We start from the raw sequence: 57,671 nt of genomic DNA, 5'->3' as shown, positions 1-57,671 counted from the left end.
GCGGGTGTAATGGTGCCTAAATTATGTGCAACCGATAGCCTAGAGCCGTTTGGTTCATGTCGTTTGTGTTTGGTGGAGATTGAAGGTCGTCGTGGCTATCCTGCCTCATGTACAACGCCGGTTGCTGAAGGCCTTAAAGTGCATACGCAGACGCCAAAACTTGCTGACATTCGCCGTGGCACGATGGAGCTTTACATTTCAGACCATCCATTAGATTGCCTCACTTGTGCAACTAACGGCGACTGTGAGCTGCAAGACATGGCTGGTGCAGTAGGTCTGCGTGAAGTGCGTTATGGATATGACGGTGAGAACCATTTAGCTTCAGTCAAAGATGAAAGCAACCCATACTTCACTTTTGACCCTAGCAAATGTATTGTGTGTTCACGTTGCGTACGTGCTTGTGAGGAAACGCAAGGTACATTCGCGCTAACTATCTCTGGTCGCGGTTTTGAATCTAAAGTCTCTGCCGGCAATAAAGACTTCTTAGAGTCAGAGTGCGTTTCTTGCGGTGCTTGTGTGCAAGCTTGCCCAACAGCTACCTTGATAGAAAAAACCGTGATTGAAGCCGGTACGCCAGAGCACAGCGTAACAACTACCTGTGCATATTGCGGCGTGGGTTGTAGCTTTGATGCGGAAATGAAAGGCGAGGAAGTTGTTCGCATGACGCCAACTAAAAACGGCGGCGCTAACCATGGTCACTCTTGTGTAAAAGGCCGTTTCGCATGGGGTTATGCAACACATAAAGACCGCATCACTACACCGATGATTCGTAAGAGCATCAAAGACCCTTGGCAACAAGTGGGTTGGGATGAGGCAATTAACTACGCAGCGAGCGAGCTAACCCGTATTCAGAAACAATATGGCAGCGATGCAATTGGTGGTATTACGTCATCACGTTGCACCAATGAAGAAGTTTATGTAACGCAGAAATTAATTCGCGCAGTATTTGGCGTAAATAACGTAGATACTTGTGCGCGTGTTTGTCACAGCCCAACCGGCTATGGTTTAAAACAAACGCTAGGTGAGTCTGCAGGTACGCAAACCTTTGACTCAGTAATGCATTCAGATGTGATTTTCATTATCGGTGCTAACCCAACGGATGGTCACCCTGTATTTGCGTCACAAATGAAACGCCGTTTACGTGAAGGTGCAAAGCTTATTATTGCTGACCCGCGTGAAATTGACTTGGTTGCGAACTCCCCACATATTCGTGCGGATTACCACCTCAAATTGCGTCCAGGTACAAACGTTGCCTTGGTTTCAGCCTTAGCACATGTAATTGTGACGGAAGGTTTGGTGCAAGAGGCGTTCGTTAAAGAGCGTTGCGAGTGGGATTCATTCGCAGAATGGCGTGATTTTGTGGCTAAGCCAGAAAATTCGCCTGAAGCACTTGCTGATGAATTGGGTGTGGATGCAGAAACGATGCGCGCTGCAGCACGTATGTACGCTACAGGCGGCGATGCCGCGATTTATTATGGCCTAGGTGTTACTGAGCACAGCCAAGGCTCTACTACAGTGATGGGTATTGCTAACTTGGCGATGGCTACTGCTAACCTTGGCCGTGAAGGCGTAGGTGTAAACCCGTTGCGAGGTCAAAACAACGTGCAAGGTTCATGTGATATGGGTTCTATGCCGCATGAGTTCCCAGGTTACCGCCACGTAGCAGATGATACAACACGTGCCTTGTTTGAATCAGCTTGGGGTAGACCTTTAAGCAAAGAGCCAGGCTTACGTATTCCAAATATGTTGGACGAAGCTGGTGAAGGTAATTTCAAAGGTCTGTACTGTGTTGGCGAGGATATTGTTCAGTCAGATCCAAACACACAACACGTAACTCACTCATTAGAAAATATGGAGTGCGTGATTGTTCAAGACTTGTTCCTGAACGAAACGGCAATGTTTGCGCACGTGTTCTTCCCAGGTGCTTCATTCCTAGAGAAGAGTGGTACGTTTACCAATGCTGAGCGTCGTATTTCACCTGTACGTAGAGTGATGCGTCCAAAAAATGGTTATGAGGATTGGGAAGTTACCACCAAACTTTCTGAGGCATTAGGTTATCCAATGCACTACAGCCACGCTTCAGAAATTATGGATGAGATTGCTGCGTTAACGCCTACATTCCGTGGTGTAAGCTTCAAGAAGCTAGATGAAATGGGCAGCGTACAGTGGCCATGCGATGATGAGCATCCTGATGGCACGCCGATCATGCATATCGACGAGTTTGTGCGTGGTAAAGGTAAGTTCTTTATTACCCAGTACGTGCCAACCACTGAGAAAGTCAATGCTAAATTCCCATTGATTCTGACTACGGGTCGTATTTTGTCTCAATACAATGTGGGTGCGCAAACACGTAGAACGCATAATACTGCTTGGCATGCAGAAGATATTTTGGAAGTTCATCCACATGACGCAGAAGAGCGCGGTATTAAAGAGGGTGATTGGGTAGGTATTGTGAGCCGTGCGGGTGAGACCGTACTGCGCGCCAAAATTACAGACCGCGTACAAGCGGGTGTGGTTTACACAACCTTCCACCATCCGGAGTCTGGTGCCAACGTGATTACCACTGACAACTCAGACTGGGCAACCAACTGCCCTGAGTTTAAGGTAACCGCGGTGCAAGTGTCACGTGTTAGCCAGTTGTCTGATTGGCAAAAACACTACAAAACATTTAGTGAAGCGCAAATTGCTTTTGCCGGTAAAAAAGCAGAAGCTGCAAAAGTTAGTTAGGAGTTTAGGCTGTCTTTAATATTAGATGCATCTACCAGTCAGTTTGAGGTTGCACAGTGGCAAGATGGAGAGCTGCAACTGGCCTCGGATTGCTTGGCAGAAGAAACCCCAGTTGCCTTAGTCTATAACGGCGTTTCACATGCTGTGATGTTGGCAACAGCACAGGATCTGGAAGATTTTGCCTTGGGCTTCTCGCTATCTGAAGGCATCATAGAGCAAGCGAGTGAGCTATATGATGTAGATATTCAGGTGCGTGACAATGGCATTGAATTGCACTGCGAGATAGCAAGTGAGCGATTTGTACAATTGAAAGAGCGGCGCCGTACCTTGGCAGGCAAGACCGGTTGTGGGTTATGTGGTGCAGAAAGCTTAGGGCAGGCCGTACGTTATCCTGAGCCGTTGCAGTCTCAATCTGTATTCACTGCGTCAAGTATCAGGCGTGCCTTACATGCCATGCAGGCAATGCAGGTGTTGCAGCAGCAGACCGGTGCCACGCACGCTAGTGCATATGTGCTGTCTGACGGCACAATTAGCCTTGTACGTGAAGACGTGGGTAGACATAATGCGTTGGATAAGCTGGTCGGTGCGCTGGAAAGAGGTCAATTGAAGTCGGGTGTGGCTAATGGTGGTTTCATTATCACCACCAGCCGTGCCAGTTTTGAAATGGTGCAGAAAACCGCAAGAGCAGGTGTGAGCTTACTGGTGGCTGTGTCAGCCCCTACTGGCTTAGCGGTGCGTGTGGCGCAAGCCTGCGGTTTAACCTTGCTAGGTTTTGCACGCGAGAATCGATATGTAGCGTATAGCCACGGCGAAAGAATTTTGAATCAATAAAATACAGAGAAGCTAGAGTATATGGATATTAAACGTTTAATTTCGATGGCGAATCAGATTGGTGACTTTTATGAGTCATATCCGAATCAGAGCCAAGCGCAAGAAAATATCGCCAAGCATCTGAATAGCTTTTGGGCTCTGCCTATGCGTAAGCAAATTGCTGAATATGTAAATGTGCAGGGTGGTAATGGTTTGCATCAAATGGTGCAAACAGCCATCAAAGCGCACATACAAGTCTAAGTCACATCATCTCTGCACGGTATACATAACTACCAGACTCCGCTAATGCCAATCACATAGTCAATATGTGGCTGGCTTAGCGCAATTTCCTTAGATGTTTATCTCTGTAATAGCTTTAGTGCTGGCGTTGATAAAGCCTAAAGCTTTCTTTCCTATCGGCGGCACGTTTGCCTCGCCAAATTAATGTCCACTCATCGCTAGGCTGCATTCTGGTCATGCCGCGTTCATCTTGTATCAGATAAAACTCGCAGTGAGTCGACTGCGGCGCGTCCATAGGCTCCAGATGGAGATTGGTATAGTAGTTTAGTAATACGCGTTGTGATTGACCTACGTTTAAGTTCTTGATGCAAGAATTATTATTGCCAAGTGACTGCTGTAGCTGCGTAAAGACTGGCATGTAACTCTTTGCGCTATCAATTAATGGTAGCCATAGCGTCATGAGTAACCCCCAACCGAAAGTCATGCCTACGGCCCAGTTAGTGACGGTAGCGCGGTTGCTTTGCCTAACTCTAACGCAAGTGAATAACCAGATGCTGGTGATAATGATAGCTAGCGTTAGGCTGAGGATGCTAAGGTTGGTGCTGTCGCTGCCAGATAGGAACTGCATGCGCTCTTTGATGCGGCTAGGATAGCCTGTCATCATAGCAAACCAGCCTAACCAGATCAAAAAGCCAGCTAAACCAAATAAACTGATGCTAAACCAGTTTAATGCGGATGCCGCACCGCGCTTAAGATGATCCACACTGCCCGCACCGAGCGCCACCAAAGGCAGTAATAATGTCAGCGCATTGATATCTTTATTGTCTGCACCTGCACCCAGGGTAATTAAGCTCACGATGAAGAATACAATAATGAGCTGAAACCTAGGTTTACTCAATAAGTGAGTGCGATGGCGCCATAGGCTCCATAGTGCCAAGGGTAGTGCAGGCCATGCATACCAGATTAATATCTTAAAGAAGTATGAAAGGTAGGCGTTATTGAAGCTGTTAAGTTCTGTATGGAACCATGCGCTAAATAGGTCTGGAAAGTACAGTGCGAAAGGCACTAGCCACAAAGCAACTAGTGGTAGTGCCACAAGAATGGCTGTGCTGAAAAATACTGCAAAACTTTTGGTGCGCCAATGATTGAATATTAAGGCTAAAGATAATGAGGTGCCGATTAAGATTAGCACAGGCAAAAGACCTTTGGCTAAAAAGCCAACAGCAATCGCTGAGCCTAGGAGTAAACTGGCTCGCCACGGTCTGCGTTTGGAGAGCGCAAGTGCATAAAAGCCGGTTGCAGTACTGGCAAGCATGGCAACCTCGGCATTCAGGCTGTGTGCATTTAAAATAAGGCCAATGGTGCCAATCATGATAAATGTAGCGTAACGCCCCACGCCGTGCGTCCATAACTCACGCCCTGTCATGCCTATCATGAGTAGCGTGATTGACATCCAGAGCGCGTTAATGAGGCGTGCGCCATCATGTATATCGAGCAGGTAGCTAAATAGCTTGGCGCTGCCTGCAGCGGATAAATGATATAACGGTGGTAGGTCTACAAGTGATTGGTTTACGGCTAACGGTGCAATGATGTGGCCGTTATCCAGAATGTCTTTAACAATGCTGATGCTGGTTGTTTCTAGCGGCTTCCAAGGCGCATGACCAATCAGTCCAAGAAAGATCCAAATAATAGATAAGAGGATAAGGAGTTGTGTTTTTGTGTTCTCACCGATGCGCGCGCGCGGTGTGGACATATTGCCTTGCCAGTCATGATCAAGTTGGAAGCGCATGTGGATTAGCTCGGAGTCTGCATCATTGAAGTATGCCCATTTTATATGAGCAAGTGGGTTGTATAAACAACATACTAAAACAAAAGGCAGCCTAAGCTGCCTTTTGATAAACGATAATCTGCACGCAGGTTCGTATTTATTGAATTACATGCCGTATTTTTTACGGAATTTATCAACACGACCAGCAGTATCAAGAATCATTTGTTTACCGGTGTAGAACGGGTGTGATTTTGAAGATACTTCAATCTTAACTAATGGGTACTCTTTACCGTCAGTCCACTTGATAGTGTCGCGAGCAGCGATAGTTGAACGTGTGATAAAGCTAAAGTCAGCACCAATGTCTTGGAATACGACTTCGCGGTATTCTGGATGAATTCCATCTTTCATAATAATAGCCTCTAATTGATTGCCGAACGATACGGCATATGTTGCAAATTTTTGCGATAACTCAGCATTATATTTATATTGCTTAAGCTATGCAAGGTAAATTGTTTAAAGTAAAGGACTTAGCCTCTACGCATACTGTCAAAGAAATCCGCATTGTTTTTCGTTGACTTGATTTTGTCCAACAAGAACTCCATCGCCTCAAGGTCATCCATCGGGTAGAGTAGTTTGCGTAATACCCAGATTTTCTGTAATACATCTTTTTCGATTAATAACTCTTCGCGACGTGTACCGGACTTGTTCACATTGATTGCTGGGTATTGGCGTTTCTCTGCCATGCGGCGGTCAAGATGGATTTCCATGTTGCCGGTACCTTTAAACTCTTCGTAGATCACGTCATCCATGCGTGAGCCGGTATCCACTAGCGCAGTCGCAATGATGGTGAGTGAACCACCTTCTTCAACATTTCTGGCGGCACCAAAGAAGCGTTTTGGGCGTTGCAGTGCGTTGGCATCTACACCGCCGGTAAGCACTTTACCTGATGATGGAATCACAGTGTTGTATGCGCGCGCCAGGCGGGTGATAGAGTCTAGTAAGATGACTACATCTTTTTTATGCTCAACCAAGCGTTTGGCTTTTTCCAGTACCATTTCTGCCACTTGTACATGGCGTGTCGCTGGCTCGTCAAACGTAGAAGCAACCACTTCACCTTTAACTGAGCGTGTCATTTCTGTCACTTCTTCAGGGCGTTCGTCGATTAACAGCACAATTAAAATAACATCAGGATGGTTGGCAGTAATGGCATGTGCAATATTTTGCATCATCACCGTTTTACCGCTTTTGGGGCTGGCAACCAGCAGGCCGCGCTGACCTTTGCCGATAGGCGCGATCATGTCAATGACGCGGCTAGTAATGTTTTCCGCGCCTTTAATATCACGCTCTAGTGTCAGTGGAATAGTTGGGAATAAAGGTGTTAAGTTCTCAAACAGAATTTTATGTTTGGTGTTTTCTGGCGCTTCGCCATTCACCATGTCAACTTTAACTAAAGCAAAATAACGTTCACCATCTTTAGGGATGCGTATTTCGCCTTGAATGCTATCGCCCGTATGTAGGTTGAAGCGGCGGATTTGAGAAGGTGAAACGTAAATATCATCAGGACCGGCTAAATAAGAGGTGTCTGGTGATCTTAAGAAGCCAAACCCATCCTGCAAAACCTCTAAAGTGCCATCTCCAAAGATGCTTTCCCCTTTTTTTGCTTTATTTTTCAAAATGGCAAAAATTAAGTCTTGTTTGCGCATGCGGCTGGCATTGTCGATTTCGTTGGCAATGGCCATTTCTACTAATTCAGTAACAGGTAGATGTTTGAGGTCTGATAGATGCATGAAGTCTCGCTAAAACAAGATGTATAGAGGTAATTTAAGGCTTTAGATATTAAATGCCAGAGGCTAAGTTATATGCCTGAAGGGTGTGGTGCTTGGTTTTAAAGCTTTAATTGTTTAAAACCAAGCGCTTGATTTATGCTTAGGGTAATGTGTTTAGATGTTGCTGTCAATAAAAGCGGTTAATTGTGACTTAGATAGCGCCCCAACTTTTGTTGCTTCTACATTGCCATTTTTAAATAGCATCAGTGTAGGGATGCCACGAATGCCGTATTTAGGTGGCGTTTGTTGATTGTCATCAATATTTAGTTTAGCAACTTTGATGCGGCCAGCATATTCTTTTGAAATCTCATCTAGAATTGGTGCAATCATTTTGCATGGGCCACACCACTCAGCCCAGTAGTCTACAAGAACTGGGATTTGCGATTGTAGAACATCTTGTTCAAAACTTGCATCGCTAAGGTGTGTGATGTGTTCGCTCATAGAAAAAACCTTTAAATTGAATATGACTAAATAATACTTGAAAATGTGTATCGTAACGAAAAAAAATGTTTTAGTGAAGCCTAATTATGCTGAATAAGATTTAATTCACGATGTTGAACTGGATGCGTTCTACCTCATGCGTTCTTTCTATCAGGCGGTTTAGTGACACCTGCACGGTTTTTTGATTACACGTAAATGTAAGCTGGCGACCGTGGATGTAAGTGCCTCTTGGTGCGATGATTGTTGCAGCTTGATTCATCGCAGTGATTTCCGGCAGTATGAGTATTTTGCTATGGCCGCTGTGCTGGAAGGTTTGAGCCATCGCACTGTCTGCATGAGGGGCAATCAGTTGTACGCCGATGTCCAAACGGTCTCTAGTGCCGCAATTGGCCCATTTCACTAGCCCAATCGACCACTGCTGTTCATGCTTTGCTTTTAGTGCAATTAAACCACCGACTTTGATATTCTTTTGTGCGGTGTGGTAACGCCTGATGGATATGCCGGTTGCACTGATGTTTAATATTTTCCAGTGTGAAGGCGTGACCTGATAGGCCTGCGCTACAGGGTTGCTGCTATTGGTTGGCATGTTGGCTGTTGGTGTGGCTGCGATAGTGTTGTGTATATCATCAATGCCTGCAACTATGTCAATATCCCCATTTTTAGCGGAGCGGTTAAATATACGTTTGGGCGAGATGCCCCAGTTGGTGATGAGGTAGGACAATAGCTCAATGTAGTCATTATGGTTCGCATCAGCATCAATGCTGCCGTTGGTGGGCGTGCTACGATTTTGCAGTTTGCTCAGATCCTCGTGAATACCTCGAATCAGGTCTATGGTATGTAATAGTAGCTCGGAATCTGGGTTAGGCTCTGATTTGAGTTTGCTGTAAGGGATGGGTGGTGCGTCTGACGTTAAGTTAATGATAAATGCGCCCGAGCTGTTTTCTAAGGGCTCTATTGCAGTCACTCTTGCGCTCTGAATATGATGCGCTAAATAGTCAGCAATTGCGCTGATATCTTGCTGTATCAGATGGTGTGGCTGCGCTAGGCTAACCAGCAATGTATGTTTATAAGTGTCCTCGATTGAGGTGAGCAGCCTAGCGTAGCTTTTAGCTTGGGCTGGAATTGGGTCTGCTGGAATGCTCGTGTAAAGTATGCCAAGTTTAGCGGCGCAGAAATAAAGCTGGTGTAAATCACTCCAGACATGGCTGGGTGGTGTTAAGTAGGTTTGGTAGTGTACTAGGGTGTACTCGGCAATTGCGTGCATTGCTCGCTGGATGGCTAATGCTGAGTTTTTATCTGTGCGTAGTTTAATCAGTTGGTTCTGTAGGTCGATTAAAACCAGTTTGTAGCCGTAGCCTAGTTCTAACCATAGTGATTCGCAGGCGGTTGCAGCAGATTTTGCTTTATCTTCAAGTGGCAACGTGGAATTGATGTAGTCGGCAGAAAGTACCGCAGTTACGTTGATAATCAGGCTACGGTAACAGTCCAGTGCCTGCGTTCTTTGGCTTGGGGAGACTTTCTGGCGATTTAGCGTTTCCAATTCGTTGTGTAAATGCGTGGCGATGTCTGCCGGGTCTTGCGAGTTAATTTCTTGCAATAGTTGGTGTATTCTTTGCGGGCGAGTTTCCGCAATAAATACAGGATGTTCTTGTAATGCTGGAATATTCAGGTTTAATGCCATATTATTTTTTTTGCAATCAATTTATGTGTGTGGATGATTGTATGATATTGCTTATGTGAAAGTTAGTATAAACAATATGTTACGGCTAGCATACATCTAAATATTTGTTTTTGCTAGCATTTCGATTTTTAGGCGGTCAATAGTTGATTGCTGTTTCTGTGGCGGATTTATGGTTAAGTTTTTATTGGGTTTGTTAATGCTGTTATCCAGTCAGTTTGTCAGTGCTGAGGTGGCTGCTAAGTCTAATTTTTTGCTTAAAGATATGGCAGGTGTGCAGCATCAGCTTTCACATTACAAAGGTAAGTGGGTTTTAGTGAACTATTGGGCAACCTGGTGTCCGCCATGTCTGGAAGAGGTGCCTGATTTGGTCAACTTGTATGATCAGCATCGGCAAAAAGACCTGATGGTACTTGGTGTGGTGTTTGATTATAAAGACGTGAATGAAGTAAAAGCATATGTCGATGACATGCTGATGTCATACCCGATCGTATTAGGCGATGATAGCGTGGTGGAGCAGATAGGGGCAGCAGACGTAATGCCTACCACTTTTATCTACAACCCCAAAGGTAAGTTGGTCAAAATAAAGCGCGGTATAGTGACTAAGTCGTATGTAGAGGGTCTGATGAAATCTGGCGGTAAGTAGCCCTTAGGCTTTGCATGGGTTGCTTAGGTTAGTTTATCGATTAAAGCTCACGTATATTGTGGTGCATATATGTGAGCTTTTGATTGCGTCAATAATGGCTAGTGCGGCACAGGAATACTGTTGCCACTGCTATCTAGCACGTTGAGCTGGTTTTCATCAGCAAAATGCATCAATTGTGCGTAGCCTTCAGGGTTTACCACTTTTAATTTCAGATCAACTGCTAAGCAACGCACACCGTTCACCACTCTTGGTTTTAAGTAGGGTGAGTATTTTAGTTTGCGGTCATCGCCAAAGGTTGCGTAAGTGCTGCACATACGGTCAACCCAATCGCTAGGGCGGAACGGCTTGCCTGCACGCGTGTTGCCTTCGATAATGATTTCTTGTAGCTCATGAGCGTTTTTGTGGTCTGTAGTCATTTTATTTACCAATGAATGTGCTGCTAAACAGCTTAAAAATTTCCTGCATTATAGCATTGCCAGTCTTCATGAAAATGTGCCTGATTTTAAAAGCAACATAATAATTTGGAACTGTTCGGGATTGCTTGCACTATGCGCAGCGTATGTGCATTTGTGGGTAAGCCTGCCTGATAGACTTGGTCTGTTTTGTTCAGGCCGGTTTACCCGTTGGCATCATTTACTTAATGCGGGTTAAGGCATGTATTCAAATACTTTTACCACGGTGGTGACGCCGCTTACGTTACGTGCGATTTCTGTTGCTGCGTCAGCTTCTTTTTGTGTGACATAGCCCATAAGGTAAACGATGCTGTTTTCAGTCACTACTTTGACGTAATTGGCACTAAAGCGATTTTCAGTTACAAACTGAGTTTTAATTTTTGAGGTTAAGAATGAGTCGTTAGCGCGTGAGCTGAGTGTGGTTTTAGGGCCAATTGCTAGCTCGTTGGTTAAGCTACGTACACTCTCTGTGCCTAAGATGATGTTGCCAGCTTGAGATTTTGCATTTTCATTAGGGACTTCACCAGTTAACAGCACGTTGCCTTTAAAGCTTGTGACATTAACGTGTGCTTCTTCACCTAATGCGTCATGAATTTTCTTAATTGCTTTTAGTTCGATGTTTTGATCTTCAACATAGACGCCAGACGTACGTCTATCTGCTGCCATCACGCCAGTGGCTGCTGCGCCGCCTACTACCACAGGTACGCAAGCGCTGATTTGAGTAGCCAATGCTACAGCGGCAAATAGTTTAATCGGTAGTTTCATAGTGAAGTTCCTCAGATGATTGGGGTGGGTTAATCGGGCGATAAAAGTAGTTCAGAACGCGTCTTTTATCCATTCTACTGCGGTTATATCAAGAGTATGCATTAAAATTGCATCAAAACGGCAGGCGCTGTCACCATGTATCTGTAGGTAGCGTTCTGCAGTTCGTGTTAGTTTTTGTTGTTTGCTGGCGTTGATACTCATGCCCGCGCCGCCAAATTTTGTATTGCTACGTAAGCGCACCTCTACAAAAACCAGTGTTTTACCCTCACGCATGATGAGGTCAATTTCACCATATGCAGCGCGAAAGTTCTTTTCCACGACAGTGAGTCCATTGTTTTGCAGAAAAGTTGCAGCAACTTGCTCCGCCGCCTGCCCTTCCGTGATGTTTTTGGCTAGTGGTTTCGTGGTCATGTGCTTGATTATGCTACTGTTCTTGGTTGATGCCTTCGTAACTGAATCTTGCCATAGATAGCTGGCGCGTGATGCTGTTGCGCTTGATACTGAATTTGCCAGAAAGTCCGTTCAATAGCACTTCCTTTTCGCTCGCTTGTTGTGTGGCGATTAAAATAGGCAATGCATCTGCGCCTAGCGCATACCATCGTAGTAAGTCGTTAGTGGGCAGTGAGGCTGCGCCGCTTTGGTATGCGGTGAACTGTGTGTTGGATGGTAGTAGAAAAGGGATTTCTACGAAGCGCACGGTGTTTAATGCTGGGTCAGTGGCGGTCTCATGTATATTTGAGAATGCCAAAGTGGGAGTGCCAGCATTCAGGTAGGGTTTTATGATGCGAGCGTCAGCCGCGGGTAGCGCCAGTATGACCATGTCATGCGCTTTGGCGTTGATTTTTGTTTGGATGTCGAGCAAACCTGGATCGTTAGCTGCGATGTTTTGCGGCAAAGTGATGATGTTGAAGTTATTGTGCTCTGCGCTTAGATTGAACGCTTTCTGCCATGCCGTGCTAAAGCACTTTAACATTTGGGCGGAAGTGAAGCTCTCAGTGGTAAGAATCGCCACATGGCTAATCGCGTTCTTAACTGCAAACTTTACAATTTGTTCAGCTTCTTCTTCCAGATGTAGGCCTAGTGTTAGCGTTTGATGGTTGTTTGTTTGGGATGTGGCAGCATTGGCTGTGCCATTCGTAAAGTCTAAGCTAATGGCGTATGGGGTATCTGCTTCAGGTATTTTTGTATTGTCGTCAGGCAAGCTTTGCCCTTGATTATCCGTCACATGGTTATCTTTGTCTTGATCGTTGTTAGCTCCATTGTCGATTGTATAAATTTGAATGGCATTATTCAGGCCGTGAAGTGCCAGAGCAGTCGTTAAACCTGCTTTAAACGCCTCGGCTTTTGGATTGTCTGCATCAGAAGTTGGGACGTAGCTAATCGCAATCGCCTCGGCTGATGGAAGTTTGAGTGCTTGTGGTGCATTTTGATTGGCACTTGATTGCTGCAAATTATTCGCTAGTGCTGTTGCTGCGTGGTCTGGATAGTTAATTTGCCAGCTTTTTAAGCTATTACTTAAGTCTTGATTTTTTGCCGCAAGGGCTAAATCAACCCAGCCTTGGAAGTTGTCGTCAGAGTTATTGCCACGCATCGCCAGAAGTTCGGTTTGATCTAGCTTGCTAAGTAGATCCCATATTTGTGTCTGGTTTGCACTAATCGCATCTTTTTGGCTATTGTTAGCTGTGGCTGACAGCGTTAGATCAACCTGTAGTAAATGTACCAGTGTTTGTTCTGCATCCTGTAATTTGGTAAAGGCTTTTGCCAGGTATTGATGCAAGCTGATTTTTGCAGCCGTGGTGAACTGCGTTTCCGCTTGCAGTGGTAGCAGTAATTGCAATGCTTGGTCTAGTGCTTGGTTGGTATAGGCAATTTCACCTTGGAGCAGTTTGGCATAAGGTGAGCTGCTGGGTATTTTAGCCAGTGCAGCCATGGCGCACGCAGTATTGGCTTGTTTAAGGCAAGCTTCCCCAGCTAAAAACTGGGTTTCACCTCTGCTGCTGGATGGGCTGATTTGCTCTGCGGCTAAATTTAAACTGCTAAAAAGCAGGCATGTTGCTAAAATGATGTTTATTAAATTATTGGTCATTAAATTTTGTATCCTATGGGCATATTATATGTTGTCGCAACGCCAATTGGAAATCTGCAAGATATTACCTTGCGGGCGTTGGATACACTTAAAGCAGTTGATGCGATTGCAGCGGAAGACACGCGCCATACATCTGGCTTGTTAAGTCACTTTGGTATTAGCAAAAAGCTGATTGCAGTGCACGAGCATAACGAACATCAGTCCGCAGAAAAGTTACTGATGCAGCTGAGTGCCGGCGAGAGTATTGCGCTGGTGACAGATGCCGGCACGCCTGGTATCAGTGACCCTGGCGCTGTGGTGGTGGATTTGGTGCGTAAAGCCGGGGTGAGAGTGGTGCCGGTGCCAGGTGTAAGTGCGGTCATTGCCGCGCTGTCTGCTAGCGGTATTGTGCAAAATGGCTTTTTGTTCCATGGCTTTTTACCTGCAAGCGGCGCTGCGCGGCGTAAGGTGCTGGAAGCGCTGAGAACGCAAACTGTGACGCTGGTTATTTATGAGGCGCCGCATCGTATTGTAGATAGTGTGGCCGATATGTGTGCAGTGTTAGGCCGCGAGCGGCGTGTTACTTTTGCACGTGAGCTAACTAAAACTTTTGAAACGATTTATAGCTGCGCACTCTCAGATGCGGTCGCTTGGTTAGAGGCTGATACCAATCAGCAACGCGGAGAGTTTGTCCTGCTGATCGAGGCTGCTGCCATTAAAGACGCAGAAGAAATGCCTGAAGAGACGGTGCGCGTATTGAAATTATTGTTAGCTGACTTGCCCCTCAAACAGGCAGTTAAACTGGCCACAGAAATTACCCATGAAAAAAAGAATGTTTTATACGATTTTGCACTACAGTTAAAACAGCAGTCTGAATAAACTATCCGTACTATTGAATCAGAGTTATTGAATATGAATAAGCCTATGCACTCACTTACCATTACACGTCCAGATGACTGGCACTTACATTTAAGAGATGGCGGCGCACTTAAAGCCGTGCTGCCAGACACTGCAAGGCAGTTTGCACGTGCGATTGTGATGCCGAACTTGCGCCCGCCAGTGACTACAACAGCATTGGCCATTGAATACCGTGAACGTATCCTAAACGCGCTACCGGTAGGCGCAAGCTTTGAGCCGTTGATGACCTTGTATCTGACTGATAACACGAGCGCCGAAGAAATTGAGCACGCTAAAGCAAGTGGGATTGTGCATGGGGTAAAGCTTTACCCTGCAGGTGCTACCACTAACAGCGACTCGGGCGTGACTAATCTTGGGCACTGTGTGAAAGCGCTGGAAACCATGGAAAAGCTAGGTATGCCGCTGCTGGCGCACGCGGAAGTGACCGATAGTGATGTGGATGTGTTTGATCGTGAGCGCGTGTTTATTGAGCGCAATATGATTCCCTTGCTCAAGAAGTTCCCAGGTTTAAAGGTGGTGTTTGAGCATATCACCACGCAAGACGCTGCGGATTTTGTAGCGCAGGCACCAAGCAATGTAGCCGCTACGGTGACAGCGCATCATTTACTGATGAATCGTAATGATATGTTTAAAGGTGGCATTCAGCCTCATCACTACTGTTTGCCTATTCTAAAGCGTGAGGAGCACCGTGTAGCATTGGTAAAAGCGGCAACATCGGGCAGTCCTAAGTTCTTCCTGGGTACGGATAGTGCGCCACATGCGAAGCATACAAAAGAAGCTGCGTGTGGTTGCGCTGGCATGTACACAGCACATACAGCAATGGAGCTTTATGCCGAAGCATTTGAGCTGGCAGATGCTTTAGATAAGCTGGAAGGTTTTGCGAGTTTTTATGGCGCTGATTTTTATGGATTGCCACGCAATACAGAGCAAATTACTTTAGTGAAAGAAAGCTGGAAGGTGCCAGGTAGCTTACCGTATGAAGGTGATGTGCTAGTGCCGCTACGTGCAGAACAAATGCTCAGTTGGAAAATGCTGTAATTACTAACGCTTGAAGTAAACTGCGCTGCGTAGGCTGCGCCAGTGTTTATCCAGCTGGCGCAAATTGCAGTCAGCGTTACCATTTGTGCAAGGCACCGCAGCGCGCTAGAGCGATTCTTTATCCCAATAGGGTTCTGGGCCAAAGCGCTCACTGAGGAAGTCAATCAAAGCACGTGTTTTTAGCGGTAAATTGCGTTTGGGCAGATAAAGTGCGTATACGTGTTGGTCAATAGGAATGTATTCCGGCAAGACTGACTGCAAGCGCTTGGCTTGTATATCTTTGCCAATAATAAAAGTGGGGAGTAGCGCAAGTCCAAACCCGCCTAATACTACCTGAGATAGCGCTTCGTCGTCATTGATGCGTAAGCGCCCTGAAACTGGAATCAAAATCTCTTTGCCAGCAACTTCAAAGCGCCATAACCCGCTGTCCCCCGAGTGTATGTAATCAAGGCAATTATGCTGTGCCAATGCCTGTGGCGACTGTGGAATGCCAAACTGTTTAAAGTAATCAGGTGTTGCACATAGTCTGCGTCTTATCGGGGCCAGTTTTTTTGCAACCAGCGCCTCGGGCGGATTTCTAGTGGCGCATATCACTAAGTCATAGCCTTCTTCAGCTAAATCGACCACGCGATCTGTAATGGTCATATCAATATCAAGCTCTGGGTAGCGATGCAGGAAGTCGCCTACTGCTGGCGCAATATGTAATGTGCCAAATGCCACAGAGGCGGCAACCTTAAGCACGCCACGTGGTTGTGCATTTAGGCTTTCAATCATCTTATGCGCTTGGTCTGCCTCATCATTAATGCGTGTGCAGTAATCAAAAAAAGATGCGCCAACCTCGGTTAGGCTTAGGTGTCGTGTGCTGCGGTTGAGCAAGCTGGCGCCTAGGCTATGTTCTAATTTGGCAACAGCCTTGCTGACGGAAGATCTGGACACGCCAAGCTTTCTTGCCGCAGCTGAAAAGCCCTGCTCATTGACCACATGGGCAAAAATTATCATTAAATTTAAATCATACATAAGCTCATTGTAGCCATATTGGAAACAGTTATGTGCGATTTGATGGTCTTATTTAATCTGTTTGTACCCATTAATATGTTGATGTGCCGAGCATTGTGTTCGGCATTTTTACGATGTGTTGGGGAAGATAATGGAAATTGACAAATTAATACTTTCAGATCAAGACTATGCGCGGCTTTCTATGCTTGCCAATGATGAGTTGCTGGGGGATGAATTGAGCAGGGCGATGGTTGTGCCAGCGGATCAGGTGCCGGCAGATGTGGTCAGGATAAACTCACGCGTTATCTATTTGGATGAAAGTAGCGGTTTGAGCCGCGAAGTGGAATTGGTGTTTCCTGAGGGGGCGGACCTGAAATACGGTAAGATTTCAGTGCTTTCACCCGTGGGCTCTGCATTGTTGGGGTTGAAAGAGGGGCAGGTGATTGATTGGCCATTCCCCCATGGGCAATCCAGGCGCCTGAAAGTGGTTAGCGTGGCTAATTATTTTGGAGTTGAACCAGATTAAGGCTTAGCTGTGCTTTGGGATGGTGGCTAAATAGAGGTTTTCTACTTTTTCACGTGCCCATTGTGTTTTGCGTAAAAATTTTAAACTGGATTTAATGCTGGGATCGTTGCTAAAACAATTGACAGGAATTTTATCGGCGAGTGTTTCCCAGCCGTAATAATCTACCAAATAGGTCACAATAGCTTCTAAAGTCACACCATGTAATGGGTTGTTATGTTGAGTGTTTGTCATAGGTGTGTTTATATCATTAATCCACTTAAATATATGCAAGAATTATATGGGTTGACAGTGTTTGCGCTACTTGGTAGTGTGAGCCTAATCTATTGAATTAAATTAAAATTATGAATGTGAACACTTCTTTATCTGGTATGAATGCTGCGCAAGCTCGATTAGATGTGGCAGCGAATAATATTGCCAATCTAAGTACTGATAACTTTACAAGAAAAGAAGTTGTGCAGGCTGATTTGCCACAAGGTGGTACGAAAGTGGCGGATATTAAAAACGCGGCACAGGCCGGCAGTAATTTAGAGGCTGATATGGTTGAGCAGCTTAAGGCCAGAAATACTTACATGACTAATCTGTCGGTATTTAAATCCAATAATGATATGTTGATGGGTACTATCATCGACATTAATGCATAGCTTAATGTATTTGTGGTTAGGAGTTTGATATGGATGTTTCAGGAATAGCGGCGGCGGCAGCTAATCTGGCGCAATACAAAACTGCCAGCGATGTGCAGTTGGCGGTATTTAAAAAAGCGGTCGACATCAGTGCTCAAAACTCGTTGCAGCTTATTCAGGCCGCTACGCAGTCTTTACCTAACAATCCGCCTAATCTCGGTAATGCGATTGATACCTTCGCGTAGTTAGGGAATTCGTCTGCTTATTCAGTCTGTTCTTTTGTGTTTCTTTCACGCCTTGCGCTTTAGATAGGCCGAGTTCCAAACGTCCAGCTAGTTTAGTTGCAAGAAGGTGTGTGTATTTCGTGCTCCAAAACCTCCATTCTGATTTACATCAATTAACGCTTAATGTTGCCCAGGCTTTCTGCATGCTGAACCATTGGCTAATAAACTCGGCTAGGTTGGCTTCGTGCATGTTAAAATACGCTTGAAGCTGGCTAGACAGTCGCCGTTCACATTTAACTTACCAGTTTACTGGTTTAGTTAAGCGGGAGAGCTCCTTGTGGGTTCTCTTGGTGGAGGGAGGAAAGTCCGGGCTGCATAGAGCGGGATGACGGTTAACGGCCGTCCGCTGAAAGCCGCAAGGTATAAGGCGAGGAATAGGGCCACAGAGACGAGCGTATTAAGTTACGGTGAAACGCGGTAACCTCCATTCGCAGCAAGACCAAATAGGCTGGTATTGGCGTGGCTCGCGCTGCCAGCGGGTAGGTTGCTTGAGCGCACAAGTAATTGTGCGCCTAGATGAATGACTGTCATGCGTTGCAAAACGCAAACAGAACCCGGCTTATCGGCCAGCTTCAATTTAATCTAAATCTTTAGTTTTTTATCCCTCAGTGCATTGCGCACCTGTCTTGCATCATGTTTTTTTATCCCAATTTTTATTATTTCAATGTTAAAAATGCTCGCTTAGCGATGGAATGTCGTGCGCCGTGATGTCGATTTTTACCGTCATTTATTTGCTCAAACAAGCATGGGCTTGGTTTGTCGCCTTGTATGTGAAAAATCTGGCTAATTGACGAGTAGAAAATAGTCTTTGTGACGGCTTAATTACAATTCAAACGCTTTCGCACTTATCCTAACAATCTACATTCACACAATTTTGTATGTGCTTAATTTATAACGATTTTATTTTTATCATAAAAATGCGCTAAGTCCTTGACCTGTAAAGAAAAAATAGCAAAAAAGCGCTTGCATTCGGTAATTTTTTTATCTATAGTGCATCTTAGTGGGGAAAAGTGGGTTTTTGTGGGGAATTGCTCATTCTTGTGTAAGTGAAGTGCAGGTGTGGTGGTGTAAAGATTGGCTCGTTAGATAACTACTAAGGGTTATTTGATTGGTGTCTTGTGATGATGTTTGGCAGTTCCCCATTTTTTATATTGAAATTGTTTGTTTAGGCTTAATCGGACTTTAAGGAAAATAACAGACGTATGTTTCGCGGTGCTACATCACTAAGTTTGGATGCCAAGAGCAGGCTCGCTGTGCCCACAAAGCACAGGGAAGCGTTGCAGCTTGAGTGCGCCGGTAACTTGGTGTTGACTGCGCACCCTCATCGTTGTCTGTTGCTTTATCCGCAGCCAGCTTGGGAGCCGATTCAAGCGAAAATGATGGCTTTGTCGTCATTTGATAAGCAGTCTAGTGCTTTGCAGCGCTTACTGGTTGGTTTTGCTGAAGACATTAGCATGGATAGTGCAGGCCGTTTACTGGTGTCGCCAGTGTTGCGTGACTTTGCCGGGCTGGATAAAGAAGTAATGTTGGTTGGCCAGGGTAGCCATTTTGAATTATGGAGCATCGCTGCATGGCGTGCCCAGTTAGAGCAAGTAATGCAAGATGATGGTTTTGCAATGCCCGCAGAATTAGAGGGATTTTCGCTGTGATTAAGGGCGTGAACAGCGCGCCCACCAAAGCATCATTGTCTTCAAAAAAAGCGTCTCTAAAAAACGCTGATAAGTTAGAAAAGTACCCACAAGAAGTGTCAGTCTCAAATTCAAATCAAGATCAAAGCATGGTAGATGAAGCTTCTGCCGTTAACGCGCACATTACTGTGCTGTTGAATGAAGCTGTGCATGCTTTAGACATTAAGCCAAATGGTATCTATGTGGATGGTACGTTTGGTCGCGGTGGTCATTCCAGAAAAATTTTAGCGCAGTTAGGTGAGGCGGGCCGATTGATTGCATTTGATCGTGATTTGGCTGCTATCGAGTCTGGTAAAGCGATTGATGATCCGCGTTTTACGTTGGTGCATAGTCATTTTGCGGCAATGCAGGCGCGTCTGGCTGAGCTTGGTGTGCATCATGTGGATGGGATTTTGTTGGATTTAGGTATCTCATCGCCACAAATTGATGAAGCAGGTCGTGGTTTTAGTTTTAGATACGATGCGCCGCTTGATATGCGCATGGATCAAAGTAGTGGGGAAACAGCGGCAGACTTTCTTAGCCGTACAACAGAGCAGCAATTAGCGGAGGTTATAAAAAATTATGGTGAAGAACGGTTTGCTAAGTCGATTGCAAGGGCGATTATTGCGGAGCGCAATGACGGGCGTGCCATCACCACTACTGGGCAGCTTGCCCAGGTCGTGGCAGGTGCAGTCACGCGCTTCGAGCCAGGGCAGAACCCTGCAACGCGCACATTTCAAGCTTTACGGATTTTCGTCAATCAGGAGCTTGAGGAACTATCGGTAACCATGCCGCAATGCCTGCAGTTGCTCGCGCCACATGGCAGGCTTGCAATCATTAGTTTTCATTCGCTTGAAGACCGCATGGTGAAGCAGTTTATTCGCGGTCAGGAGGATCGCGATGACCTGCCGGCAAACTTCCCGGTGCGTGCGGCTGATTTGCCTCAGCCCAGATTGAAAAGTGTGGGCAAGGCGGTTAAGCCTAGCGATGAAGAGGTGCGATTGAATCCACGTTCACGCAGTGCGGTATTGCGCGTGGCGGAAAGGACGTCAGTGGTATGACGCGCCTGAATGTGATTTTGTTTTTTGCCTTAATTTTTTCGTCATTGGGTCTGGTCAATGCGCAGCACCAAGCCCGTAAATTGTACATAGAGTTAGAACACTTGAATCAAACTGAAAAACAGTACAACCAAGAGTATGGTCAGTTGCAGTTGGAGCAGAGTACTTGGGCGATGCATTCGCGTATTGAGCAAATTGCTACGCAGCAATTGCAAATGCAAGTGCCTGATGCAAAAAGAATTCAAGTGGTGAGTTTGGTGGCACAGCCAGCATTCAATCAACCTGCAACTGTGCAAGGTGAGGGTAAACCTTAATGGCTATGCACACGCCCTTAGTGATTGTTAAATTGCCAGCATGGCGTCGCCGCCTATTGCTGGTATTGGTGCTGCTAGGGTTTGCCGCATTGCTGGGCAGGGGTGTGTATTTGCAGAGCTTTCACAAGCGCTTTTTGCAAGAAAAAGGTGATGCGCGTTATAGCCGTACTTTGGTGTTACCGGCACAGCGCGGCAAGATTACGGATCGTTACGGTGAGTTGCTGGCGATTAGCTCGCCCGTGGAATCGGTGTGGGCAAATCCGTCTGATGTGAAAATTAGTGCAAGCCAAACCAAAAAGCTTGCTGAATTGCTTGGTTTTAAAAAAGAAACCATTGATAAAAAACTAGCCAACAATACACGTGAGTTTGTGTATTTAAAGCGTCGCGTTTCTCCGGAATTAGCAGCTGAAATCATGCAACTGGGTATTGCCGGCGTGTATTTGCAACGTGAGTATAAACGTTACTACCCTGCTGGAGAGGTAACTGCGCATTTGGTGGGCTTTACTGATATTGACGATAAAGGCCAAGAAGGTTTTGAGCTGGCGATGAACAGTGCGTTGTCAGGTAAAAATGGCAGCCGTAAGGTGATTAAGGACCGTGCTGGCCGTATTATTGAGGATTTGGAAGCGGTTAAGGTGCCTCAGGACGGCGCAGATATTACGTTATCTATTGATCGCAGGATTCAGTATTTAGCGCATCGTGAACTGACAAAAGCGGTCGAGAAGTTTCAGGCAAATGCGGGTGCAGCAATTGTGTTAGATGCTAAAACCGGAGAAGTATTGGCGATGGTGAATGTGCCAACCTACAACCCGAATAATCCTGTCAATATTCAAGGTAAAACACGTAACCGTGCCATTACAGACATTTTTGAGCCGGGCTCAACCATGAAAACGGTCACGGCAGCAGCGGCCTTGGAAGCTGGGAAATACACACCAGATACGTTGATTCAAACAGCACCTGGCTATATGAGCATAGGCCCAGCTACGATTCATGACGCGCATCCTCATGGCTTGATGACAGTGTCGGAAGTGATTCAGAAGTCTTCAAACGTAGGTGCGGCAAAAATGGCGTTGTCGCTTGAACCTCAATATTTGTGGGGCGTATTTAATTTAATCGGCTTCGGTTCAAAAACCCGCATTGGTTTCCCTGGTGAGGTTTCTGGCAGGTTACGTGATTACAAAACATGGCGCCCTATTGAGCAGGCAACTATGTCTTATGGGCACGGTATCAGTGTGACTTTGTTGCAAATGGCTAGGGCTTATACCGTATTTGCCAATGACGGTGAATTAAAGCCAGTGTCTTTGTTGAAATTAAAAGACGCACCTGTGGGGACGCAAGTGTTTAGTGCAAAAACTGCCAATGAAGTGAAGTCTATGCTGGAATTGGTCGTGTTACCTGGCGGTACGGCATTAAAAGCGCAGGTGCTGGGCTATCGTGTTGCAGGTAAAACCGGCACCACGCACAAGCTTGGTGATCACGGCTATGAAAAGAACAAATATGTAGGTTCGTTTGTAGGCATGGCGCCAGCTTCTAATCCGCGCCTGATTATGGCAGTGATGATTGATGACCCAAGCAGCGGCGAGTATTACGGCGGCACGGTTGCCGCGCCTGTATTTAGCGCGGTGATGGCCGATGCATTACGTATGTTGTCAGTGCCACAAGATGCACCGAATAATAACGTGGTGATACCTAATGATGTTGAAGATGTGAAGGAAAGTATATGACCTTGCTCACATCATTTAGTCAGTCATTTACTACCGTTACAGCGGATAGCCGACAAGTTGTACCGGGTGCTTTGTTTTTGGCGTATCCGGGGGTGCATAGCGATGGCCGCAAGTACATTACACAGGCGGTTGCCGCGGGTGCCAGTGCTGTGCTTTGGGAAAGCCAGGGTTTTATTTGGGATGCGACAATCAAGGTGGATAACCTTGGTGTGAGCCAATTGAAAAACCAAGTGGCACAGATTGCTGCTGAGTTTTATCAATATCCATCACGTAAGCTGGATGTAATCGGCGTGACCGGTACTAATGGCAAAACCTCAGTGAGCCAATGGATTGCCCAGGCAATGCAGGCTTTGGGTAAGAAAACGGCAGTAATCGGCACCATTGGTAGCGGCTTTGCCGATGCGAGTGGCAGCGGCTTGGTGGAAACCAGTAACACCACGCCGGATGCGATTTTGCTGCAAAAAATGTTGGCGGATTACGCGGACCAAGGCGCTGATGCGGTAGCGATGGAGGTTTCATCGCACGGCTTAGATCAGGGCCGTGTCAATGCAGTTGAGTTTGATTTTGCAGTATTTACCAACCTGACACGTGATCATTTGGATTATCACGAAACAATGGATGCTTACGCCAGCGCGAAGCAAAAGCTGTTTAACTGGCCAAATTTACGCATCGCAATTTTGAATGCGGATGATGACTTTGGCAAAAAAGTGGCGGCATCACTACTTGCAGACAACAAGTCATTATTGACTTACGGTTTGGCGCATGGCGATGTGCGTGCTAACACGCTCACTTTGGGCGCGAACGGAATCAGCATGCAGGTGACTACGCCGCAAGGTGCAGCAGTGCTAAACGCGCCAGTGTTGGGGCGCTTTAATGCTTATAACTTGCTGGCTGTGCTGGCAACCTTATTGGCGCGGCAAGTGCCATTAAGTGATGCGGTGGCTGCTATTGCAAAAATTAAGCCAGTGGCTGGGCGCATGCAGCAATTTGGCGGTAATGATAAACCGCTGGTGGTGGTGGATTATGCGCATACACCAGACGCTTTAGAAAATGTGTTAGTGAGTTTACGTGAGCAAACACAAGGCAAGTTGATTTGTGTATTTGGCTGCGGTGGTGATCGTGACGCAGGTAAGCGCCCATTGATGGGCGCGATTGCCGAGAAATTTGCACACCATGTGGTGGTGACTAGCGATAATCCGCGTAATGAAAACCCTGCATTAATTATTGAGCAAATCATTAACGGCATGACGGTGTTGCCAAGCATTGCGCCAGACCGTGCGATTGCGATTCAACAGGCAATCAAGTTTGCAAATAAGGATGATGTTGTGTTGCTGGCAGGTAAAGGGCATGAGGATTATCAAGAAATTAACGGTGTAAGAACACCTTTTAGCGATATCAGTGTTGCCCAATCTGCGTTATTAAATTGGGTGCCTGATCAGGCAATGGCGGTGGGTAAATGATGATGCTATCAGAGGCAGCAGCGGCATTAGGCGTGCAGCACGTGGGTGCTGATGTGCAATTTACCTCTGTGGGCAGTGACAGCCGCAATATTGTGGCGGGTCAGTTATTTGTGGCGCTTAAAGGTGCGAACTTTGATGGAAACAGTTTTGCACAAGAAGCGTTAAAACTGGGTGCGGTAGCTGTGCTGGTGTCTGATGAATCCGTGCAGGTTGAGCCACGTATCGTGGTTGCTGATACCAGACTTGCCTTAGGCGAGTTGGCTAAATACTGGCGCCAGAAATTTGATATGCCTGTGCTAGCCGTGACCGGCAGTAACGGTAAGACCACTACTAAAGAAATGCTGAGCGCAATATTAAGTGTGGTGGCGCAAGGTAAAGCATCTGTGCATGCCACTTACGGTAACTTAAATAACGACATCGGCGTGCCGCTTACTTTACTGAAAATGCAACCAAGCCATCAGTATGCCGTGGTGGAAATGGGCATGAATCACCTAGGTGAGATTGATTATTTAACGCATATTGCCCAGCCCGATGTGGCGCTGATTAACAATGCCGGCATCGCACATATTGGCGAACTTGGGTCACGTGACAATATTGCCAAAGCTAAAGGTGAGATTTTTGCAGGGCTCAAGCCGGATGGCGTGGCAGTGATTAATGCTGACAGCGATTATGCAGACTATTGGAAATCACTGAATCCAAACAGAAAAATTGTGACGTTCGGGCTGAAAAAGGCTGCGGATGTAAGTGCTCGCTATCAAGCGCTTGATGGTTACGCCAGTGTAGTGCTGACTGCCGCCGATGAAGAGATCAGCGTGCAGTTAAGTGTGCAAGGTGAGCACAATATTAGCAATGCATTGGCTGCGGCTGCGGCAGCTTACGCACTAGGGGTTTCATTAAGTGATATTGGTCGTGGTTTAGCCAGCTTTACTGGTGTATATGGGCGCTTAGAGCGTAAAGCCGGTATTAATGGTGCCGTGGTGATTGATGATACTTATAACGCTAACCCAGACTCAATGAAGGCTGCTATCGATGTTTTAGCAAAACTTGCGGGTAAAAAGATACTGGTGCTGGGTGATATGGGTGAGCTGGGTGCCGATGCGCAAAATATGCATGCAGAAGTTGGTGCTTATGCCAAAGCGGCTGGGCTAACAACGCTGTATTGCCTGGGTAATTTAAGTATAGAGACTGCACGTAGCTTCGGGCAGGGTGCGGAGCACTTTAGCTCGGCAGAGGCCATCGCACAGGCGGTGATGCCTGCACTTGAGCAAGGTACGACTGTGCTGGTTAAAGGCTCGCGCTTTATGCAAATGGAGTGCGTAGTGAAATTGTTGGTAGCAATACAAAAGTAAGCGAATTGGGAGAAAGAAAATGTTACTCGAACTAGCGCAATGGTTAGCACATGATATCCGCGGGTTTAATGTATTTAATTACATTACCTTGCGTGCTGTTTTGGCCACGCTTACTGCATTAGTGATTTCATTGATGGTAGGGCCAACTTTAATTCGTAAATTAACCCAATATAAAGTGGGTCAAGCCGTGCGCGATGATGGTCCGCAAACCCATTTGATTAAAGCAGGCACTCCAACCATGGGAGGGGCCTTAATCTTAGTATCGATCGCAATTTCCACCCTGCTCTGGGCTGACTTGAGTAATCGATTCGTTTGGGTGGTGCTATTTACTACCCTAGGTTTTGGTGTCATTGGCTGGGTGGACGACTGGCGCAAGGTGGTACATCGCAACCCTAAAGGCCTGTCTGCTAAAGAAAAGTATTTCTGGCAGTCAGTGGTTGGTTTAAGTGTGGCTGTGTTCTTACAGCAAACGGCCGCAACGCCAGCGGAAACGACATTGCTGATTCCATTCTTTAAGAATTTGGTCATTCCACTGAGTGGCTTGGCATTTATTGTGCTGACTTATCTGGTGGTGGTTGGCAGTAGCAACGCCGTTAATCTAACTGATGGTTTAGATGGCTTAGCGATTATGCCAACGGTGATGGTAGCAGGTGCTCTGGCTATTTTTGCGTATGTGACTGGTCACTTGTACTTCTCAAGATACTTAAGTATTGCCTACGTGCCAGGTGCGGGTGAGCTGACTGTATTCTGTGCTGCCATGGTGGGCGCAGGCTTAGGCTTCCTTTGGTTTAATGCCTATCCGGCTGAAGTGTTTATGGGTGACGTTGGTGCGCTGGCACTAGGTGCGGCTTTAGGGATTGTTGCAGTGGTGGTGCGTCAGGAAGTGATCTTATTCATTATGGGTGGCGTATTTGTGATGGAAACCTTGTCGGTAGCGGCGCAGGTGACTTACTTTAAATATACCAAATATAAAACCGGTACTGGTAAACGCATATTTTTGATGGCACCGCTGCATCACCATTACGAACAAAAAGGCTGGAAAGAAACACAGGTAGTGGTGCGTTTTTGGATTATCAGCATGATGCTGGTATTGATTGGCTTGGCTAGTCTGAAAATTAGGTAATTAGTGAACTTAAACATGCAAATCGCGTTAAAAGACAAAAAAGTATTAGTGCTAGGCTTGGGTGACACCGGCTTATCAGCATTGCGCTGGCTACATAGCCAAGGCGCACGTTTGTCTGTGGCTGATACTCGTGACATGCCGCCGGGGCTGGATGCATTAAAAGCTGAACTACCTGACGTGGTGGTGTATACCGGTGCGTTGAAACCAACTGTCTTTGATGGTGTGGATTTAGCTGTGATTAGCCCAGGTGTGCCGTTGAGTGAGCCTGAAATTCAAGCAGCAATACAACGCGGTGTGCCGGTAGTGGGGGATGTAGAGTTATTTGCACAATATCGTCCAGCTAGTGCCAAACTGATTGCGATTACCGGTGCCAACGGTAAAACCACAGTCACCACACTGGTGGGCGAGATGTGCAAAGCGGCGGGATTAAAAACTATCGTAGCTGGCAATATTGGCTTACCTGTACTTGATACCTTAAGTATGGAAACTCCGGATGTTTACGTGCTGGAGCTTTCTAGCTTTCAGTTAGAAACCACTCATAGTCTGTTAGCAGATGCAGCCACCATGTTGAATCTGTCAGAAGACCATATGGATAGATACGACAGCATGCAAAGCTATGCTGTGGCCAAAGCGCATATTTTTTACCATGCAAAATTGCAGGTGCTCAATCGTGACGATGCATGGAGCATGATGATGTCACGCGCTAAGTTGGCACAAGTGACATTTGGTCTGGACGACGCTGTTGCTGAGCAAGACTATGGTATTAAGCAAGTGGATGGCGAGGCGTGGCTGAGCTGCGGTACGCATGACCTAATGAATATCCGCGATTTGAAAATTGCCGGTTTACACAATGCCAGCAATGCATTGGCGGCTATTGCATTATGCCGTGGCATAGGTTTGGACTTTGCACCGATTATTCAGACTTTATACAACTTTAAAGGCTTGCCACACCGTGTGGAGTGGGTTGCCAATATTGATGACGTTGATTATTACGATGACTCAAAAGGCACTAACGTAGGTGCAACTTGTGCGGCTTTATCTGGCTTATCACAAAAAGTAGTGCTGATTGCCGGTGGTGATGGCAAGGGGCAGGACTTCTCTCCGCTGAAAGAAGCTGTTAGTACCAACGCGCGCGCGGTGGTCCTGATTGGCCGTGATGCACAGTTGATTGAAGCAGAGCTCTTATCCACCGATGTGCCTATGTACCATGCCGCAGACTTACCAGAGGCTGTGACGATTGCAAGAAAGCTCGCGCAAGTGGGCGATGCCGTACTGCTATCTCCAGCCTGCGCCAGTTTTGACATGTTTAAAAACTATGTACACCGTGCCGAAGTGTTTGTAGCGGCGGTGAAGCGTATGGAGCATGCCGCATGATAACTGCCATGTTGAATCGTGATCGCATCAACTCACCAAGCTACGATCAGAGCTTGCTGTGGGTGACCCTCATTTTGCTAGGGATTGGCTTGGTCATGGTGTATTCAGCATCGATTGCGATTGCCGAGTCAGATAAAGCGCTCGGTTATAACAGCAGCTATTACTTGGTGCGTCAGGCCATATTTTTAATCGTGAGCTTAACCGCCGGTTTCGTTGCTTTTAACGTGCCGATGGCTTGGTGGCAAAAAATGGCGCCTTACTTATTTTTATTGGGGTTGGCATTGTTAGTGCTGGTACTCATCCCGGGCATTGGTAAGGTGGTAGGGGGTAGCCGCCGCTGGTTGTCTTTGTTTGTGATTAACTTGCAGCCATCTGAGTTTATGAAGTTATTTGCTGCCATGTACGTGGCAGATTACACCGTGCGTAAAGCTGCGGTAATGGATAGTTTCACCAAAGGCTTTATGCCTATGTTGTTTGTGATGCTGCTGGTGGGTGGCTTGCTATTGAATGAGCCGGATTTTGGTGCGTTTGCTGTGATTGCGGCAATCTCAATTTCTATCCTGTGGCTGGGCGGAATCAATGCGCGAATCTTTGGTGGTTTGATTGTGCTGCTGGTGGTTGGCTTTGTGTTCCTGATCTGGAGCTCGCCATATCGCCTAGAGCGCGTCATCGGGTTTATGGACCCTTGGGCAGACCCGTATGGTAAAGGCTATCAGTTATCACATGCGTTGATTGCATTTGGCCGTGGAGAATGGTTTGGCGTGGGCTTGGGTGGCAGCGTAGAGAAGTTGCTGTATTTGCCAGAAGCACATACGGACTTTTTATTAGCGGTAGTGGCAGAGGAGCTTGGTTTTGTTGGCGTACTCACTGTGATTGGCCTATTTATGTGGATATTGATTCGCGCATTTGGGATAGCAAAAGAGGCAATAGAGAATGAGCGTTACTTCTCAGCGCTATTAGCACAAGGCTTGGGTGTATGGATTGGTGTGCAAAGTATTATCAACATGGGCGTGAACATGGGCTTGCTGCCAACCAAAGGGTTGACGCTGCCTTTGATGTCATTTGGTGGTAGCGGCATTTTAGCTAACTGCATCGCACTTGCCATATTGCTGCGCATTGATTTTGAAAATCGTCGATTGCAAAAAGGGTTGCCAGCATGAATAAACCAGCGCGCAAAACTTTAATGGTGATGGCCGGGGGTACAGGCGGGCATGTTTACCCAGCCATGGCCGTGGCTGACGCTTTGCAAAATGCAGGTTGGCATATTGTCTGGTTGTGCACTGAAGGCGGCATGGAAAACAAGCTGATTGCGGGCAAAGCTTACGATAAAGCGATGATTACGATGCAAGGCGTGCGTGGTAAAGGTTTATTGGGTTGGTTGTTATTGCCTGTGAAGTTAATCACGGCGTTCACACAAAGTTTAAAAGCGCTCAATCAATTTAAGCCAGATGTGGTTTTAGGCATGGGTGGTTTTGCTGCATTCCCTGGTGGTTTGATGGCGCGCTTGCAAGGTCGGCCACTGGTCATTCATGAGCAAAACTCCGTTGCTGGTTTAACCAATAAGGTATTGGCAAAAGTGGCTACAAGGGTTTTAGCGGCATTCCCTGCGGCATTTGGCGCTAAGGCGGATTTATTGGGTAATCCGGTGCGTGCGGATATTTCAAATATTGCACAGCCAGAACAGCGCTTTGCAGATAGAAGCGGTGCACTGCGTTTATTGATTGTTGGCGGTAGCTTAGGCGCGCAAGCATTGAACGAAGTGATTCCGCAGGCCTTGGCCAAGTTGCCAGCGGCACAGCGTCCGCAGGTAGTGCATCAAGCGGGTGTGAAGCATATTGAAGATTTAAAACGTCATTATGCGCAAGCAGGAGTAGTGGCAGATGCGCGTGCTTATATTGAAAACATGGCAGAGATGTACGCATGGGCAGATTTTGTGATTTGCCGCTCAGGCGCACTCACTGTGGCGGAGATTTCTACTGCGGGCTTGGGCTCTATGATGGTGCCGTTCCCATTTGCGGTGGATGACCATCAGACTGGCAACGCTCAATATTTGGCAGATGCAGGCGCCACAATTTTGGTGCAACAAAAAGAATTGAGTGTAGATAAATTGGCAAAAATTTTAAATGAGTTAAGTCGTGAGCAGTGTCTGGAGATGGCAAGAAAAGCACGCGTATTAGGCAAGCCAGAGGCCACTGCTAATGTTGCAAAAGTTTGCGTACAAATGGCAGAGCAAGGAGTCGCGAAATGAAACATAAAGTAAAAAATGTACATTTTGTAGGCATAGGCGGCTCAGGTATGAGCGGCATTGCTGAAGTGCTGATTAACCTGGACTTTAACGTCAGTGGTTCAGACCTGGCTGTAAACGCAACCACCAAGCGTTTGGCTGCTTTTGGCGCCACCGTGTATCAAGGCCACGAAGCTGAAAACGTGAAAGATGCAGATGTGGTCGTGGTGTCTTCAGCAGTCAACGAGGCGAATCCTGAGGTTAAAGCCGCACGCGAGAAAAAGATACCAGTGGTGCCACGTGCTTTGATGCTGGCTGAACTAATGCGCTTTAAACAGGGCATAGCCGTAGCCGGCACGCACGGTAAAACTACGACAACGAGTTTAATCGCCAGCATTTTGGCTGAGGCAGGCATGGACCCAACGTTTGTGATTGGCGGTAAATTAGAGGCAGCCAATGCTAATGCTAAATTAGGTACAGGCGAGTATATCGTTGCTGAGGCTGATGAATCAGATGCGTCATTTTTACACCTGACACCAGTGATGGCAGTGGTCACCAATATTGACCAAGACCATATGGACACCTATGAACACAGCTTTGAAAAACTCAAAAGTGCATTTGTAGAGTTCTTACAGCAATTGCCGTTTTGGGGTATGGCGGTGGTGTGTGTGGATGATGCCAATATTCGCGAAATATTGCCGCGCGTGACTAAACCTGTGATGACGTATGGCCTGAGTGAAGATGCACGTATCCGCGCTAAGAACGTGCGCGCCGATGATGGCAAGATGCATTTCACGGTACAGCGCATTAATGGAGTGACTACAGAGTTTGATGTGACCTTGAACTTGCCAGGTAATCACTACGTATTAAACGCGCTAGCTGCGATTGCAATTGCCAGTGAGTTGAACGTACCGGATGCAGCCATTATTAAGGCGCTTAAAGAGTTTAAAGGGGTGGGCAGACGCTTTGAGCGTTATGGTGAAGTACCAGCCATGCCACGCAACGAAACCAGCAGCGGTACGTTTACGCTGATTGATGACTACGGACATCATCCGGTAGAGATGCAAGCTGTGATAGCAGCTGCGCGCGGTGCTTTCCCAAATCGACGTTTGGTGATGGCATTCCAGCCACATCGCTATACGCGTACTAGAGATTGCTTTGAAGACTTTGTGCGTGTGCTATCAAGCGCGGATGTGGTATTGCTGACGGAAGTTTACTCGGCAGGTGAAGCGCCGATTGTGGCAGCGGATACACGCTCGCTTATCCGCGCGATTCGCGTTGCAGGTAAGGTGGAACCGTTATTTGTAGAAACAACAGATGAGTTGCCACAGGCAATTCTAGATATTGCACGTGCGGATGACGTGGTGATTGTAATGGGCGCGGGTTCTATTGGCCAAGTGGCTTTAAAAACCAAAGAGTTGCCATTGACTAAAGCGCAATCACAAGGGGTTGCCGCAGCATGACCCAACTGAAAGGAAAATTGCTCTTAAACGAACCCATGGCGCGCTATACCAGCTGGCGTGTGGGTGGTCGTGCGGATCAATTTTACATTCCAGAAAGTTTGGAAGATCTAAGTGTGTTTTTACAAGGCTTAGATGCCGCTGAGCCTACTTATTTTATTGGGCTTGGCTCAAACCTCTTGGTGCGTGATGGTGGCATACGCGGCACGGTGGTGTTGATGCATAACGTATTAACCGCGCTGCAAATGGATGGCGATGCCGTCTATGCCGAAGCCGGTGTGACTTGTGCCAAGTTGGCAAGATTCTGCGCAAAAGAAGCTAAGCAGGGTGCCGAGTTTTTTGCGGGGATTCCTGGCACGTTGGGCGGTGCACTGGCGATGAACGCAGGATGCTATGGCAGCGAAACCTGGAATGTAGTGCAGCGTGTGACCACGATTAATAAACGCGGAGAACTGAATACACGTGATGCTGCCGCATTTATCCCAAGTTATCGGCATATTGATATGCCTGTTGCCGATGAATGGTTTATAGCGGCATGGTTGAACTTGGCGCCAGGTGATGCGCAGGAGTCAGCGCAGAAAATTAAGACATTGCTGGCAAAACGTTTAGCCGCTCAGCCATTGAATCAACCGAGTGCTGGTTCTACTTTCAGGAATCCGCCGGGAGATTTTGCAGCTAGGCTGATAGAGGCAAGTGGCTTAAAAGGCTACATTATCGGCGGGGCGCAAGTGTCAGAAAAGCATGCCAATTTCATTGTGAATATTGGCGGCGCAAATGCGCTGGATATTGAACTGCTGATTCAGCATATGCGCGAAACAGTATTGGAAAAACAAGGCGTAGCACTGCAACAGGAAGTGAAAGTGCTGGGCGAATTAGAGGTAAGAGAATAATGCAGGACTTTGGAAAAGTAGCAGTGTTGTTAGGTGGTAAGTCTGGCGAACGTGAAGTTTCGCTGAAAAGCGGCACGGCTGTGCTTGCCGCATTGCAAAGACAAGGGGTTGATGCGCATGCGTTTGACCCAGCAACAAGACCATTACACGATTTAGAGTCATTTGATTTAGCCATGATTTCATTGCATGGGCGCTTTGGTGAAGATGGCGCAATGCAAGGGGCTTTAGAATTGCTGGGTATTCCATATACCGGCAGTGGCGTGATGGCATCTGCGATTGGTATGGATAAATGGCGCACCAAAATGATGTGGTCAGCAGCCGGGGTGAGCACCCCAGCATTTGAAGTGGTGACTGCAGATTCAGATTTTGATGCGATTGAGAAAAAACTGGGTTTACCTTTGTTTGTAAAACCAGCTAACGAAGGCTCCAGTATCGGTATCAGTAAAGTGAAGCAAGCTGGTGGGTTGAAAGCGGCTTATGAGCTAGCCGCAAAATCTGATCCACTGGTAATTGCAGAACAGTTTGTAGGCGGTGGCGAATATACCGTGGGTATTTTGGGTGACCAAGCGTTACCGATTGTACGCATCGTGCCTAAGAATGAGTTTTATGACTTTGAAGCCAAGTATTTGCGTGATGACACCGAGTACAGATGTCCTTGCGGTTTAAGCGCAGAAAAAGAAGCACAGATACAGCAAGAGGCTTTACTGGCATTTAATACCATTGGTTGCCAAGGCTGGGGGCGTGTCGACTTCTTAATGGATGAGGCAGGCAATCACTACTTTTTAGAAGTCAATACCAGCCCAGGCATGACAGATCATAGTTTGGTACCGATGGCTGCAAAGGCGGCTGGTATCAGTTTTGATGACTTAGTAGTCAGAGTTTTGAGATTAGCGCATGTGGGATAAGCCTGCATTACTTAACTGGGTAGCAAATCTACTGTACGCGATTAGTATGGTAGTGATGTTATACGCAGTGGTATATGTGGTGGTGCATCTGCCGATTTTCCCATTGCGCGAAGTTAAGGTGGATGGCGAGTTGCACCATGTAAGCCGCGAACAGGTAAAGCTGATTGTGGCTAAGCATTTGAAAGGTAACTTTTTCACGCTGGATTTAATTAATGCGCGTGATGCGTTTGAAAAATTGCCTTGGGCGCGCAGTGTGAGTGTACGCCGCCGCTGGCCAGATAGACTGGAAGTGGTGATTGAAGAGCATCAGGCGCTGGCGCGCTGGGGTAGTACTGCATTGGTGAATAAGCAGGGGGAGTTGTTTCATGCGGCTTCAGGTAGTGATTTACCTGTGTTTTACGGCCCAGATAATGGCGTGATTGAAGTGGCATCACAATATGACTCTTTAAATAAAGTGCTACGAAGCGCTCATTTAGAGGTGGCAACCTTGGCGTTAACCCCTAGGCGTGCCTGGCAGGTGACAACCACTAACGGCATCGTGCTGGAACTGGGCAGAGTGGAAATGCAAGTGAGGTTAGAAAAGTTTGCCAATATATATAGCAGTACTTTGGTTGGGCTGAATAAGAAAATTACTTATGTGGATTTACGCTACCCAAGTGGTTTTGCGGTGCGTAGACCGACAGCGGTGGTAAACCCAGAAAAAGAAAAAGTCGCTAGCGTAGATAGTGCTAAGGCTAAGCAAGGCGATACCAAGGCGATTAAAAGCGAAGTAGTGAAAAAACGTACGGGAACCGTGACCTAATTCACGGAAGGGATGAAGAATGAGCAGAATTAAAGAAGATAAGAATTTAATTGTAGGCTTGGATATCGGCACATCTAAAATTGTGGCGATTGTTGCCGAGTTGCAGCCAGAGGGCACGCTGAAAGTGATCGGTTTAGGTCAGCACGTGTCCCGTGGCCTGAAAAAAGGCGTGGTGGTAAATATTGAATCTACCATGCAATCAATTCAGCGCGCATTAGAAGAAGCCGAGCTGATGGCTGATTGCAAAATCAATAACGTCTATACCGGTATTGCTGGCAGCCATATCAAGAGCCTTAACTCACACGGCATGGTCAAAATTAAAGATGCTGAAGTCTCACAAATGGATGTGGACCGTGTGATTGAGACTGCCCGCGCTATTGCATTGCCGGCGGATCAACAGATTCTGCACATCCTTACTCAAGAGTTCATTATCGACGGCCAAGAGGACGTACGCGAGCCGCTGGGCATGAGCGGCATGAAGCTAGAAGTGAAAGTGCATATCGTGACTGGTGCAGTTGCTGCTGCGCAGAATATTGTGAAGTGCATTAAACGCTGCGGCATTGAAGTGAGTGATCTGATTTTGCAGCCTTTGGCTTCAAGCCTAGCTGTGCTGACCGAAGATGAAAAAGAATTAGGCGTGTGCTTGGTGGATATCGGCGGCGGTACTACAGATATCGCGGTATTCAAACAAGGTGCAATTCGTCATACCGCAGTGGTGCCTATCGCTGGCGACCAAATGACGAACGATGTAGCGGTTGCTTTCCGCACCCCTACGCAATCGGCAGAAGATATCAAGATTAAACACGGTTGTGCATTGCGTCAGCTAGCTGACCCGCGTGAAGTGGTGGAGGTGCCGGGGGTAGATGGCAGAGACCCACGTCAGTTATCGGTACAGACCCTAGCTGAGGTTTTAGAGCCTCGCGTAGTAGAGCTGTATGAGTTGGTATTAAACGAATTACGTCGCAGCGGTATGGAAGACATGATTGCATCAGGCATCGTCATCACTGGTGGTTCAGCCATGATGCGCGGCATGGTGGAGTTGGGTGAGGAAATCTTCCATATGCCAGTGCGCTTAGGCATGCCGCGCTATGTTGGTGGTTTATCAGAAGTGGTAAGTAATCCACGTTATGCAACAGGTGTGGGGCTAGTGTTAATGGGTAAGCAGCAATTGGAGCGCCATTTAACCGGCCAGATGGAATCAAGCTCATTCGGACGCATTTTGGAAAGAATGAAAAGCTGGTTCCAAGGTAATTTTTAAAAGGTAAGTTGTAGTAAGTGTTTAGCAGTGAAAAGTAGTAAGGCAGAAGTAACAGTTAAAGTAAACGCTAAAAAGAGGAGGCAATAAAATGTTTGAGATTATGGAAAAAAATTCCCAAGAAGCCGTGATTAAGGTGATTGGTGTTGGTGGTTGCGGCGGCAACGCAGTTGCACACATGATTGAAAAAAATGTGGGCGGCGTTGAATTTATTTGCGCTAATACTGATATGCAAGCGTTGAAAAAGAGCCAAGCCAAAACAGTATTGCAAATTGGTGAGGCAATGACCCGCGGTTTGGGCGCAGGCGCCAAACCCGAAGTTGGCCGTGAAGCTGCGTTAGAAGACCGCGATGCAATCGCAGAGCTGATTGATGGCGCTGATATGTTGTTTATCACTGCCGGTATGGGTGGCGGTACTGGTACCGGTGCTGCACCGGTGATTGCACAAATCGCTAAAGAAATGGGCATCTTAACGGTAGCCGTCGTTACTAAGCCATTTTCATTCGAAGGTAAGCGCACTAAAGTTGCATCTGATGGTCTAGATGAATTATCAAAGTATGTGGATTCACTCATTGTGATTCCTAATGAAAAATTGATGGAAGTATTGGGCGAAGATGTACCATTCCTAGAGGCTTTCAGAGCTGCTAATGATGTATTGCACAATGCAGTATCTGGCATTGCTGAAATCATCAATTGTGCAGGTATGGTAAACGTAGACTTTGCTGACGTACGCACCGTGATGTCTGAAATGGGTATGGCCATGATGGGTTCTGCACTAGCAACTGGCCCAGACCGTGCACGCATCGCAGCTGAACAAGCAGTAGCAAGCCCATTGCTTGAAGATGTCAACTTAGCGAATGCGCGTGGCGTTTTAGTGAATATTACAACATCAACTGCTTTCAAAATGAAAGAGTACTACGATGTGATGAATACGATTAAAGAGTTCACCGCGGAAGATGCAACAGTCATCGTTGGTAACGTGTTTGATGACAGCATGGGTGATGGTCTACGTGTAACGATGGTGGCAACTGGCTTGACTGGTGCACAACGCCGTCAACAAAAACCAGAGTTACGTGTAATGCCACAACAAGTGGTACGTGATGGTACGACTAACCAACCGATTTTTGTTGGTAATGCCAATATCGCCACCGATGATGAAGCACCGGCAGTATTTGGTTCAAACAGCCGCCGTGCGCAAGTGGAAGCGATGAAAATGTCAGGGGTTGAAGAATATGACATCCCAGCATTTTTACGTAAACAAGCTGACTAATTGACATTGCGCTAAGGGTCGGTGTAGATAAGGCAATGTAGCCAGCGAAAAGCTGTCGCCGTGAATTATGTTATTATTTAGTTGATTCATAAGGCAAATAGTTAAGTATTGATGGTGGCTCGTGCGCTGCACAGAAACTTAGAGAATGGAAATAGATTAGGCATGTTAAAGCAACGTACACTTAAAAAAGCGATAAGCGCCACAGGCGTCGGGTTGCACAATGGCGAAAAGGTTACTCTTACCCTCCGCCCAGCTGCACCTGATACTGGTATTGTTTTCAAACGGGTTGATCTGCCTCAGCCCAATGAAATCGTGGCTACTCCAGGCGTAGTACATGACACAAGAATGTGCTCTGCGCTGGAGGCTAATGGCGCGCGCGTTGCTACTGTTGAGCATGTGATGTCTGCACTTGCAGGTTTGGGTGTAGACAATGTGTATGTAGAGGTTGATGCTTCTGAAATTCCAATTATGGATGGAAGCTCAGGTCCTTTTGTATTTTTGTTGCAGGAAGCGGGTATTGTTGAGCAAGCTGCTGCCAAGAAATTCATACGGATTACAAAAACAGTCGAAGTAAAAGAGGGTGATAAGTGGGTGCGATTTGAGCCATACCATGGCTTCAAGATTGATTTCACTATTGATTTTAACCACCCGGTATTTGAACACTCAGGTAATAACGTCAAAATTGATTTCGCTGCAGATTCTTATATCAAAGAAATTAGTCGTGCGCGTACTTTTGGCTTTATGCATGAAGTTGAGTATTTGCGCTCCAATGGCTTGGCGCGTGGCGGTAGCTTGGATAATGCGATCGTGCTGGATGAGTATCGCGTCTTAAATGCGGATGGTCTGCGTTATGACGATGAGTTCGTTAAACATAAAGTGCTAGATGCAATTGGCGACTTGTATATGTTGGGTCATCCAATCTTGGGGGCCTTTTATGCTTACAAATCAGGACATTCATTGAATAACCAGCTGTTGCGTGCACTGATGCAGGATACCACAGCGTGGGAATACACTACCTTTGAAAAGCAGGAAGATGCACCAGCTACTTTTTTGTCGCAGCCAGCCCAGTTGCTCGCTAAGCCTGTGTATTAAGTTAAAGCAAAAATAATTGGTGACATAGTCAACCAAGTTTAGTCATGATGCAGAGGAGGCGTATATGTTAATGATTCGCCTGATATTCGTTTTATTAGTGATTACCGCGATGGTGTTGCTAGGCCTGTACTTGTTATCAAGCGATAAAAAGTATCTACATTATTTCAAACAAACCATTAAATATACTTTCTTTTTGGCCTTAGTCACGGCCGTCCTTTTTGTGTTGCGTCGTATCCTCTATGTTTAGCCTACTCGAAAAATTATCCCTAGTCGCTATGCCTAAGCAGCTCAGTAAGCTGTGCTTAGGCGCGTTACTGCTGTCTGGCCAAGCTGCTGCCATGTCAGATCAGGCATTGTTCGAGCATGCGCGTGAGGCTTATGCTAAAAAGAATGAGTTGGTGTTGGCCGAGGATGTGAGCCAACTCAATAGCCAGCAATACATCTTGGCCCCATATGCCGCTTATTGGTTAATGTTGCTTCGGCTAGACCAAGCGGACAACGCCGAGGTGCAGGCTTTTATTACACAATATGCCGATATGGCCTTTGTAGACCGCTTACGGGGTGAGTGGCTTAAAAAGCTGGGTAAGAAACAAGACTGGGTATTGTTCTTTGAGCATTATCCAAATTTCAAACGCACTGATATTGCGGTGGAATGTTACGCGCTATATGGCAAACACCAGTTTGATCATCAGGAAGTATCCGCACAGGTTAAGAAAATATGGATGAGTTCTGCTGACTTGCCAAGTAGCTGCACCCCATTATTTGATGCGATGCAGGAAGCAGGCACGCTGAGTGCTAATGATATCTGGGCTAGACTGCGCATCGCCTTGCAGGATGGCAAACTTAGCGTCGCCAAGAGCATCATTGCACGTTTGCCTAATTTTGATAAAAGCAATCTGGAGTTACTCGCGGTGGCAGAGCAAACGCCAAAACTTTTGCTCACCAGCAAAACCGTGAACATCAAAATGAATAATAAAAAGGCCACATTAAAAACACCGGCTTTTAAAACACGTGATGATATAGAGGTGAATCTATACGCGCTAGATCGATTGGCGCGCACCAATATATTAGATGCGATTGTGGTAAATCAGGCATTGCAGGAACGATGGTCTGCACAGGATGCGGCTTTTGCATGGGGACGTATTGCCTATCACGCAGCACGCACGCATCACCCTCAGGCGCTTGAGTTTTATGCCAAAGCCAATGAAACGCCATTAGATAAAGAGCAGCTGGCATGGATGGCACGCGCTGCAATGCGCGCTCAAAACTGGGATATGTTGTTAGACGCGATTGCTAAAATGAACCCAGAGCAACAGCAAGAGGGCGCATGGCGTTATTGGAAAGGACGCGCGTTCAAAGAGAAATCTATGGTGGTGGATGCTAATAAAATATTAGGCCCATTGTCTACCGAGCGTCACTATTATGGCTGGCTTGCACTGGAGGAGTTAGGCAGTGTGATGAATAGCCCGCAGCAGCAATACACGCCAATAGAGCAAGAAGTGATGGCAATTGCCAGCCAGCCTGGCATTAAGCGTGCGTTAGAGTTACAAAAGCAGGACATGCGCTGGGAGGCTAAAGCAGAATGGGTGTGGGTAACGCGCGACTTTGATGATAAGCAGTTACTGGCTGCCGCAGAGTATGCCCAGCGCCAGAAATGGTACGATGTTGCAATTAGTACCGCGGATAATACCAAGCAGCTGCATGATTTTAACTTGCGCTATCCTATCCCCTATCGTGATTTATTCCGTGCTGCAGCTGTTAACGAGAACGTAGATGAGGCATGGATTTATGGCTTAACCCGTCAGGAAAGCCGTTTTATGCACTATGCTAAATCAGGCGTGGGCGCATCTGGCTTAATGCAGCTGATGCCAGCTACTGCTAAATGGGCAGCGCAGCGCATGGGCTTAAGTGACTACAGCCAAGAGATGATTCATGACCTTAAGTTTAATGTTGGTATTGGTACCTACTACATGCGCTATACCCTAGAGGCGATGAATGGGCAGGCGGTGATGGCAACTGCCGCATACAATGCAGGCCCTAGCCGTGCGCGGCGCTGGGCGGCAGATGAGCCGATGGAGGCTGCTATTTATATTGAGACTATCCCATACGGTGAAACCAGAAGTTATGTGCAAAAGGTGATGGCAAACGCGCAGATTTATGCACCTAAGCTTGGTTACCCAGTGCAGACCTTAAAAGCCAGAATGGGGACGATTCCAGGACGCACAAAACCAGAGGTGATATTGGCGGATGTTGAATAATGTTGATTGATGAGTAAGGCTTGTCTCATCATTAGTTAAACATTGCCTTTGCGACGCTTGTCAGATGCCAAGTTTGCCAAATAATGAGTATAGTAGACGGTTGGTGATATTTTTAAAGTGAATACGTAAGTTAGAAGGATAGTCATGCAGTTAAACAAGATATGTGTGTTGGGCGGTTCAGGATTTGTCGGTAGCGCTATTGTGGCTAAGCTGGATGCAGCTGGGTACGAGGTAACCGTATTGACGCGCAGAAGAGAGACTGCCAAGCATTTATTTTTGTTGCCCAATGTGAGTGTGGTTGAGTGTGATGTGCTGGATTATCACGCTTTGAATGCCGTACTCAGAGGCACTGATGCGGTGATTAACTTGATTGGTATTTTGCATCAGAGCCATCGTTCAGGCTTTAATGCGATTCATCACCAGTTGCCAGCGCAGCTCGCCAAGATTTGTGTTGATTTGGGTATCAAACGCCTGATTCAGATGAGTAGTTTACGGGCAGGTGAGCATGCACCAAGCCAATATTTGCGCTCAAAAGCAGCTGGTGAAGCGGCATTAAAGGCACTGCAAGACAAAATTAATATCACCATCTTTAAGCCGTCTATCATTTTCGGGCGCGGTGATAAATTTACCAATCTTTTCGCCACGCTGATTAAACTGTTGCCAGTGGTAGTGTTAGCTAAACCTAATGCTAAGTTTCAACCAATCTGGGTGGAAGATGTAGCGAGCTGCTTTGTGAATAGTCTGGAGAATACGGATACTTATGGTCAGACCTATGAGCTGGCTGGGCCTCAAGTATATACCTTCCGTGAGCTATTGCAGCAAATCATGCAAGCCTTGTCGATTCAACGTCCGATTATTGGCTTGAATAATACACTTTCCTATGTACAGGCGTTAACCATGGAGTTCTTGCCGGTTAAGTTAATGTCACGTGACAATATTAAGTCCATGGAGGTTGATAGCGTTAGCCAGCAGCCGCTACCTGCTGTGTTAGCGGTAGAGCCTAGCGCATTAGAGGCTGTGTTGCCAGAGTACTTGGTGGACCGTAACGCGCGTGGCGCCTATGATCGCTTCCGTAGCTCAGCGGCACGCTAACTTAGGCGGCGTCATGCAAACCTATATCGTTGGTGGCGCAGTGCGTGATGAGCTGCTGGGCTATGCGATTAAAGATAAAGATTATGTGGTTGTTGGTAGCACGCCGGAGCAAATGGTCGCAGCTGGTTTTAGGCCGGTAGGTAAAGACTTTCCCGTGTTTTTGCATCCAGCCACGCAGGCAGAATACGCGCTGGCACGCACCGAACGTAAAACTGCTAAAGGTTACAAGGGTTTTGCGGTATACGCATCACCAGAAGTCACACTGGAGCAAGATTTAGCCAGACGTGACTTAACCATCAATGCCATTGCCAAAAGTGAGTCAGGCGAGCTGTTCGACCCGTTTAATGGTGTTGCCGATATACAATCCAAAACACTGCGTCACGTTAGTGATGCATTTGCGGAGGATCCTGTGCGCATTCTCCGTATTGCCCGCTTTTCAGCGCGCTTTACAGATTTTCATGTGGCGCCGGAAACACTAAGCCTGATGCAGCAAATGGTCGAAGCGGGTGAGGTGGATGCGCTAGTTGCCGAGCGTGTATGGCAAGAGCTGGCTAAGGGGGTAATGGAGTCTCAGCCGTCGCGTATGTTTACAGTGTTGCGTGCATGTGGTGCCTTAAATAGACTTATGCCGGAGTTAGATAGGCTATGGGGGGTGCCGCAGCCGCCGCAATATCACCCCGAGGTCGATACCGGAGTGCATGTGATGATGGTGGTAGATTACGCCGCTCAGCAAAACTTTACTTTGCCCGTGCGTTTTGCCGCATTAATGCACGATCTTGGTAAAGGCACTACACCTAAAGAGATTTTACCCAGACATATCGGCCACGAAGAGCGTGGCGTGCATTTGGTGAAAGATCTATGCAAACGATTGCGTGTGCCGAATGATTGTAAAGAGCTTGCGTTAATCGTCACTAAGTTCCACGGTAAGCTATACCAATCATTAGACATGCGCCCCAGTACCTTGCTGGAATTTTTAACCCAGCTAGATGCAATCAGGCAGCCGGCAAGGTTTAAAGAGTTTTTACTGGCGTGCGAGGCTGATTCGCGTGGCAGAACCGGCTTCGAACAGTGCCCCACGCCAGCGGCAGATTTAATGCTTAAGGTATTGGATGCCGCGCTGAGTGTTGATGCGGGTGCTGTTGCTAGCGCCCACACCGAGGTGGAAAAAATTAAAGCTGCGATTTTTGAGGCAAGAGTTAGCGCAATTAAGCGTGTACTTTAGTGTTCGCTCGTGCCGTGCACCGTTGTGAAGGTTTATCTGGTGTGATACTAACTACACAATTGTTGTTTGCTGTAGTAGCGCGATTTAAATGCCTAACGAGTTCTGAATAAAGTATTTAGCTATATAGCCTACCAACCCAAAGGTCAGCCCTAGAAATAATACAAATGCGCCAAACTTTCCGGCTTTTGATTCCCAAGCCAGGTGTCCCACAATAAATAGCATTAGCAGCATTAAGCCGCCAACGCCAAATGTCATACCAAATTCGGTGATTTGTGCTTCAGTGAAGCCAAAAATTGTACCTTCCAACGTGATCTCCTAAGTGGGGTTGGCTCGTGGTTTTAATTACAGTAAGTTAGGCAGTTGCTGCTCAATAAACTCTGTAGGTTTGCGTTTGAAGCCGCTTTTTGCGTATTGGTTCCAGCGCCCGATAATGTAGCAAATAATCAAATTTGCCTGTGCCTCTGCGTCTTGCTTTTGGCCGGTTTGGGTTTCAGCAATGCGCAAACATTGTTTCAGTGTGACTTCAATACGGTCATATAGTTGGTTAATGCGTAATTGTAATTTGTCGTCTTCATTCACCAGCGCATCGCCGATCAGTACGCGCGTCATGCCTGAGTTCTTTTCTGCAAACACCATGAGCATAGTGACAATGCGTTGTACTTGTCTCAGGCCTTCTGGTTCTTCTGTACTAATTTTGTTAATCAGGCCAAAAATGGTTTCTTCAATAAACAGAATCAGACCTTCAAACATTTGTGCTTTATTGGCAAAGTGGCGGTAAAGCGCGGCTTCACTTACTTCTAATTTTGCTGCCAATGATGCGGTGGTGATTTTCTCTCTTTTTGGAGATTCCAGCATTTTTGCTAAAGTTTCTAGAATTTGCTGTTTACGTTCGCCGGCCATTTTATTTCCTTAACAAATAATTGATTTAATTATAGCTTAATGTGAGTAAGTGCTAACACTGAGGTTAGGCGATAATCCACAAAATTTGGTTTATTTAATTGTTTTGATATCCATATGGTTCTCATGCCTAGGCGCTTGGCGGTCATAAGTGCGGGTAGGCTGTCTTCCAGCATCACGCAGTCGCTTGCTTTAGCATTAATGGTGTTCAGTAAACGCTGAAAGCCGCGGGTGGATGGTTTGGCATGGAATTGTGTGGATTCCACGCTGAAAATTAGCTCAAATACATCCGCAATGTCTAGCAATTCCAATACGCGCATGGCATAACTGCGTGGTGCGTTGGTGAATACTAACTTACGCCCTGGTAGCGATTTGAGCATGTGTTTCAATCGTTTGGTTTGAATCACCATGTCGGGCAAGCTGGTTAATCTGTGTGTTTCATGCAGGAAGTGGTGCGGGTCTGTCCCATGGTGACGCATCAGTCCTTTAAGGGTGGCACCGTAAATGCGCCAGTAGTGTTGGCGTAGTGCATGGGCTTCAGGTTCGCTCATGGAAAGCTCATCCATGATGTACTGCGTCATGCTACGGTTCATGACCGGGAAAATATGGGCACTGGCATTATGCAGTGTATCGTCCAGGTCAAAAATCCAGATTCTGCTCATGCTTGATGTAGAGATTTTATGTGGGGCACAGATTGCTTTGCCACGGTTTTATCTTGTTAAGAAGCTCCGTAGTAAGCTATCTGTGCCTTATTGGCTATTTAGCTTTAATTAGAGTACCAACACCTTCGTCTGTCAGCACTTCTAACAGCAAAGCATGCTCAACGCGGCCGTCAATAATATGCACGGCTTTTACGCCGCTGCGTGCGGCATCTAACGCTGAGCTGATTTTAGGCAACATGCCGCCTGATAGCGTGCCATCTGCCACCATGTCGTCAATTTGTCTTGGTGTTAGGCCAGTGAGTAGCTCGCCGTTTTTATCTAGCACGCCAGGTGTATTGGTGAGCAGAATCAATTTTTCAGCATTGAGTATTTCAGCCAACTTTCCGGCGACTACGTCAGCGTTGATGTTGTAGGTTTCGCCGTCAGCACCCACACCAATCGGCGCAACTACAGGGATAAAGTCACCTGTGTCTAAAAAGTTGATGATGCTCGGGTCGATCGCGGAAATTTCACCTACCTGCCCAATGTCAATCATTTTGGTGGCGTCATCTTTATCTGCTATCAATAATTTGTGCGCATGGATGAAGTTGCCGTCTTGGCCGGTGAGGCCTACCGCTTTACCGCCATGGCGGTTAATTAAGTTCACAATCTCTTTATTCACTTGCCCGCCGAGTACCATTTCCACCACGTCCATGGTTTCTTCATCGGTAACGCGCATGCCTTGGATAAACTCGCCTTTTTTGCCTAGTTTGTCCAGCATTTCGTTAATTTGCGGGCCACCGCCATGTACCACTACCGGGTTCATCCCGACTAACTTCAACAACACTACGTCTTTTGCAAAGCACTCTTTCAAGTGCTCATCGGTCATGGCGTTGCCGCCGTATTTAATCACGATGGTTTTATCAAAAAAACGTTTAATGTAGGGTAACGCCTCAGCCAGCGTCTTTGCTTTTTTTGCAGCGGTGGATTGGTTTAGCATGAGTTTTCCGTAAGCTTAAATTTTGGTCAATTTGTTTTCCGTCATTGTAACTAAATTTTGTTTACAATGTTTTGCTAAACACCTTAGATTTGCGTTGGTAATTGTAAAGTTTTTGTTTCTCTGCGGGCAGTTTTTCTACCCCTTGTTCAGTGAAGCCACGCTCTAAAAACCAATGCTCGGTACGCGTGGTCAGACAGAATAAACTTTTAAGGCCACGCTGTTTGGCTACGTTGGCGCAGTAATAGAATAACTTATCACCACGCCCGCCACCGCGGTATGCCGGGTCGATGGCTAGGCATGCAAACTCAGCGGTCTGTTCTGATTCAAACGGGTAGAGTGCTGCGCAGCCGATGATGCGGTTGTCATGCTCCATCACATGAAAATGGTTAATTTCCATTTCTAACCGTTCACGACCACGCCTGACCAAAATGCCATCGTTTTCCAATGGTTCTATCAGCTTTAAAATGCCGCCCACATCATCAATGTTAGCTTGGCGCATGCTTTCTAGGCTCAGTTCTGTCACCATGGTGCCAATGCCGTCCAGTGTGAACAGTTCTTGAATGATAGCGCCGTCGATATGCCGGCTGATTAAGTGCGTTCTGGCAACGCCATGCTCACAGGCGCGAACTGCCGCCGGTAGGTAATAGGTTACATCTTCAGATATGTTAATGGCCTGCTCGGTTTCTCTTACGTTTCTTAACAGGTTTTTGGCTTTTTCTACGGTCATTTCACGCAGGAGCTCACCGCGCAGATTATGCACGCCTTCTGAATCCATTAAGAAAATGAGCTTGTCTGCATCGAGTGCCACCGCAGTGCTGACGGCGACGTCTTCCAGACTTAAGTTGAATGCCTCGCCTGTTGGCGAGTAGCCTAATGGTGATAGCAAAACCATCTCATTGTCATCTAAGCGTTTTTGAATGCCAATCGCATCTACCTTGCGCACTTCGCCCGTATGTTGCAAGTCCACCCCATCATGTACGCCGAGCGGTTTGGCAGTCACAAAGTTGCCGCTTGCCACACGGATATCTGCACCTGCCATTGGTGAGTTGGCAATGCCCATGGAGAGTAGGGCTTCGATTTCTACGCGGATAGCGCCATTGGCCTCTTTTACTGCCTCCATCGCCGCATCGTCAGTAACGCGTAATCCATTGTGGAATAGCGGGGAGATGTTGTCGCGTTTTAGCCGCTGTTCAATTTGTGGGCGTGAGCCATGCACTAATACCAAGCGCACTTCTAAGCTGGCTAACAGGTTTAAGTCATGCGATAGTGCAATGAACTGCTGCTCGCTTACAACCTCACCACCAAACGCAATTACAAACGTGCGCCCGCCAAATGCGTGGATATAAGGTGTAGCCGAGCGGAACCATTGCACAAAATCTTTCGCATTAATGCTGTTGTTTTGCTCTGATTGGTTTCTGGCGTAAGTGGGCGCTTGCTCATTTGCTTGGCTGTTTGGTTGTATGGCATCACTTTCAGCATAAAGATTGGCAGGCGTTGTATCTAACGCGGATGCAATTTTGCGTAGTAGTGATTCTGAAACACCAAGTTCACCGCGCTCAATACGTGACAAATTGCCCGCATCCGCATCAATTTTGGACGCGAGCTGTTGTAACGTTAAGTGGAGTGATTTACGTTTATTGCGTATGCATTGACCAAGTGACATGATTAAACCTTAGTTTGTGCCTGAGAGTTAATTTGTATTATTTACATTAATGTAAATTAAAAATGTAAAAAATACAAATTAAACATGTGGTTTATGCGCGGTTTGCCATGCGCGTGGGCTAAATGTTCTTTTGTGCGCAAATTCGCTGCAACATCGCTGGTTTGGGTTCCACTACTTCACCTTGTTCAAAACTAATTATATTGAGTAGTGGTGAGTAGGTGTTCAGTAGTTCATCTGGCATTAATAGAAAGTCAGGATTGCTAGGTTTTCCATAGCGCTCATTGCCGCGCATAAAGGTTTCATAAATCAGGATGCCGCCCGGTTTGAGTATTGTTGCCAGTGAGGTCAATATGGGTCTATGCAGGTAGCGGCTGACGATAATGCCGTCATAACTGTGCTCAAAACTTGGCGGCTCAGTCGTTTCTAGATCTGTCAGTTGGATACGTATGCCGTCAATGCCTTGCATGCTAGAAGTTGCAATCGGGTCGCGATCTAGTGCATCCACTTGGTAGCCTTGCTGCGCTAGCCATTTAGCGTGGCGTCCGCTGCCGCACGCTAAATCTAATACGAGCCCTTGGCTTTTGATGAGTGGTGCAAATTTTACAATCCATGATGAAGGAGATTCTTGCATATTGAGCCTTGAGTTAATAATGCTGTTGCGTCGGTATTTTATAGAAGAGCAGCTTGTATGCCCTATTTGATGCGTTATTTTTAGTTTGTATCAGGCTTAAATCCTATAAAATCCAGCATCAGAGTTGCAATCTATATTAAGGCGCCAAGGTAAAGCATGCATAAATTCTTAATGGTCGTGTTCGTTGTGTGGTCTGGCCAAGCGCTGGCTGATTGGACCATGGTTCAAACTAACGATAATGGCAATATGTATATTGATTTTGATACAGTGCAGAAGTCTGCGGGTTTAGTGACGGTATCAACCTTGAATGACTATTATGTGCAGCAGGTCAAGGGCGAAATGTCGTCACAGTGGCTGGAGTTGCATGATTGTAAAAATAAGAAATTTAAAGCGCTATCTATCCAATATTATGTTGGCAATATGGCACAAGGCGATGTGTTAACGACCTATCGCCTGCCAGAAGCAGAGACCAGTTGGTCAGACGTGGTGCCGTATAGCATAGGCGAAGTGAAGGCTAACGTCATATGTAGCCGCTAGCTGAGCTTGGTAATCTAAGTGCCTATTCTCAGGTACATGGCTTTGACTAACTAAAAATCCCCCCAAGCTAACTGCATAGCGGCTATTGCAGTTAAGGCAGCGGTTTCTGTACGTAAAATGCGTGGGCCCAATACAATAGACTGAAAGTGATGTGAGGTGGCTAAATCAATTTCTTCCTGGCTAAGCCCCCCCTCTGCGCCAATCAATAGCTGAATCTCATCTGTGGGTTTGGGGATTTCTGTCAGTCGTATCGCGCCAATTGGATTAAGTAAAATACGCGTGCTATTGGCACTAGGGTTTTTGCTCAGCCACTGTTCAAGTGATGTGGGGGCGAGTACGTTGGGTACATAAGCACGGCCAGATTGTTCACAAGCCGAAATGGCAATGTTTTGCCAATGTTCGGTACGTTTCTCCGCACGTTCGGCTGATAGTTTTACTACACTACGTTTGCTGCTAATTGGCTGAATGTTTTTTACGCCAAGTTCCACTGCCTTTTGAATGGTAAAGTCCATTCTGTCCCCACTGGAAATCGCTTGCACCAACGTGATGTTGAGTGGTGATTCGTTATGCACCTCGGTGGCGCTGTTCACAATTGCTGTCACGCTATTTTTTTTGATATCGGTGAGTGTGCAGCTGTAATTAAAGCTATCACCATTAAACAAAACTACATCATCGCCAACGTTAAGGCGTAGCGCACGTGTGGCATGCGCGGCCGCACTTTCTGAGAGTTGAACCAATGCACCAAGTGCTAAAGTTGAAGGGGTGTAAAAGCGCAAATTAGCCATAAAGCGGGCGACTCCAAAAGTAAAGCAAACAATAAAACAAAAGTGATAATATAAACATTAACGTTGTCAGAGTAATAAGTATAACGAAATAAGGAGAATAAAATGGTTAGCTTAAATCCCCCAGTCTGTAATTTTGGTCAACCAGCGGTAGATTTCGATTTGCTAGGGGTGGATGGCAAGCGATACACGTTAGCAAATAGCGCAGGTAAAAACGGCTTGCTAGTGATGTTTATCTGTAACCACTGTCCTTATGTGAAAGCCATTAAAACCCGTCTCGTTGACGATTGCCGAGAGCTTTTGCAATATGGAATCAACACGATTGCGATTCAGAGTAACGACACAGAGAACTACCCGGAAGACTCATTCGAGCGCATGATGGAGGAGGCTAAATTATTCAACTTCCCTTTCCCTTATGTGCTGGATGAAACACAGGAAGTGGCAAAAGCTTACGGTGCTGTCTGTACCCCTGATTTTTTTGGTTTTAATGCAGACTTGGAGTTGCAGTATCGTGGGCGGTTTGATGCAGCTGGGCGCCGTCAATCAGATGAAAATCATCCTAGAGACTTGTTTAACGCAATGAAGCTAATCGCTGAAACCGGTGAGGGACCTAAAGAGCAAATAGCAAGTATCGGCTGTAGTATTAAATGGTTCCCGCAGGAGTCCATTTAAAAGTTAGCGATGAATCCGTGTGTTGTGGATTACATTTCACCTGAGGCTGCATTCACGCTAGATGGCTTGTTTCATGAGCGGGTCAGGCGCTCGCCCCATCATGTCGCGTATCGCTATTTTGATGAAGCCGCGGGTGATTGGCGCGAGATCACCTGGCAATCTGCCATGCAGCAGGCAGTTAGGTGGCAGCAGGCGTTGTTGCGTGAGAACTTGGCAATTGGCGACCGCGTTGCCATTATGCTTAAAAATTGCCCGAGTTGGGTCATTTTTGATCAGGCTGCCTTAGGCTTGGGGCTGGTCACAGTGCCGCTTTATGTCTCCGATCGAGCTGAAAATATCGCGCATGTGCTGCAGGATTCCGGCGCCAAATTATTGCTGGTTAATTGTGCTAGCGATTGGCAGGCAGTTGGTGCGCTTGGTGTTGATTTCAAAAGCTTGCAGCGTGTAGTTGTCTGCAAGCCTTTGCCAGCAGATAATGGTGATCAGCGCATCTCTAGCCTAGATGCATGGCTGCCAGCTTCAGTCGCACAAAATGAGTTTGAGCACCGCGTATCAGACGCTAATACGCTAGCAACCATCATTTATACATCAGGCACGACTGGTAGGCCGAAAGGTGTGATGCTTACGCACAGCAACCTCATGCATAACGCTAGTGATGCGTTAGTGTATTTCGCTGTTTACCCGCATGATGTGTTTCTGTCTTTCTTACCGCTGTCGCATGCGTTGGAACGGATGGCTGGGTATTGTTTGCCAATGATGTCTGGCGCCACTGTTGCATTTGCACGCTCCGTGCAGCAGTTGCAGGATGATTTGCTGAAAGTGCGTCCCACTATCATCGTCACCGTGCCGCGCATCTTTGAGCGGATCCAGCTTGCGTTACGCAGTAAATTGGAGGCGGGGCCGGCTTATGCGCTACGTTTATTTGCATTGGCGGTGGATGTGGGTTATCGCCGTTTTGAATATGCGCAGGGTCGAGCCAAGTGGCATTGGCGGCATTTGTTGTGGCCAATCTTAAAATGCTTGGTTGCCAGCAAATTACAAGCGCGTTTAGGTGGACGCTTACGTTTGGCCGTTGCTGGCGGTGCTGCCTTGTCGGCAGATAGTGCGCGTACTTTTATTGGCTTGGGCGTGCCCATTGTTCAGGGCTATGGGTTGACTGAAACCAGCCCGGTGGTTAGCGTAAATAAGGCAGAGAATAATGTGCCAAGCAGCGTGGGGCAAGCTTTACCAAGTGTGCAGGTGCGTCTGGATGTATCCGGTGGCTTAGAGGTGAGTGGCCCCAATGTGATGCCGGGTTATTGGAATAACCCGGATGCAAACAACGCCATATTTACCGCCGATGGTTGGCTGAAAACCGGAGATGTGGCAAGTATTGACCAAAGTGGTCGTATTACTATTACCGGGCGGATTAAAGAGATTATTGTGCTTTCCAATGGCGAGAAAGTGCCACCCACTGATATTGAGGCTGCAATTATGGCAGACCATTTGTTTGAGCAGGTAATGCTGGTTGGTGAGGGTAGGCCGTATTTAGGCTTGCTAGCGGTGGTGAATCAGGAAAAGTGGCTGGCGTTGGCGCAAAAGCATCATTTGCCTAGCGCTTGGCCTGAAGGGCTGGCAGATCGTCAGGTCTGTGCGTTTGCTCTTACACGCGTGGCGGCGCAGATGAAGTCTTTCCCCGGTTATGCCAAAGTAAGAAAAATCGCTTTGCTGTCTACACCGTGGACCATAGAAAATGGCCTGCTCACGCCCACCTTGAAAATTAAGCGACACCTAATTTTGCAGGAGTATGCTGCGCAGTATGAGAAACTTTATCAAGGCTTTAAGTTTTAATCTGAGAGCTTTGTCTGGCTAAGTGGTGATATTCTAAGTGGCAATATGTTTTATCGTGTGTCTGGCTAGCCAGCTAGAGCGCACTTTTTAAGTTGGTTTAATGAGAATAAAGGATAGATTGTGACGCAGACCGTGACTGAACATAGGAAATTACGCTGGGGTATATTAGGAGCAGCGCGTGTGAACGAGCGTTTGCTGCCAGCGATTATCGAAGCGCCTAATGCCCAGCTGGTAGCGATTGCCAGCCGTCGTGCTGGCGCAGCCAACGCTACCTTGCAAAAGTATGCGCCATGTCATGCGAGTGAAGTGCAGTGTTATGACGAGATGGACGCGCTGATTAACGATGCTAATGTCGAGGCTGTTTATTGTCCGATGGCCAATAATGAGCATGCAGAGTGGGCGCTTAAGGCAATCAATGCCGGTAAGCATGTGCTGATTGAGAAGCCGATGGCGCTGACCGTAGCCGATATCGAGAGGATTGAACAAGCAGCACTAAAGAATAATGTAAAAGTGATGGAAGGCTTTATGTATCGCTTTCATCCGCAACATGCGCGTATTCAGGGGATAGTGGCGTCTGGCTTGATTGGTGATGTGTTATCTGCACGTGCCAGTTACTCATTTTTAATGCGCCCTGCGCGTATGTACCGTATTGCCAGTGGTGTCGCACAAGGCGGCGGCGCGATGTGGGATATTGGCCCTTATGCCATCCACTCTTTACGTTGGGTGATGGGTTTGCAGGCTGGCAGCAATAATGTGCAGCCGCTAGAGCCGGTATCGGTGATGGCGCACGCCAAATTGAACGACGTGGGTGCAGACACTGTTACCAGTGGCGTGCTGGATTTTGGACGCGATACAGAAGGCCGCGCGCTATTTGGTCATTTTGATGTGAGTTTTGAACGCTCACGCAAATCGGAGTATGAAATCATCGGTACTAAGGGCTGGGTGAAATGCCATGCCGCATGGGTGTTCCAGAATGACGTGCCTGTTGTGTCGTGGGCGACTGAAGATGGTAAATATGCTGAAGAGCGCTTTGCGCCAAGCAACCACTTTAATTTGGAAATTGAGCACTTCAGTGATTGTGTACTCAACAACCAACCTACACATCTTACTTTTTCAGATGCAAAAGCAAACTGCAAAGCAATTGAGGCGGTACTGCAATCTGTTGCCAGCCAGCGCTTGGTTAAAATGGATTAAATTCAACGGCATTTAGCCAATATTTTGAAAGTGGGGCTTTGCAGGAGGTCGCCACTTTTCTTATGTTGTACTTGCCGAAAAAAGCTATCTAAGCAATAATTTAGCTTTCACGGAAAAGCAGTGGATTTTGCTGTCTTTTTGAAAACTTCAATTAAGGTTTATGAGGTTTCGCGCAAAACGCTATCTTTATAAGTCCTCAAGTATTAATCATTAGGGAGAAAACAATGGCAACACGTAAAGACCTAGCTAATGCAATTCGTGCGTTATCTATGGATGCAGTGCAAAAAGCTAACTCAGGCCACCCAGGTGCGCCTATGGGCATGGCTGAAATCGCAGAAGTATTGTGGAATCACCACTTGCGTCACAATCCAACAAATCCAAACTGGGCTGATCGTGACCGCTTTGTGCTCTCTAACGGCCACGGTTCAATGTTGATCTACTCATTGTTACATCTAACAGGCTACGACTTGCCTATGGATGAAATCAAAACATTCCGTCAGTTGCACTCAAAATGTGCTGGTCACCCAGAGTACAGCTACGCGCCAGGCATTGAAACAACGACAGGTCCATTAGGTCAAGGTATCACCAACGCAGTTGGTTTCGCAATGGCGGAAAAACTATTGGCTGACCAATTCAACAAACCAGGTCACGACATCGTTGACCACTACACATATTGCTTCTTAGGTGACGGCTGTATGATGGAAGGTGTATCACACGAAGCTTGTGCTTTGGCTGGTACATGGGGCTTAGGTAAATTGGTTGCTTTCTGGGATGACAACGGTATTTCTATCGATGGTCACATTGAAGGCTGGTACACAGACGACACAGCTAAGCGCTTTGAAGCTTACGGCTGGCACGTTCAATCAGTAGATGGTCACGATTCTGCTGCTATCGACGCAGCGGTTAAAGCGGCTAAAGCAGTGACAGACAAACCATCATTGATCTGCTGTAAAACCATCATCGGCATGGGTTCACCAAACAAATCTGGTTCACATGACTGCCACGGTTCTGCATTAGGTTTAGAAGAAGTTGCGGCTACTCGCGCTAACATCGGCTGGCCACATGAGCCATTTGTTATTCCTGCTGACGTTTACGCTGGTTGGGATCAAAAAGCTAAAGGCGCTTCAACTGAAGCTGCTTGGAACGAAAAATTTGCTGCATATGCTGCTGCATTCCCAGCTGAAGCTGCAGAATTCAAACGCCGTATGGCAGGTGACTTGCCAGCTAACTGGAAACAAGCAACTGATGCATTTATCGCTGCTACAAACGAAAAAGCAGAAGGCGTTGCAACACGTAAAGCTTCACAAAATGCAATTACTGCACTAGCACCATTATTGCCAGAGTTCTTGGGCGGTTCTGCTGATTTGACAGGTTCTAACCTGACTGCAGCTGCTAGCTTCAAACACGTATCTGGTAAAGAGCCAGGTAACTACATCTCTTACGGTGTACGTGAGTTCGGTATGTACGCAATCATGAACGGTATGGCATTGCACGGTGGTTTGATTCCATTCGGCGGTACATTCCACATGTTCTCTGACTACGCGAAGAGCGCATTGCGTATGGCTGCGTTGATGAAGCAACGTACTATCGCTGTTTTGTCACATGACTCTATCGGCCAAGGTGAAGATGGTCCTACTCACCAACCAATCGAAAACACATCAGGTTTACGTTACATTCCTAACATGGATGTATGGCGTCCTGCTGATTCAGTAGAAACTGCAATCGCTTGGGTTGCTGCTGTAGAACGTAAAAATGGTCCATCAAGCTTGGTATTAAGCCGTCAAAACGTGCCTGGTATCAAACATGATGCTAAAGACTTTGACCTAATCCGTAAGGGTGGTTATGTGTTCTCAGACGTGGCTGGTAAAGCTGACGTAATCATCATCGCTAACGGTTCAGAGTTAGATTTGGCAATTAAAGCTGCTGCTGAATTGAATGCTGCTGGTACTAAAGTACGTGTGGTTTCAATGCCATCAACTAACGTGTTCGATCGTCAAGATCAAGCATACAAAGACAGCGTATTAACAGCTGGCGTTAAACGTGTTGCTGTGGAAGCTGCTCACCCAGACTTCTGGCGTAAATATGTTGGTTTAGAAGGTGCTGTAGTTGGTATCGCTACATTCGGCGAATCAGCACCTGGTGGTGTATTGATGAAGCATTTTGGCTTCACAGTTGAAAACGTAGTTGCAACTGTTAAATCGGTGCTTTAATACACTACTGCTGACCAAGCTCATCAGTCATTAAGTTTGGTCAGTTAGTTTTTAAAAGGCACCTCATGTTTGGGGTGCCTTAATTTTTTATAGAGCTGATGTTTTTTGTAGCGGGTATCTAGCTTTAAGTAGTAGATGAATTTAAGCTATGTATGGCTTTAACTGGCTTGCAGTTAATTGAAAATATTTAGGAATTATCATGGCAATTCGAGTGGCAATTAATGGTTATGGTCGTATTGGACGCATGGTGTTGCGTGCTTTATATGAGTCTGGTCGTAAAGATATTGAGATTATCGCGATCAACAGTTCAGGCGGAGATGCGGAGGCGAATGCCCATCTGACGCGTTATGACAGTGCGCATGGCAGATTCCCATTCGATGTAGGTGTTGATGGCGATGACATGATTATCAATAGCCATAAAATCAAAACATTTTCAACGCGTAACCCAGCTGAGCTACCATGGCGTGATTTAGGGATTGATGTCGTGCTGGAATGTACCGGCGCCTTCAATAGCAAAGCCAAATCGCAAGCACATATCGACGCAGGCGCGAAAAAAGTATTGTTATCAGCACCTGGCGATAAAGATGTAGATGCAACCGTCGTTTATGGTGTGAATCATGATGTCATTAAAGCAAGCCATACTGTAGTTTCTAATGCATCATGTACCACAAACGGCTTGGCGCCTATGGTAAAACCGTTGCACGAGAAGATAGGTATCGTGAATGGTTTGATGAATACTATCCATTCTTTCACTAATGACCAAGTGCTGACTGACGCGCATCACAAAGATATGCGTCGTGCACGTTCTGCAACGACTTCACTGATTCCAACCAAAACAGGTGCAGCAGCAGCGGTAGGTTTAGTGTTGCCAGAGTTGAACGGCAAGTTGGATGGTTTCGCAATTCGTGTACCAACGCTTAACGTGTCATTGGTAGATTTAACATTCACACCATCACGTCCAACCACCAAAGAAGAAGTGAACCATATTATGCACGAAGCGGCAAATAGTGCTGCGTTAAAAGGTATATTGTCTTACAACGAGGCACCATTGGTTTCTGTGGATTACAACCACACTGATTTCTCATCTAACTTTGATGCAACCCTAACCAAAGTCACTAAAGATGGTATGTTGGTAAAAGTATGTGCATGGTATGACAATGAGTGGGGCTTTAGCTGTCGTATGTTAGATAACGTTGTCGCTATGATGTCGGCTAAATAAGGAGATTTGTCATGAACGTGATCAAAATGACAGATCTGGATTTGAGCGGCAAGCGCGTATTGATCCGCGCCGACCTTAACGTACCGGTTGCTGATGGTAAAGTGACATCAGATGCGCGTATTACTGCTTCAATGGCAACGATAGAGTTTGCCATGAAGGCCGGCGCAAAAGTGATGGTGACATCGCATTTAGGCCGCCCTGAAGAAGGCGTTTACTCAGCAGAAAACTCATTGCAGCCAGTGGTCGATGTGATTTCAGCAAAGCTGGCAAAACCTGTACGCCTGATTAAGGATTGGGTGGACGGTGGCTTTGATGTAGCTGCGGGGGAGTTGGTGGTATTGGAAAACTGCCGCTTTAACAAAGGCGAGAAAAAAAGTAACGATGAATTGTCACAAAAATATGCCAAGCTATGCGATATTTTTGTGATGGATGCTTTCGGCACGGCACATCGTGCGGAAGCCAGCACACATGGTGTTGCAAAGTTTGCACCAGTGGCAGCTGCCGGCATACTACTGGTAAATGAGTTAGAAGCACTGACTAAGGCGTTGTTGAGTCCGGCACGTCCGATGGTGGCGATTGTTGGCGGCAGCAAAGTTTCAACTAAGCTGACAGTGCTTGAGAGCTTGTCTGAAAAAGTAGATCAGCTAGTAGTCGGGGGTGGTATCGCCAATACCTTCTTAAAAGCGTCTGGTTTTGAAGTGGGTAAATCATTGTGTGAAGATGATTTAGCGCCGGTAGCACGCACCTTAATGGACAAAATGTCCCAAAGAGGCGCAGCCGTGCCAGTGGCAGTTGATGTAGTCTGTGCTAAGAAATTTGATGCAAATGAGCCAGCAGTCAAGAAAGACGTGGCTGATGTGGCAGCAGATGATATGATTTTTGATATTGGCGCGAAATCTGCTAATGAATTAGCAGAGATCATTAAAAATGCAGGCACTGTGGTATGGAATGGCCCAGTGGGTGTGTTTGAGTTTGATCAGTTTGGTGAAGGTACTAAAACGATTGCGCATGCGATTGCAAACACAAACGCATTTACATTGGCGGGTGGTGGTGACACGATCGCTGCGATTCAAAAGTACGGTATTGAAAGTAAAGTAGATTACATTTCAACTGCGGGTGGGGCTTTCTTGGAGTTTTTAGAAGGTAAAAAATTACCAGCAGTGGAGATTTTGGAATTACGTGCTAAAAGTTAACTAGCTCGAACCTTTAGTGCTAAAAAGTAAGACTTTAAAAATGGGGCTAGTAGCCCCATTTTTATTTTGCGAGCGTTATTTTTTGAGAAATTAAGGTAACAGTTTGACACTACGTAAAACAAAGATTGTAGCGACATTAGGCCCATCATCCAGTAGTGATGAGATGTTGGCAAGGATGATCACTGCCGGAGTCAATGTCGTACGCTTGAACTTTTCACACGGTAATGCGGAAGACCACATCAAGCGCGCCGAGATTGTCCGTAATATTGCGATGAAGTTAGGCCGCCCTGTCGGGGTGTTATGTGATTTGCAAGGCCCTAAAATCCGCATTGGCAGATTTGAGCTGGGTAAAATTACGCTCAAGACTGGTGATATCTTTATTCTGGATGCCGATTGTGAGCTAGGCGACCAATATCACGTTGGATTAGATTACAAAGCGTTGCCGCAAGAGGTGGTGGAGAATGCAATCTTATTGCTAGATGATGGCCGCATTACGATGCAAATTAATCGTGTGAAAGGCAACCAGATTCATTGCGTAGTGCTGAGCGGCGGTGTGTTATCTAATAACAAAGGGATTAACCTGCAAGGTGGCGGCTTGTCTGCAGATGCGTTAACAAAAAAAGACCGAGAAGATATTAAAACTGCGGTGGCGCTTGATGCGGATTACATTGCAATTTCATTTCCTAAGTCTGCACTGGATGTTGAGTTGGCAAGAACTTTGGTGCGCAAGGCTGGTGGTACCGCAAGTATTGTTGCCAAAATTGAGCGAGCCGAGGCGATTAATGACTTAGAAGCAATTATTGATGCTTCAGATGCCATCATGGTGGCGCGCGGTGATTTGGGCGTTGAGGTAGGCGATGCCG

The 57,671-nt window shown here is 46.6% G+C and carries 56 protein-coding genes and 1 other RNA gene (2 of these 57 only partly in view); 39 read left to right on the top strand and 18 right to left on the bottom strand.

Going from position 1 to position 57,671, the window contains the following annotated elements:
• The 3 genes from fdhF to C3Y98_RS11090 all read left to right on the top strand — a co-directional run.
• Positions 1–2,727: the 3' portion of a formate dehydrogenase subunit alpha gene (gene fdhF / locus C3Y98_RS11100; RefSeq protein WP_135278656.1), read on the top strand. Its footprint begins 138 nt before the window's first position; 2,727 of the gene's 2,865 nt are visible here — the last part of the coding sequence; the start codon falls outside the window, past its left edge; it ends in the stop codon at positions 2,725–2,727.
• Between the two features lie 93 nt (positions 2,728–2,820).
• On the top strand, positions 2,821–3,558 hold the full coding sequence (gene fdhD / locus C3Y98_RS11095; RefSeq protein WP_245234369.1) for a formate dehydrogenase accessory sulfurtransferase FdhD: 738 nt from the start codon (positions 2,821–2,823) through the stop codon (positions 3,556–3,558).
• A gap of 21 nt (positions 3,559–3,579) precedes the next feature.
• Positions 3,580–3,798, top strand: coding sequence for a formate dehydrogenase subunit delta (locus tag C3Y98_RS11090; protein ID WP_135278654.1), 219 nt, complete (start codon positions 3,580–3,582; stop codon positions 3,796–3,798).
• 115 nt (positions 3,799–3,913) lie between these two features.
• Here C3Y98_RS11090 and C3Y98_RS11085 read toward each other — a convergent pair whose 3' ends face one another.
• The 5 genes from C3Y98_RS11085 to C3Y98_RS11065 all read right to left on the bottom strand — a co-directional run bounded on the left by C3Y98_RS11085 (position 3,914) and on the right by C3Y98_RS11065 (position 9,493).
• Entirely contained in the window at positions 3,914–5,566 is a 1,653-nt protein-coding gene (locus C3Y98_RS11085; RefSeq protein ID WP_135278653.1) for an ArnT family glycosyltransferase, read from the bottom strand.
• Between the two features lie 144 nt (positions 5,567–5,710).
• Complete coding sequence (locus C3Y98_RS11080) at positions 5,711–5,953, bottom strand: type B 50S ribosomal protein L31 (protein WP_135278652.1); 243 nt, start codon at positions 5,951–5,953, stop codon at positions 5,711–5,713.
• 119 nt (positions 5,954–6,072) lie between these two features.
• Positions 6,073–7,332, bottom strand: coding sequence for a transcription termination factor Rho (gene rho, locus C3Y98_RS11075; RefSeq protein ID WP_015832965.1), 1,260 nt, complete (start codon positions 7,330–7,332; stop codon positions 6,073–6,075).
• A 153-nt stretch (positions 7,333–7,485) separates the two neighbouring features.
• Entirely contained in the window at positions 7,486–7,812 is a 327-nt protein-coding gene (gene trxA, locus C3Y98_RS11070; protein ID WP_015832964.1) for a thioredoxin TrxA, read from the bottom strand.
• Positions 7,813–7,912: 100 nt separating this feature from the next.
• The gene (locus C3Y98_RS11065) at positions 7,913–9,493 is read right to left on the bottom strand and encodes a hypothetical protein (protein WP_135278651.1); all 1,581 of its coding nucleotides are present in this window, start codon (positions 9,491–9,493) and stop codon (positions 7,913–7,915) included.
• Between the two features lie 169 nt (positions 9,494–9,662).
• Between C3Y98_RS11065 and C3Y98_RS11060 the strand changes: the two genes are divergently transcribed.
• Positions 9,663–10,136, top strand: coding sequence for a TlpA disulfide reductase family protein (locus tag C3Y98_RS11060; RefSeq protein ID WP_135278650.1), 474 nt, complete (start codon positions 9,663–9,665; stop codon positions 10,134–10,136).
• Positions 10,137–10,234: 98 nt separating this feature from the next.
• Here the strand turns inward: C3Y98_RS11060 and C3Y98_RS11055 are convergent, their stop codons facing one another.
• From C3Y98_RS11055 to C3Y98_RS11040, 4 genes are all read right to left on the bottom strand, one after another.
• The gene (locus tag C3Y98_RS11055; protein WP_135278649.1) at positions 10,235–10,552 is read right to left on the bottom strand and encodes a DUF3579 domain-containing protein; all 318 of its coding nucleotides are present in this window, start codon (positions 10,550–10,552) and stop codon (positions 10,235–10,237) included.
• A gap of 231 nt (positions 10,553–10,783) precedes the next feature.
• Positions 10,784–11,353, bottom strand: coding sequence for a BON domain-containing protein (locus C3Y98_RS11050; RefSeq protein WP_135278648.1), 570 nt, complete (start codon positions 11,351–11,353; stop codon positions 10,784–10,786).
• Between the two features lie 51 nt (positions 11,354–11,404).
• Positions 11,405–11,764: a YraN family protein gene (locus C3Y98_RS11045; protein ID WP_135278647.1), complete on the bottom strand. Its 360-nt coding sequence runs from the start codon at positions 11,762–11,764 to the stop codon at positions 11,405–11,407.
• A 13-nt stretch (positions 11,765–11,777) separates the two neighbouring features.
• Positions 11,778–13,439, bottom strand: coding sequence for a penicillin-binding protein activator (locus C3Y98_RS11040; protein ID WP_135278646.1), 1,662 nt, complete (start codon positions 13,437–13,439; stop codon positions 11,778–11,780).
• A 15-nt stretch (positions 13,440–13,454) separates the two neighbouring features.
• Between C3Y98_RS11040 and rsmI the strand changes: the two genes are divergently transcribed.
• Both rsmI and pyrC read left to right on the top strand, forming a co-directional pair.
• Positions 13,455–14,297 carry a 16S rRNA (cytidine(1402)-2'-O)-methyltransferase gene (gene rsmI, locus C3Y98_RS11035; RefSeq protein ID WP_135278645.1) on the top strand — a complete coding sequence of 281 codons (843 nt, stop codon included), beginning with the start codon at positions 13,455–13,457 and terminating at the stop codon, positions 14,295–14,297.
• Between the two features lie 33 nt (positions 14,298–14,330).
• A complete protein-coding gene (gene pyrC, locus C3Y98_RS11030; protein ID WP_135278644.1) occupies positions 14,331–15,374 on the top strand; it encodes a dihydroorotase in 1,044 nt (347 codons plus the stop codon).
• Between the two features lie 105 nt (positions 15,375–15,479).
• Here pyrC and C3Y98_RS11025 read toward each other — a convergent pair whose 3' ends face one another.
• Entirely contained in the window at positions 15,480–16,391 is a 912-nt protein-coding gene (locus C3Y98_RS11025; protein ID WP_135278643.1) for a LysR family transcriptional regulator, read from the bottom strand.
• Between the two features lie 130 nt (positions 16,392–16,521).
• On the opposite strand from C3Y98_RS11025, the gene rnk reads away from it, so the two are divergent.
• Positions 16,522–16,896 carry a nucleoside diphosphate kinase regulator gene (gene rnk, locus C3Y98_RS11020; RefSeq protein ID WP_135278642.1) on the top strand — a complete coding sequence of 125 codons (375 nt, stop codon included), beginning with the start codon at positions 16,522–16,524 and terminating at the stop codon, positions 16,894–16,896.
• 3 nt (positions 16,897–16,899) lie between these two features.
• Here the strand turns inward: rnk and C3Y98_RS11015 are convergent, their stop codons facing one another.
• On the bottom strand, positions 16,900–17,127 hold the full coding sequence (locus tag C3Y98_RS11015) for a VF530 family protein (RefSeq protein ID WP_135278641.1): 228 nt from the start codon (positions 17,125–17,127) through the stop codon (positions 16,900–16,902).
• A gap of 110 nt (positions 17,128–17,237) precedes the next feature.
• Between C3Y98_RS11015 and C3Y98_RS11010 the strand changes: the two genes are divergently transcribed.
• From C3Y98_RS11010 to C3Y98_RS10895, 24 genes are all read left to right on the top strand, one after another.
• Positions 17,238–17,537 (top strand): flagellar basal body protein, encoded by a 300-nt coding sequence (locus C3Y98_RS11010; protein WP_135278640.1) that lies wholly within the window; start codon positions 17,238–17,240, stop codon positions 17,535–17,537.
• A gap of 29 nt (positions 17,538–17,566) precedes the next feature.
• Positions 17,567–17,761, top strand: coding sequence for a YjfB family protein (locus tag C3Y98_RS11005; RefSeq protein ID WP_135278639.1), 195 nt, complete (start codon positions 17,567–17,569; stop codon positions 17,759–17,761).
• Between the two features lie 243 nt (positions 17,762–18,004).
• Positions 18,005–18,378, top strand: an RNA gene (gene rnpB / locus C3Y98_RS11000) — RNase P RNA component class A.
• A 624-nt stretch (positions 18,379–19,002) separates the two neighbouring features.
• The gene (gene mraZ / locus C3Y98_RS10995) at positions 19,003–19,449 is read left to right on the top strand and encodes a division/cell wall cluster transcriptional repressor MraZ (protein WP_135278638.1); all 447 of its coding nucleotides are present in this window, start codon (positions 19,003–19,005) and stop codon (positions 19,447–19,449) included.
• Complete coding sequence (gene rsmH, locus C3Y98_RS10990; protein WP_245234368.1) at positions 19,446–20,528, top strand: 16S rRNA (cytosine(1402)-N(4))-methyltransferase RsmH; 1,083 nt, start codon at positions 19,446–19,448, stop codon at positions 20,526–20,528. Before mraZ ends, rsmH begins: the two co-directional genes overlap by 4 nt.
• A complete protein-coding gene (gene ftsL, locus C3Y98_RS10985; RefSeq protein ID WP_135278637.1) occupies positions 20,525–20,839 on the top strand; it encodes a cell division protein FtsL in 315 nt (104 codons plus the stop codon). The genes rsmH and ftsL overlap by 4 nt, the downstream gene beginning before the upstream one ends.
• A complete protein-coding gene (locus tag C3Y98_RS10980) occupies positions 20,839–22,563 on the top strand; it encodes a peptidoglycan D,D-transpeptidase FtsI family protein (RefSeq protein WP_135278636.1) in 1,725 nt (574 codons plus the stop codon). The genes ftsL and C3Y98_RS10980 overlap by 1 nt, the downstream gene beginning before the upstream one ends.
• The gene (locus C3Y98_RS10975) at positions 22,560–24,023 is read left to right on the top strand and encodes a UDP-N-acetylmuramoyl-L-alanyl-D-glutamate--2,6-diaminopimelate ligase (protein WP_135278635.1); all 1,464 of its coding nucleotides are present in this window, start codon (positions 22,560–22,562) and stop codon (positions 24,021–24,023) included. The genes C3Y98_RS10980 and C3Y98_RS10975 overlap by 4 nt, the downstream gene beginning before the upstream one ends.
• On the top strand, positions 24,020–25,372 hold the full coding sequence (locus C3Y98_RS10970; RefSeq protein WP_135278634.1) for a UDP-N-acetylmuramoyl-tripeptide--D-alanyl-D-alanine ligase: 1,353 nt from the start codon (positions 24,020–24,022) through the stop codon (positions 25,370–25,372). Before C3Y98_RS10975 ends, C3Y98_RS10970 begins: the two co-directional genes overlap by 4 nt.
• 19 nt (positions 25,373–25,391) lie before the next feature.
• Positions 25,392–26,495 carry a phospho-N-acetylmuramoyl-pentapeptide-transferase gene (mraY, locus tag C3Y98_RS10965; RefSeq protein WP_135278633.1) on the top strand — a complete coding sequence of 368 codons (1,104 nt, stop codon included), beginning with the start codon at positions 25,392–25,394 and terminating at the stop codon, positions 26,493–26,495.
• Between the two features lie 15 nt (positions 26,496–26,510).
• A complete protein-coding gene (murD, locus tag C3Y98_RS10960; RefSeq protein ID WP_135278632.1) occupies positions 26,511–27,869 on the top strand; it encodes a UDP-N-acetylmuramoyl-L-alanine--D-glutamate ligase in 1,359 nt (452 codons plus the stop codon).
• On the top strand, positions 27,866–29,029 hold the full coding sequence (gene ftsW / locus C3Y98_RS10955) for a putative lipid II flippase FtsW (protein ID WP_135278631.1): 1,164 nt from the start codon (positions 27,866–27,868) through the stop codon (positions 29,027–29,029). Before murD ends, ftsW begins: the two co-directional genes overlap by 4 nt.
• Complete coding sequence (murG, locus tag C3Y98_RS10950; RefSeq protein ID WP_135278630.1) at positions 29,026–30,117, top strand: undecaprenyldiphospho-muramoylpentapeptide beta-N-acetylglucosaminyltransferase; 1,092 nt, start codon at positions 29,026–29,028, stop codon at positions 30,115–30,117. The genes ftsW and murG overlap by 4 nt, the downstream gene beginning before the upstream one ends.
• Entirely contained in the window at positions 30,114–31,556 is a 1,443-nt protein-coding gene (gene murC, locus C3Y98_RS10945) for a UDP-N-acetylmuramate--L-alanine ligase (RefSeq protein WP_135278629.1), read from the top strand. Before murG ends, murC begins: the two co-directional genes overlap by 4 nt.
• On the top strand, positions 31,553–32,443 hold the full coding sequence (gene murB, locus C3Y98_RS10940) for a UDP-N-acetylmuramate dehydrogenase (protein WP_135278628.1): 891 nt from the start codon (positions 31,553–31,555) through the stop codon (positions 32,441–32,443). Before murC ends, murB begins: the two co-directional genes overlap by 4 nt.
• Positions 32,443–33,348, top strand: coding sequence for a D-alanine--D-alanine ligase (locus C3Y98_RS10935; protein WP_135278627.1), 906 nt, complete (start codon positions 32,443–32,445; stop codon positions 33,346–33,348). Before murB ends, C3Y98_RS10935 begins: the two co-directional genes overlap by 1 nt.
• Positions 33,338–34,150 (top strand): cell division protein FtsQ/DivIB, encoded by an 813-nt coding sequence (locus C3Y98_RS10930; protein WP_135278626.1) that lies wholly within the window; start codon positions 33,338–33,340, stop codon positions 34,148–34,150. The genes C3Y98_RS10935 and C3Y98_RS10930 overlap by 11 nt, the downstream gene beginning before the upstream one ends.
• Before the next feature lie 19 nt (positions 34,151–34,169).
• Positions 34,170–35,408, top strand: coding sequence for a cell division protein FtsA (ftsA, locus tag C3Y98_RS10925; RefSeq protein WP_135278625.1), 1,239 nt, complete (start codon positions 34,170–34,172; stop codon positions 35,406–35,408).
• An 88-nt stretch (positions 35,409–35,496) separates the two neighbouring features.
• Positions 35,497–36,675 carry a cell division protein FtsZ gene (gene ftsZ, locus C3Y98_RS10920; RefSeq protein WP_015832935.1) on the top strand — a complete coding sequence of 393 codons (1,179 nt, stop codon included), beginning with the start codon at positions 35,497–35,499 and terminating at the stop codon, positions 36,673–36,675.
• Between the two features lie 162 nt (positions 36,676–36,837).
• Complete coding sequence (gene lpxC, locus C3Y98_RS10915; protein ID WP_135278624.1) at positions 36,838–37,767, top strand: UDP-3-O-acyl-N-acetylglucosamine deacetylase; 930 nt, start codon at positions 36,838–36,840, stop codon at positions 37,765–37,767.
• Positions 37,768–37,831: 64 nt separating this feature from the next.
• On the top strand, positions 37,832–38,014 hold the full coding sequence (locus C3Y98_RS10910) for a hypothetical protein (protein ID WP_135278623.1): 183 nt from the start codon (positions 37,832–37,834) through the stop codon (positions 38,012–38,014).
• Positions 38,007–40,025, top strand: a complete 2,019-nt coding sequence (locus C3Y98_RS10905) for a lytic transglycosylase domain-containing protein (RefSeq protein WP_135278622.1) — start codon at positions 38,007–38,009, stop codon at positions 40,023–40,025. The genes C3Y98_RS10910 and C3Y98_RS10905 overlap by 8 nt, the downstream gene beginning before the upstream one ends.
• A gap of 144 nt (positions 40,026–40,169) precedes the next feature.
• Positions 40,170–41,117: a complex I NDUFA9 subunit family protein gene (locus tag C3Y98_RS10900; RefSeq protein ID WP_135278621.1), complete on the top strand. Its 948-nt coding sequence runs from the start codon at positions 40,170–40,172 to the stop codon at positions 41,115–41,117.
• Positions 41,118–41,130: 13 nt separating this feature from the next.
• Positions 41,131–42,339: a multifunctional CCA addition/repair protein gene (locus C3Y98_RS10895; RefSeq protein WP_135278672.1), complete on the top strand. Its 1,209-nt coding sequence runs from the start codon at positions 41,131–41,133 to the stop codon at positions 42,337–42,339.
• Between the two features lie 84 nt (positions 42,340–42,423).
• Here the strand turns inward: C3Y98_RS10895 and C3Y98_RS10890 are convergent, their stop codons facing one another.
• From C3Y98_RS10890 to C3Y98_RS10865, 6 genes are all read right to left on the bottom strand, one after another.
• Positions 42,424–42,645, bottom strand: coding sequence for a DUF2788 domain-containing protein (locus C3Y98_RS10890; RefSeq protein ID WP_015832929.1), 222 nt, complete (start codon positions 42,643–42,645; stop codon positions 42,424–42,426).
• 36 nt (positions 42,646–42,681) lie between these two features.
• Positions 42,682–43,239 carry a nucleoid occlusion factor SlmA gene (slmA, locus tag C3Y98_RS10885; protein ID WP_135278620.1) on the bottom strand — a complete coding sequence of 186 codons (558 nt, stop codon included), beginning with the start codon at positions 43,237–43,239 and terminating at the stop codon, positions 42,682–42,684.
• Between the two features lie 29 nt (positions 43,240–43,268).
• On the bottom strand, positions 43,269–43,898 hold the full coding sequence (locus tag C3Y98_RS10880; protein WP_135278619.1) for a pyrimidine 5'-nucleotidase: 630 nt from the start codon (positions 43,896–43,898) through the stop codon (positions 43,269–43,271).
• A gap of 94 nt (positions 43,899–43,992) precedes the next feature.
• The gene (gene argB / locus C3Y98_RS10875) at positions 43,993–44,877 is read right to left on the bottom strand and encodes an acetylglutamate kinase (RefSeq protein ID WP_015832926.1); all 885 of its coding nucleotides are present in this window, start codon (positions 44,875–44,877) and stop codon (positions 43,993–43,995) included.
• 61 nt (positions 44,878–44,938) lie between these two features.
• Complete coding sequence (gene argA, locus C3Y98_RS10870; protein ID WP_135278618.1) at positions 44,939–46,540, bottom strand: amino-acid N-acetyltransferase; 1,602 nt, start codon at positions 46,538–46,540, stop codon at positions 44,939–44,941.
• Positions 46,541–46,658: 118 nt separating this feature from the next.
• Positions 46,659–47,171: a class I SAM-dependent methyltransferase gene (locus C3Y98_RS10865; protein ID WP_135278617.1), complete on the bottom strand. Its 513-nt coding sequence runs from the start codon at positions 47,169–47,171 to the stop codon at positions 46,659–46,661.
• 156 nt (positions 47,172–47,327) lie between these two features.
• Here C3Y98_RS10865 and C3Y98_RS10860 point away from each other — a divergent pair, with 156 nt between their 5' ends.
• Positions 47,328–47,708: a surface-adhesin E family protein gene (locus tag C3Y98_RS10860; protein ID WP_135278616.1), complete on the top strand. Its 381-nt coding sequence runs from the start codon at positions 47,328–47,330 to the stop codon at positions 47,706–47,708.
• Positions 47,709–47,758: 50 nt separating this feature from the next.
• On the opposite strand, the gene C3Y98_RS10855 is transcribed toward C3Y98_RS10860, so the two are convergent.
• Positions 47,759–48,493: a 16S rRNA (uracil(1498)-N(3))-methyltransferase gene (locus C3Y98_RS10855; protein ID WP_135278615.1), complete on the bottom strand. Its 735-nt coding sequence runs from the start codon at positions 48,491–48,493 to the stop codon at positions 47,759–47,761.
• 102 nt (positions 48,494–48,595) lie between these two features.
• Between C3Y98_RS10855 and C3Y98_RS10850 the strand changes: the two genes are divergently transcribed.
• The 7 genes from C3Y98_RS10850 to pyk form a co-directional block, all read left to right on the top strand.
• Positions 48,596–49,162, top strand: coding sequence for a thioredoxin family protein (locus C3Y98_RS10850; RefSeq protein WP_135278614.1), 567 nt, complete (start codon positions 48,596–48,598; stop codon positions 49,160–49,162).
• Positions 49,163–49,171: 9 nt separating this feature from the next.
• Entirely contained in the window at positions 49,172–50,992 is a 1,821-nt protein-coding gene (locus tag C3Y98_RS10845; protein WP_135278613.1) for an AMP-dependent synthetase/ligase, read from the top strand.
• Between the two features lie 117 nt (positions 50,993–51,109).
• Positions 51,110–52,186, top strand: coding sequence for a Gfo/Idh/MocA family protein (locus C3Y98_RS10840; RefSeq protein WP_425339470.1), 1,077 nt, complete (start codon positions 51,110–51,112; stop codon positions 52,184–52,186).
• Between the two features lie 224 nt (positions 52,187–52,410).
• Positions 52,411–54,396 (top strand): transketolase, encoded by a 1,986-nt coding sequence (gene tkt, locus C3Y98_RS10835; protein ID WP_135278612.1) that lies wholly within the window; start codon positions 52,411–52,413, stop codon positions 54,394–54,396.
• 199 nt (positions 54,397–54,595) lie between these two features.
• Positions 54,596–55,615: a type I glyceraldehyde-3-phosphate dehydrogenase gene (gene gap, locus C3Y98_RS10830; RefSeq protein WP_135278611.1), complete on the top strand. Its 1,020-nt coding sequence runs from the start codon at positions 54,596–54,598 to the stop codon at positions 55,613–55,615.
• Between the two features lie 11 nt (positions 55,616–55,626).
• Positions 55,627–56,808, top strand: coding sequence for a phosphoglycerate kinase (locus C3Y98_RS10825; protein ID WP_135278610.1), 1,182 nt, complete (start codon positions 55,627–55,629; stop codon positions 56,806–56,808).
• A gap of 103 nt (positions 56,809–56,911) precedes the next feature.
• Positions 56,912–57,671, top strand: the 5' portion of a protein-coding gene (pyk, locus tag C3Y98_RS10820; RefSeq protein WP_135278609.1) for a pyruvate kinase. 677 nt of this gene lie beyond the right edge of the window; only the first 760 of its 1,437 coding nucleotides appear in the window; it begins with the start codon at positions 56,912–56,914; its stop codon lies off the right edge, out of view.

It is taken from the genome of Methylotenera oryzisoli (genome assembly GCF_004661485.1).
GTDB lineage: Bacteria > Pseudomonadota > Gammaproteobacteria > Burkholderiales > Methylophilaceae > Methylotenera > Methylotenera oryzisoli.
Note: the sequence above shows the minus strand (reverse complement) of the source record. Positions and strands in the feature narration are given on the sequence as shown.

Coding starts and splice junctions, on each gene's coding strand:
- C3Y98_RS11090 (WP_135278654.1), top strand. CDS start 3,580: ATGGATATTAAACGTTTAATTTCGATGGCGAATCAGATTGGTGACTTT.
- C3Y98_RS11085 (WP_135278653.1), bottom strand. CDS start 5,566: ATGCGCTTCCAACTTGATCATGACTGGCAAGGCAATATGTCCACACCG.
- C3Y98_RS11080 (WP_135278652.1), bottom strand. CDS start 5,953: ATGAAAGATGGAATTCATCCAGAATACCGCGAAGTCGTATTCCAAGAC.
- rho (WP_015832965.1), bottom strand. CDS start 7,332: ATGCATCTATCAGACCTCAAACATCTACCTGTTACTGAATTAGTAGAA.
- trxA (WP_015832964.1), bottom strand. CDS start 7,812: ATGAGCGAACACATCACACACCTTAGCGATGCAAGTTTTGAACAAGAT.
- C3Y98_RS11065 (WP_135278651.1), bottom strand. CDS start 9,493: ATGGCATTAAACCTGAATATTCCAGCATTACAAGAACATCCTGTATTT.
- C3Y98_RS11060 (WP_135278650.1), top strand. CDS start 9,663: ATGGTTAAGTTTTTATTGGGTTTGTTAATGCTGTTATCCAGTCAGTTT.
- C3Y98_RS11055 (WP_135278649.1), bottom strand. CDS start 10,552: ATGACTACAGACCACAAAAACGCTCATGAGCTACAAGAAATCATTATC.
- C3Y98_RS11050 (WP_135278648.1), bottom strand. CDS start 11,353: ATGAAACTACCGATTAAACTATTTGCCGCTGTAGCATTGGCTACTCAA.
- C3Y98_RS11045 (WP_135278647.1), bottom strand. CDS start 11,764: ATGACCACGAAACCACTAGCCAAAAACATCACGGAAGGGCAGGCGGCG.
- C3Y98_RS11040 (WP_135278646.1), bottom strand. CDS start 13,439: ATGACCAATAATTTAATAAACATCATTTTAGCAACATGCCTGCTTTTT.
- rsmI (WP_135278645.1), top strand. CDS start 13,455: ATGGGCATATTATATGTTGTCGCAACGCCAATTGGAAATCTGCAAGAT.
- pyrC (WP_135278644.1), top strand. CDS start 14,331: ATGAATAAGCCTATGCACTCACTTACCATTACACGTCCAGATGACTGG.
- C3Y98_RS11025 (WP_135278643.1), bottom strand. CDS start 16,391: ATGTATGATTTAAATTTAATGATAATTTTTGCCCATGTGGTCAATGAG.
- rnk (WP_135278642.1), top strand. CDS start 16,522: ATGGAAATTGACAAATTAATACTTTCAGATCAAGACTATGCGCGGCTT.
- C3Y98_RS11015 (WP_135278641.1), bottom strand. CDS start 17,127: ATGACAAACACTCAACATAACAACCCATTACATGGTGTGACTTTAGAA.
- C3Y98_RS11010 (WP_135278640.1), top strand. CDS start 17,238: ATGAATGTGAACACTTCTTTATCTGGTATGAATGCTGCGCAAGCTCGA.
- C3Y98_RS11005 (WP_135278639.1), top strand. CDS start 17,567: ATGGATGTTTCAGGAATAGCGGCGGCGGCAGCTAATCTGGCGCAATAC.
- mraZ (WP_135278638.1), top strand. CDS start 19,003: ATGTTTCGCGGTGCTACATCACTAAGTTTGGATGCCAAGAGCAGGCTC.
- ftsL (WP_135278637.1), top strand. CDS start 20,525: ATGACGCGCCTGAATGTGATTTTGTTTTTTGCCTTAATTTTTTCGTCA.
- C3Y98_RS10980 (WP_135278636.1), top strand. CDS start 20,839: ATGGCTATGCACACGCCCTTAGTGATTGTTAAATTGCCAGCATGGCGT.
- C3Y98_RS10975 (WP_135278635.1), top strand. CDS start 22,560: ATGACCTTGCTCACATCATTTAGTCAGTCATTTACTACCGTTACAGCG.
- C3Y98_RS10970 (WP_135278634.1), top strand. CDS start 24,020: ATGATGATGCTATCAGAGGCAGCAGCGGCATTAGGCGTGCAGCACGTG.
- mraY (WP_135278633.1), top strand. CDS start 25,392: ATGTTACTCGAACTAGCGCAATGGTTAGCACATGATATCCGCGGGTTT.
- murD (WP_135278632.1), top strand. CDS start 26,511: ATGCAAATCGCGTTAAAAGACAAAAAAGTATTAGTGCTAGGCTTGGGT.
- ftsW (WP_135278631.1), top strand. CDS start 27,866: ATGATAACTGCCATGTTGAATCGTGATCGCATCAACTCACCAAGCTAC.
- murG (WP_135278630.1), top strand. CDS start 29,026: ATGAATAAACCAGCGCGCAAAACTTTAATGGTGATGGCCGGGGGTACA.
- murC (WP_135278629.1), top strand. CDS start 30,114: ATGAAACATAAAGTAAAAAATGTACATTTTGTAGGCATAGGCGGCTCA.
- murB (WP_135278628.1), top strand. CDS start 31,553: ATGACCCAACTGAAAGGAAAATTGCTCTTAAACGAACCCATGGCGCGC.
- C3Y98_RS10935 (WP_135278627.1), top strand. CDS start 32,443: ATGCAGGACTTTGGAAAAGTAGCAGTGTTGTTAGGTGGTAAGTCTGGC.
- C3Y98_RS10930 (WP_135278626.1), top strand. CDS start 33,338: ATGTGGGATAAGCCTGCATTACTTAACTGGGTAGCAAATCTACTGTAC.
- ftsA (WP_135278625.1), top strand. CDS start 34,170: ATGAGCAGAATTAAAGAAGATAAGAATTTAATTGTAGGCTTGGATATC.
- ftsZ (WP_015832935.1), top strand. CDS start 35,497: ATGTTTGAGATTATGGAAAAAAATTCCCAAGAAGCCGTGATTAAGGTG.
- lpxC (WP_135278624.1), top strand. CDS start 36,838: ATGTTAAAGCAACGTACACTTAAAAAAGCGATAAGCGCCACAGGCGTC.
- C3Y98_RS10910 (WP_135278623.1), top strand. CDS start 37,832: ATGTTAATGATTCGCCTGATATTCGTTTTATTAGTGATTACCGCGATG.
- C3Y98_RS10905 (WP_135278622.1), top strand. CDS start 38,007: ATGTTTAGCCTACTCGAAAAATTATCCCTAGTCGCTATGCCTAAGCAG.
- C3Y98_RS10900 (WP_135278621.1), top strand. CDS start 40,170: ATGCAGTTAAACAAGATATGTGTGTTGGGCGGTTCAGGATTTGTCGGT.
- C3Y98_RS10895 (WP_135278672.1), top strand. CDS start 41,131: ATGCAAACCTATATCGTTGGTGGCGCAGTGCGTGATGAGCTGCTGGGC.
- slmA (WP_135278620.1), bottom strand. CDS start 43,239: ATGGCCGGCGAACGTAAACAGCAAATTCTAGAAACTTTAGCAAAAATG.
- C3Y98_RS10880 (WP_135278619.1), bottom strand. CDS start 43,898: ATGAGCAGAATCTGGATTTTTGACCTGGACGATACACTGCATAATGCC.
- argB (WP_015832926.1), bottom strand. CDS start 44,877: ATGCTAAACCAATCCACCGCTGCAAAAAAAGCAAAGACGCTGGCTGAG.
- argA (WP_135278618.1), bottom strand. CDS start 46,540: ATGTCACTTGGTCAATGCATACGCAATAAACGTAAATCACTCCACTTA.
- C3Y98_RS10865 (WP_135278617.1), bottom strand. CDS start 47,171: ATGCAAGAATCTCCTTCATCATGGATTGTAAAATTTGCACCACTCATC.
- C3Y98_RS10860 (WP_135278616.1), top strand. CDS start 47,328: ATGCATAAATTCTTAATGGTCGTGTTCGTTGTGTGGTCTGGCCAAGCG.
- C3Y98_RS10855 (WP_135278615.1), bottom strand. CDS start 48,493: ATGGCTAATTTGCGCTTTTACACCCCTTCAACTTTAGCACTTGGTGCA.
- C3Y98_RS10850 (WP_135278614.1), top strand. CDS start 48,596: ATGGTTAGCTTAAATCCCCCAGTCTGTAATTTTGGTCAACCAGCGGTA.
- C3Y98_RS10845 (WP_135278613.1), top strand. CDS start 49,172: ATGAATCCGTGTGTTGTGGATTACATTTCACCTGAGGCTGCATTCACG.
- tkt (WP_135278612.1), top strand. CDS start 52,411: ATGGCAACACGTAAAGACCTAGCTAATGCAATTCGTGCGTTATCTATG.
- gap (WP_135278611.1), top strand. CDS start 54,596: ATGGCAATTCGAGTGGCAATTAATGGTTATGGTCGTATTGGACGCATG.
- C3Y98_RS10825 (WP_135278610.1), top strand. CDS start 55,627: ATGAACGTGATCAAAATGACAGATCTGGATTTGAGCGGCAAGCGCGTA.